Below are 53,216 nucleotides of genomic sequence, written 5' to 3'. Positions count from 1 at the left end.
GTATTTTGCCGACGCGAAAAATCAAGATCTAGGGATTGTTAAGCGACAGCGAAAACCTCATATCAGGCTAATTATTTCTCCTTTCCCAGGAACTCAAAGAAGTCCCGAACAATTTTTTTTCAATAATGAATGAACAAATGGAGTCATATTTTAATTGGGATCTCGGTAAAAAATGAGTAAGATTACTCATTGACAACAGTGTTTTTAGCTTAACTTGTGAGTAATGGGGTAGCAGTAGCAGAAACCGGTGGAGTTGGGTTTGACTGTTTGGAGACGGGGGAAATGTCGGGAATTCCTACTAATTCAGAGGATGCGCCCAGATAGATCCGCTTTTCTACCGCAACTCGATAGTTCGGATTTAATTCAGGTTCGATCGCGATCGCGGCCGCTACGATCGCGCGGCTGTGAACTTCTGACCAAAATTCAGGTTGTTCTAAATAGGGATTCATTCCCGGAAATGGGGAGGGCATTTCTTTCGCCTCACTCGTTAACTTTGCTTGATGCAATACTTATTTTAGAACTTCGGCAGGGATGAAGACAATGTTTGTTCTATAGCAATCCTAAATCATTTGTAAATTTCTGACTCCCTCCCCTTGGTAAGGGGAGGGTTGGGGTGGGGTAAAAAATTTACGACTCATTTAGGATTGCTATATCGCCACTTGTATTAACTGTGAAACGGAACAGTTACTAAAGGCAAAAGCGTTAAAATCAGCCAACTCCAAAACCACTTATTCGGTTTTAGCGGCGTTTCTGCCCCTGTCAAAAGCGCATCTATTCTCTCTCCCAATCTATTGGGCGCTCCCGCAGCACCAACAACGCAAGCTATATCAAAATATCGATGCGGATAGCTCGCTACCAACAGCAAAGCTTCTGCTAATAACAAAGAATCTACTCCCGCCGCCGCCTTAGCATCAGCCCGCAATTCCCGCAGCGTTAATAACTCTTCCCACAAAGCTTGCGTATTCGGCAGCCAAGCCGTGATTTGCCGCAGCCATCCCAGCCAGAAAAACCAGAAAGTATCGCGGTAATAGTAGTGCGCTTGTTCGTGGGCAATTACTGCTTGCAAGTGAGCTGGGGCGAGGGTTTTCAACAACCCCGAAGTGACTGCAAATTCAGGTTGCCAAAAACCAACTAAAGCCGAAAATAGAGCCTGGGTGTCGAGAATTATGACTGTTTTTCCGGCTATTTCTTTCTGCGGGCAATTGCGAATTTGATTTAAAAATAAAATGCCCTTGGCGGCTAGTTTAATGCACCAAAATGCTGCTATTATTAAAAAAGTTACAGCTAGCAAGTAGCTCAACCACCCTTCCTCAATTCCTACGATCTGGATTCCTACCATTTGTCCTTGAATTCCCATGAATAAAATTGCTAGAGCTGTGGCGAGCAATAACAGAGGGGGAAACAGGAATAACAAGAGCGATCGCTGCCAGCGGCGGGTCCAATTTCCTTGAGGAACAGACCATCTCAATCTCAGGCAGCAAGCAGCAATCAGTGCAGTTAAAATTAGGATTAAGTGCATTATTTTTGCTCCTCCCGGGCTTGGCGGACAGCTTGAATGCGAAGGGCAATTTCTTCTAATTGTTCGACAGTTGCTCGATCGAGGCTGTCCGCAAATGCTGCTACAATATCGGGATTGCCTACTGCTAGAAATTTCTGCAATCGATCGTAAGCCAAGAGCGATCGAGCTTCTTCGCAAGAAACTAAAGGTTGCCAAGTGAACGTCCGTTCTGTTTTGTCGCAAACCAGCCAACCTTTGTCTGTCAGGCGCCGCAGCACTGTTGTTACTGAAGCGTAAGCCAATTCTCGATCGGGATCGGACAAAATGCGATCGTGCACGTCTTTCACTCTAGCAATTTCTAGTTCCCAAACTATGTTCAAAATCTCTGCTTCCAAAGGGCCGAGGGAAAGTTGTTTGGGGCGGTAACTTGGCAGAGGATTCATTCTATTTTAGATTTTAGATTTTAGATTTTAGATTGAGTTACCATATAGGTAATTGTTTGTCGAGCTTACATCATTTACGGTGATGATGAGTGTTTCTTTAGAAAAAGTTAATCATAAATCCTGTTATTTACAAGTTTTACAAGCCGTCATTTGACAATTCAAGCGAAGAAGTGTAAGAATCAGGCAAAAATTACCAAACTTAGTATTACGAAAAACGCCTGTCAGTTAGAGGCAATTTTTCCTGCGCTACCTGTCATATCAAGTCTGCTGTATAAGGTTAGTGTGCCTAGTTGAGGGAACAGACTGGCAGAACGATCGCAAATTCAGTCCCTTGACCCAGTGCGGAATTCACATCGAGCGCACCCCCATGTTTCTCAACAACAATTTGATGCGCGATCGCCAACCCTAACCCCGTCCCTTTTCCTACTCCCTTCGTAGTAAATAAATCATCAAAAATCTTCTCCCGCACCTGCTCGCTCATACCAAAACCGTTATCTTTAATCCGAATTATTACTTGTTTGCGATCGAGCGATAACTCGGTTTTAATAATAATTTTATTTGCGATATCTTGATAACTCATCCCTTGATTTGATTCATCTAAAGCATCGATCGCATTTGCCAACAGATTCATAAACACCTGATTCAACTGTCCGGCGTAGCACTCCACTTTAGGTAGATCGCCATAGTCCTTAATGACCGCAATTTCGGGGCGAGATTCCGAAGCTTTGAGGCGATGCTTGAGGATCATAATTGTGCTATCAATACCATCGTGGATATTGCAAGCTACGGGATGGTCTGTGTCAGCACGGGAGAAGGTTCGGAGGCTGGTGCTGATACATTTGAGGCGATCGCACGCCACCCCCATTGAATCAATTACCTTGGGCAAATCTTCTAAAGTATAGTCTAAGTCTATTTTTTCAGCATGGTCAAGAATTTTATCACTCGGATTGGGGAGAATTTCTTGATACAATCTCAAGTGTTCAATCAGCTCGGCTATAGTAGGTTTAGCTTGTTTGAGACTAGCAGAAATAAAGCCCAAAGGATTATTCATTTCATGGGCGATCCCAGCGACAAGATTACCTAATGCCGACATTTTTTCACTTTTGACAAGTTGGACTTGAGCTTGTTGGAGTTCCAAGAGTGTTTGTTCTAGATTTCGTTTTTGTGTAAATAATTCGTGAGTTCTTTCCATGACTCGTTGTTCTAGTTTTTCAGTAAGTTGCTGCAATTCTGTATTTTTAAATTCGAGAGTCTGGCTCAATTGGTTGAGCTTGAGGTGAGTCCGCACCCGCGCTAAAACTTCACCTTGTTGAAAAGGTTTGGTAATGTAGTCAACGGCTCCGAGATCGAAACCTTGAACTTTGTCGATCGCTTCAGACAGAGCGGTGATGAAGATAACAGGAATATTTTGGGTTTTTGGATTTGCTTTGATGCGCCGACAGGTTTCAAAGCCATCTATACCGGGCATCATTACATCTAGAAGAATTAAGGAAACGGGAGTATGTTCGAGTTGTTGGAGTGCGCCTTGTCCGCTGGTGGCGATCGCTACTTCCAAACCAGCATCGGCTAATACAGATGAAAGGACTTTTAAATTATTTGGCATATCATCCACGATCATGATAATGCTATTGTCAAATACCGTTGAAATAGAATCTTTAAGTGCCATTGTATTTGCCGCAAGTTTTGTCATGCTTATTAAATCTTATGGTTATTCAAACAGTAATGAAATAGTAAAAATGGTAGATTAATTTTCCGCCCTATCGAGATAATTTTCCAGAAAGCTTTTAATTTTTTCAATCTCAAAATTATCTACATACTGACGCAGTTCTTGCACAAAGGGTTGGTATTTTCCATCTCCTGTTTCTAAAATCTCGATCTGTTGCTCGATCGCCATTAAGCGTCCCTGCAAAGCCAAGGTGTGCAACTGAGTTAAAACGTCATTGTCCGGTGGCACGATCGCATCTGAAGTTGACGGGGATGTTTCCAGAGAGTTGACTGCGATCGGCTCTATAGAGTTTTGCTCGTAAATCCATTCTATAGCCAGGTACTTCTCCAACATCTTTAGCAAATCTGGAGCTTGTACGGGCTTCGGCAAAAAAGCATTGGCTCCCGCTTCAATACTCTCATTCTGATTGCTGGCAAACACGCTTGCTGAAGAAGCGATCGCCGGAATATCTTTCAATTCTGGCATCTGTCGCACCTGTCGCAGCATCTCATAGCCATCCATCATTGGCATCATCAAGTCTGTAATAATCAGGTCAGGACGAGTCTCCTGCATTTTAGCCAATCCTTCTTGACCGTTGTTGACAGCGATCACAGCAAAACCCAAAGGTTCCAGTAAACTAATCAACACCGACTGATTCTCCCAGCGATCGTCCACCACCAGCAGTAGGCGCTGGCGGCCGGAGAATCCCACGATCGTGCCTTTCTGGGTAGTTCGCAGACTCGTTGCCCATTCTTTAGCTTCTGGAATTTCCATCTCAAACCAAAATGTACTGCCTTTTCCAAATTCGCTTTCAACATGGAGAGTGCTACCCAGCAGAGAAACAATTTGCTGACTGATTGCCAATCCCAGTCCAGTCCCTTCTCCTTGTTTCTTCACATCACCCACCTGTTCAAAAGGTTGGAATATTTTTGCGAGTCCATCTGATGAGATGCCGACTCCTGTATCTTGGATCTCAAAGCGAATTTTATAGCTTTCAGTCGGCTCTAATTTGTGAGTTTTCACGACAAAAGTTACACCTCCTTTGTCAGTAAATTTAATCGCATTGCCCAACAAATTAATCAACACCTGTTGCAGGCGCTTTTCATCAACTTTTATGCCCGCCGGCAAATCAGCATCAGGTTTATAGGTAAAGAAAATTTCTTTTTGGCTAGCGCGAACGCTCATCATCTCGGCAACGCTTTCGAGCAAGGTAGGGAAATGCACATCGCTGGGATGCACTTCCAATTTGCGGGCTTCGATTTTGCTGAGGTCAAGAATATCGTTGATGAGGTTGAGTAAATGATTGCCGCACTGATAGATAACGCCTATGCCTTTTTTACCTCGTTCTGTTAGGGGTTCGCCAGTTTGGAGAATTTGGGCATAGCCAAGGATGCCATTCAATGGTGTCCGCAACTCGTGGCTCATGTTGGCGAGGAAACTGCTCTTTGCTTGGTTGGCAGCATCGGCTTTCTCTTTTGCTGCTGCCAGTTCTACAGTCCGTGCTTCTACCTTTTGTTCTAGGGTTGCAAAGGAGGTTTGCAACTGTCTAGCCATGCTATTAAAAGATTCGGAAAGTTCTCCCAGTTCATCAACGCGATCGCTGGGGAGACTCGCATTCCAGTTTCCCGTTGCTAATTGCTTGGCCGCGCTGTTAAGTTGTAAGATTGGTTGCACTACCAGGGATTGGGAAAGCCAACGCACTAAAATTATGGTCAATAGCAACAAAATCACCACAGTTGCCAGAGCAAATACCGCCGTCCAATATTCGCGCTTGATGATAATACTGGCATCTAGTTCAATAACTAAGTATCCATTTACCCGGCCCTGAAGATTGGTAATAGGAGCATAGCCGTAGAGAACAAACTCCCCTTTATCAGTTCTATGAAAATTATTATACGCTACAAATGGGACTTTGTTGGCAACTGCTGCCTCTAAGTTATCTAGTTCTTGGTTGTACTCCTTACCAATCAATACGGTTTGGTCTCGATCGCCGGGGTCGTAATTTAAGACATAGATAAACTTTTTATCTGGTTGTTGGCGGACTGTATAAACACGTTTGATATCTGGACTGGCGGATTGAATAGTGACAAGTCGATCTTGATTTACTTTGTAAAACGCTGAGGTGCGATCGCTCGGCTGGACAATCAAACCGTGATAATCGCTGTCGATTTGGGGAACGGCAAGACTAACAATTGCCAACAGTCGATTCCGAATCCCCTGCCGTTGAGCAGAATACAACTGCCAGTACATTCCTGAAGCCAATGTAGCAGCCATCACCGCAATTAGCACTGAATAGGAAGCAATAATTTTTGTGCTGAGGTTCCAATTTTTCATGGTGTGGATATGTTTATAGTTTTTGTGTCTTCTCGATAGTTTTAATCCGAAACTAAAGTGAAATTTAGGTTTTGCAGGTCGTTGGTTGTTCTCAATTTGGCAGACCCAGGCTGGCGCGGTAGGCTGCACGTTGGGACTCACGCCCCACTTTGTTGGTAATCTCTTCCCATCTCTGTTCAATCCGCTGCATTGCCTGTTCTCTGGTGAGTTTGTTCGCTAAGAAATCAGCTACAGTAGCATCAAGGACTTCAAATTGATATTGCTGATTATCGGGAATACTCAAATTCAAAACTATGTTGGGGCTGTTCAGGCTCACCCCGATCGCTCCCAGATAGTTGTTGGCAGCTTCCGACGAGAGTCCTGCTTTAATCCAAGGCTCTGAGTTTTCAAATTGAGAAATTCGGTAAGGATTGAAGCCCGTTTTGCCGATCGTTACATCCACATTAGACTGAGCGGGTTGACTCATGTAAGAGAGAAACGCATAGGCGACATCCTTCACCTTTGCTGCTGCCTTGGCATGAATCACACCAGTCCATCCGACATTAGCAGCGTAGGGTGCGTGATTGACACCATCAATGGCGTAAGGACAGGTAAACTTATCGCAGGCGACTAATTTGTTGGTCTTGCGATCGAGGACTTGAGTCGTACCTGGAGTGATGACAGCACCCACTTTATCCATCACTTTAGACACAGACAAATCAATAGCTAGTGGCCCAACATCGCCCCAATCAATAGTCAGGGCGCACCTGCCAGTGATAAATAATTCTCTCGCTTTAGAACCACCCAGATTTTGATCCTGGGGAACTCCATAATCCATCGTTTGTTTATAAATATCCAGTGCTTTGGCAAAAGCTGGATTGTTCGCTAGGGGTTTCATGGTGTCTGGGTCAAAAAATGCTCCTTGTGCTGTTCCCTGAGATTGCAAAAAAGGAGTGGCAATGGATATCAACATACTTGTGCTATTCTCAAGAGCACGCTTGGAAATACAAGAGCCATAGTCTTTTTCACCGTCCCCATTCAGGTCTTTCCCGTGAAATCGCTTGGCATAAGCCAGATACTCATCCCAGGTTTCTGGAGGCGTTAAACCAGCTTCTTTTAACAGATCGCTGCGGTAATAAACCATGTGAAAATCACCGTCCAACGGAATACTATAGGTGCGCCCTTTATAAGTGGCGCTGACATTCCGAAAGATCGGAGCGATATCTTCCCATTTCAAAGCAGCATCAGACTTCACTCGTGCAGTTAAATCTTCGAGATAGCCTGCATCGATCAAGTCGATCAACCATTGAGGCAAGATAACTGCCATATCGTACTTTGAATTGTTACCAGACCAGTTCTTTTGCAGTATGTCGTATAAATTTTTAAAGGGAACAGGCGTTAGATTGACCTTCGCTCCAGTCAAGGCTTCAAACCCAGCAATATGTCGCTCAGTTCCTGTATGAATCGCTTCATCATGAGTAATGACATTAATCGTCACACCATCAAAACGTTGTGAACTCAGGTTGCTCTGGGTAGGCTGGGGTGATGAAGCTGTTTGAGCATTATTAGGGGAGGAAATGCAACCTGGAACCCCTAAACCCAACCAGAGGGCAGCCAAGAAAATCAGACAATATCGAACTTGTTTCAAGTAGGGGAAAAATTTAAGCCAATCAGACATTTTATGGGTCCTCTTCATAGTGGCGATGGTATATAATTATACTTCTACTGGCGAACAAATCTGCTTACGGGGTTAGCCCAAGGCTGGCACGGTAAGCAGCGCGTTGAGACTCGCGCCCCACTTTGTCGGTAATCTGCTCCCATTTCTGTTCAATCTGCTGCATTGCTTCCTCCTTCGTCAGTTTGTCTGCTAAGAAATCGGCAAGAACAGCATCAAGGACTTCGAGTTGATATTGTTGGTTATGAGGAATTCTTAAATCCAAAACCATATTTGGACTATTCAAGCTGACACCGATCGCTCCTAAATAATTGTTGGCAGCTTCCGGTGACATCCCGGCTTTAATCCAGGCGTCTGCGTTTCCAAATTGAGAAACTAGGTAGGGGTTGAAGCCGGTTTCGCCCAGCGTAACATCAATATTCGACTGAGCCGATTGACCCATATAGGAGAGAAACGCATAGGCGGCATCTTTCACCCTCGGTGCTGTCTTTGCCGCAACTACACCCACCCATCCCCCATAGGCGGCATAAGGCGCGTGATTGACTCCAGCAATGGCGCAAGGACAGGTAAACTTGTCGCAAGCAACCAATTTACCCGTTTGGCGATCGAGAACTTGAGTTGTGCCCGGAGTGATAAAAGCTCCCACTTTGTTAATTACTTTCGACGATTGGATGGTTTATATTGGTTCCAACAAGTTAGAATAATTCACAATATTTTTATTTAATGGGGAGAACGAGCCCAAACTCTGTACCTTCTCCTGGGAAAGAATTAACTGTAATTTGTCCGCGATGTTTTTCTACGATTTGACGCGCGATCGCCATTCCTAAACCTGTTCCTTTCCCTACCGCTTTGGTGGTAAATAGATGCTCGAAAATCTTTTGTTTTACCTCATCTTTCATGCCGATTCCATTATCGCTAAAACGAATCAAAACAGATTGGCGATCGCTCGATAGTTCGGTTTTTATCGTAATTCGGTTTGGCTCAGTTTTAATATCTGCAAAAGTGCGTCCCTGATTTGATTCTTCTATTGCATCGATCGCATTACCCAAAATATTCATAAACACCTGATTGAGTTGTCCGAGAAAGCATTCTATTTCTGGGATCTCCCCATAATCAGTGATTACTTCAATCGCCGGCCTAAATTCGTCAGCTTTGAGGCGATGTTTGAGAATCAAAATCGTGCTATCAATGCCTTCATGAAGGTTCGCTTTTACCGGATGTTTGCGATCGGCTCTAGAAAAGGTTCGCAAACTAATGCTGATGTCTTTAATCCGTTCGCACCCCACTTTCATTGACTCAATCATCTTCGGCATATCTTCCATAAGATACTCTAGCTCGATTTCTTCGGCATGATTGTTAATGTCCGTTGCTGGAGCGCGAGATCCATATAATTTCAGATGTTCGATCAAGTCTTGCAATGCTTGCCGAGCTTGGTCGAGGTTGCCATAAATAAAACCAATAGGATTGTTAATTTCGTGGGCTACTCCAGCAACTAAATTGCCCAAAGCTGACATCTTTTCGCTTTGAATTACTTGCAATTGGGCTTGCTGGAGTTGATAGTATTGTTGTTTAAGTTCTTGATTAGCTTTCTCTAATGCCTGATTCATCTGTTGGAGTTGGCTGTTTTGTTCTGCTAGTTGTTGAGCTTGCTGATAATTTTCCTGTTTCAGAAGTTTTTGCAGGCGACTAAGTTCTAAATGAGTAGAAATGCGAGCTAAAACTTCCTCCGCTTGAAATGGTTTCGTAATGTAGTCCACCCCACCTACAGTAAAAGCTTTTAGCTTATCCATCGTTTCATCCAAAGCACTGATAAAAATCACTGGAATATCGCAAGTCAATTCGTTGGCTTTGAGATGTTGACAAACTTCGTAGCCATCCATTTGTGGCATTTGAATATCCAGCAAAATCAAACTAGGAGACGATTGTTGAATAACTGCTAGAGCTAACTTTCCGCTAGGAAACGCTCGAACCTTATAGCCATTTTCTTTTAAAAGATTGCTCAGCAAATGTAAGTTTGCTGGTGTATCATCAATAACAACGATTGGATTTTCAGTATCATTCATTTTTTCTACTCCTTTTCTCCTTGACTTGCTGCAATTAAGTTTAAAACTTTTTCATACTCAAAGTTATGCAGACAAGCTGCGAGCGCCTGAGATAATGGCTCATTATAGGTAGCCATTTTTTTCACCGCTGTAGCAATTAAGTCCGCATCGGAATACATCACTGCCTCTTGAAGTTGAGCTAATAGTTCGCTCGGAATTTCTGCCATTACCGCTGTGGTTAAAACCTCTCTTGTTTGTGTTTTTTCCGTATTTTTTGGGGTTAAATGTTCATAAATATATGTCACGCCAATATGCTTATTCATTGCATTAAAAATTTCTTCCTCTCGGAAAGGTTTCCTCAAAAAATCATCGCATCCCGCCGACAGAACCACCGCTTTTTCTTCTTCCAATATGCTAGCTGTCAGGGCAATAATCGCTGTTGCTTGACCTTTTATGTGAGATTTAATAGTTTGGGTAGCAGTGTAACCATCCATCACGGGCATCCGCATATCCATCCAGATTAAGTGTGGCTTCCACTTCTCCCAAATGTTAACAGCTTCTTGCCCGTTACTCGCTTCCTGAAGTTCAAATCCCAAGGGAGACAGCAGTTTAATTAATAACTGGCGATTTGTAGGTTTGTCGTCTACTATGAGAATGCGATATTTCGGTTGATTGGGTTCCAGAGCAATGACGCGACGAGATGGTAGGTGTGTGGCAATGTCGCTGGCTTCTACTTCGATGACTTGAATATCAAATAGGAATGTTGTACCTTGTCCCACTCGGCTTTTGACTGTAATATCGCCTCCCATAAGATGCACAAATTGGCGGCTAATAGGTAAGCCTAAACCAGTTCCTTCCTGAGCTTTTTTTCCGGTTGCGGTTTGGGTGAAGGCTTCAAAAAGTAGCCCTAGTTCTTCTTCTGCAATCCCGGCTCCTGAATCTTCGATTTCAAAATGTAGGGTATATGAATTGGTATCCAACACTTCAACTGTTTGTTGAGAAGGGATATTAGTTTCTCGAACGTCAACTCTTATTGAAACGCCGCCCTCTTGAGTAAATTTAAGGGCATTGTTAATCAGGTTAATGAGGACTTGACGCAATTTAACATCGTCGGTACGGACGTAACGGGGAAGATTAGGAGCGTACTCCATTAGTAACTGTAAACCTTTCTCTTCAGCCTTCATTTGGAACATATCGTGAATGTCGTCCAGTAGGCGATGGATATCGAAGTTTTTGGGATTAAGGCTGGTTTTACCTGCTTCGATTTTAGAGAGGTCGAGAACGTTGTTGATGAGAGTGAGGAGGTGTTCGCCGCTGCGGGAGATAATGCCGACGCTTTCTTGATGTTCGCGGGGTAGGGTTTGAGAGCGAGTCATAATTTGAGAAAAGCCCATAATCGCGTTGAGAGGAGAGCGTAATTCGTGGCTCATGTTGGCAATAAATGTGCTTTTTGCCTGATTAGCTACGTCAGCTTTTTCTTTGGCTATTACTAATTCTGCTGTCCGGTCTTGGACTCGTTGTTCTAGGGAGTGGTAAGAGTCTTTTAATTGCTGACTCATTTGGTTAAAGGTTTTAGCTAAAGAACCTAACTCTTGCACGGGAGAGTCGGGAATATTTTGCTCTAATTCTCCACTCGCGATCGCTTCACTGGCTTTATTCAATCTGTGAATGGGTGCAGCAATCCAATTTGAAGTGATAATTCCCAATCCTGTGGCTACACCTAAAGCTAATAGACACAATAAGATTGTGGTACGGGTATTAGCATTAATTTGTTCCATGAAGTCAGCTTCAGGCACTACTACAACTACTAGCCAGTCTAGTCCTCGACTATCTCGAAAGGGCAGCACTTGAACAAATTGTCGCTGACCTGAAAGCATAAATTCTAGTTGTTGTCCATCTTTAATATTACTCAATTCACCAAACCTGTTGGCTAAATTTTTAGCGGTTGCATTAGTCAACTTTTCGCCGCTGTTTTCGGCTTTAATGCGTTGTGGTTTCTCACCCTGATTCTGAGTTGATGTAAAGAGCGGCTGTTGAGTCGAACTCGCTATTAATAATCCAGAACGTTCTATAATAAAAACCTGCCCCGAACGACCAATCTTGAGGCTATTTAGAAATTGACTAATAGTTTCTAGGTAAAAATCAGCACCAAGTACGCCTTGAAGTTTATCTCCCTTATAAATAGGTACAATAGCACTAATCAGCAATTTAAGCGTCTTAAATTCGGGATAAATATCGCTCCAAGTTGGTTGTTTTTTCTGTTCAGCGGCAATGTACCAAGGTCGGAGGCGAGCATCATATTTTTTGATCCCTTTTTCTAGCTTTCCCGTTAGATTTCCACTACCATCTACATCATAGTAATAATGATAATAGCCAGTATATTTGTTAACAATAACAAGCTTGATGGAACCATCTTCAATTATGCGATCGCACCCTAAATATTCTCCTCCTTGCGCTGAACCTAAAGAGATTGTGGTTGCAGAATTAAAAAGCTTCATTTCTTGCCAAAGCAGTTTTTTAGCCTGCAATGTTGGTGCGTTCAAATCAAAGTTTAATTCTCCACGCTCGATAGCACCTGCATTAAGTTTATTGATAATAAAAGGTGTTTCTAAGTAATTATCGAGGTATTGTTTGACGCGATCGCTAATCTCACTCCGCAACTTAGTAGCAACATCATTGACTGCCTTCTGCCCGTTGCGTAACGACAGCCACCCTGTTAACCCTACTGCCACAAAAATTTGCAGCACAAAGGGAACAATTAATACGGTTCGCAGAGGAACTTGGCGAGAGATGTGAGGGAAAACTCGATTTGATTTTCTATCCAGCATAATGACCTCCACAAGATTAAGATAACTTTAATTTTTGACGATTGGTAATTCCACCACAAATTCTGTCTCTTTTCCCAAAGTTGAATTGACTGTAATTATCCCTCCATGTTTTTCTACCACAATTTGACGGGCGATCGCCAAACCCAACCCTGTCCCTTTACCTACTCCTTTGGTAGTAAATAGACGATCGAAGACTTTATTTTTTACTTCTTCAGTCATGCCCTTACCGTTATCCATGATTGATATCTGTACATGGCGATCGACAATAGTAGTTGTAATAGTAATTGTGTTGGGATTGGCTTGGATCTCAGCAAAACTCCGCCCATAATTAGATTCTTCTAACACATCGATCGCATTTGCCAACATATTCATAAACACCTGATTAAGCTGTCCGGCGTAGCACTCCACTTTAGGTAGCTTGCCATAGTCCTTGATGACTGCAATTTCTGGGCGACTATTAGAAGCTTTGAGGCGATGTTTGAGGATCAAAATAGTGCTATCGATACCATCGTGGATATTGCAAGCTACGGGATGGTCAGTGTCAGCCCGGGAGAAAGTACGCAGGCTGGTGCTGATGTTTTTCAGGCGATCGCACGCTATCACCATAGAATCAATAGCCTTCGGTAAATCTTCCAAACTATAGTCCAAGTCGATATCTGAAGCATGATTGAGAATCTCGTCCCTGGGATTGGGTAGATTTTTTTGATAAAGTTTTAAATGTTCAGTAATATCATTGAAGGCTGGTTTAATTTGTTGCAGGCTAGCGAAAATAAAGCCCAAAGGATTATTCATTTCATGGGCAACACCTGCTACTAAATTACCCAAAGCTGACATTTTTTCGCTTTGGATCAGTTGTAGTTGAGAGGCTTGAAATTCGGCATTTTTTTGTGCCACTTGCTGTTCTAAATTTTTGGTCAAGTGATAGAGTTGTAGATGAGTTTTCACCCGTGCCAATACCTCCTGTTCTTGAAAGGGTTTGGTGACATAATCAACTGCACCCAAATCTAGAGCCTGAACTTTGCTATCGGTGTCAGCTAGGGCGGTCATAAAAATGATGGGAATGGCGCTGGTGCGGGGATTTGCCTTTAACCGCCGGCAGGTTTCAAAACCGTCGATTCCGGGCATCATAATGTCTAGCAAAATCAAATCGGGCAGTTTTCGCTCAATTTGCTGGAGGGCGCGTTCACCGCTAGTTGCGATCGCCACATCAAAGCCGACATCGCTCAATGCCTCAGAAATGACATCTAAATTAGTGGGTGTATCATCCACAATTAGAATTAAACCCGTTACCGCTGCGCTCATCTTTACTTTCTCCTTAAAGGTTCTTTTCGCTCAGATGCTGTTGAATCAATTCCTCGATTTTTTCCGACTGGAATTGCTTCGCCAATTGTAGGACTTGCTGAATAAAAGGTTGATAGAGTTCATCCTGTTGCCCAACCTTTTCTGCAATTTCAGCCAGCTTTTTCAAGCGTCCTTCTTGAGCCAGTTCTAATAACACTTGTAAGTCGGCAGTTTTGGGAGCGATCGCTTCTGAGTCAGATGCTGCTACTGGGATATTAGAGGTCGCTCTATCCGCTATTTCTTCATAGTTCCAAGTGAGTTGTAAATGATTTGCTATGGCATTAAATAAATCTGTCGTCTGAATCGGTTTTGCGAGAAAATCATCCCCTCCTGCTTCTAGGCTCATCTGCCGATCCAATTGCGCTACGGATGCTGACGAAACCAGAACTTTTAAGTGTTTAAATTCCTCTGAATCGCGTAATTTCTTTAGCATTTTGAAGCCATCCATCACGGGCATTGCTAAATCTGTAATTACTAAATCTGGTAAGTTTTCTCGTATTTTGTCTAACCCTAATTGTCCGTTTTCAGCTTCAATAATGGCAAAACCGAGGGGCTCTAATAAATTCACAATCACGGCTCTATTTTCCCAGCGATCGTCTACAACTAAAATGCGCCGCTGCGTCCCGACATAACTGACAATATTTCCCGCCAGACTGGTCTGCTGTTGTATCCAGTCAGTTGCCAAAGGTAGCTCAACTTCAAAGAAGAATTCACTTCCTACCCCCAGTTGACTTTTAACCTGAATTTTTCCGCCCATCAACTGCACAATTTGCTGGCTAATAGCGAGTCCTAAACCGGTGCCTTCAGATTGGCGACTTTGCTCACCTACTTGCTCGAATGCTCGGAATAGTTTCTGCACATTTTTGCTGCTAATGCCAACTCCCGTATCTGCGACACAAAAGCGCAGACGGGCGAATGAAAGCCGATCGGTATTAGAGTCAAGTTGCTCAACTTTAAAAGTGACACTGCCTCGATCGGTAAATTTGATGGCATTGCCCAACAAGTTAATCAACACCTGCCGCAACCGTTTTTCATCGGCTGTGATGCCAGCCGGTAAGTTAGCATCGGGTTCGTAGCGGAAGCCGATGCTTTTTTGGTCAGCACGAATTTGGGAAATTTCCACGACTCCTTGCAGCAGTGAAGGTAAATGAATAGCTTTGGAAGTGAGTTCGAGTTTGCGAGCTTCGATTTTAGAGATGTCGAGAATATCGTTAATTAAGGTGAGCAAATGAGAGCCGCATTGATGAATGATGTTGACTCCGTGACGTTCTTTTTCCGGGATAGCTTTGGAACGTCCGAGAATTTGGGCATAACCCAGAATGCCGTTGAGAGGGGTGCGGAGTTCGTGACTCATATTGGCGAGAAATTCACTTTTGGCTTGGTTGGCGCTATCTGCAATTACCTTGGCTGATTGCAGTTCAGTAGTTCGTTCTTCCACCCGGCTTTCAAGTTCTTCGTTTGACTTCTGTAATGCGTTGAATGAGTCTTTGAGTTGTTGCGCCATCCGATCGAAAGATGTCGATAAAATTTCGAGTTCGTCCATACCCGCAGTGACACTCAACAGAGGTGTAGCTGGCCCAACAGGATTAACCTCCGCCAGTACCAGTTGGTTGCATCCTTCCACAATCGGCTGCAAACGTTGATTTAAGCGCCGCACAAACCACGCAACCACCAAAACTAAGATCGTTCCGGCTCCCAATGCCCCGCCCAGCGTAATGCCTAATACCGGCAGCACCACAACTTTCTTGGGAACGGCAGCAATCATCAGCCAGTTGGTTCCAGAGATGCGATCGTAAGCCCAGATTTTTCCGCCCGCTTCAATCAGTCCAGAGGGTTCTGCTTGCATCCGCTGCCAAATCGCCTTGAGTTCGGGAATATGTTGATAACTAGCTCTAGCTTTTGCTTTGGCAGGATCGGGCGGATAGCCTAGCAGATTGCCTTGCTGGCTTAGCAGCGCAAAATAGCCTTGATCGTGGATCACCTTGTCGTTAATCCGATCGCCGATCGCCGTCACATTCAGATCCGACACCGTAAAGCCCAGCATTTTACCTTTCTCATCAAAGAGAGGATAAGAATAGGTGGCCATCGTAATACCGTACCAATCATAGGGATCGTTCCAAGCGGGTTTACCTGCTTTGACAGCAAATTGATAGTAGCCCGCTTCTGGATAAAACTCTGCATCAATTACATCCAAATAGCGGATGGTGTTGTTGGGAGGCGGTAAGCGATCGCCCAACGCATCGGCGGAACCTCGATCGACATAGTAATAGGGATAAAACCATTGACGGTTTTGGAGGATGCCGTAAGCGGTTTGACCAAAGCCCGATCCCATCACGAGAGTCGGACGTTGTTTGAAAAATTCAAAAGCTAATGCTTTGCAGTCCGCAACGGTCGGGGTTGCGTGCGAGCGCTCGATTTGAACCGCCGCTTTCATTCCAGCCGTAAACGTTTCAACTTGGGCAATCTGTATTTCGAGCTCGCGCACTTCTGTACGCAGGGTTTTACGGATCTCATTTCTGGCTTGAGTATCAAGTGCTTGATAGACCAAAAATGACATTGCACCGAGTCCAACAAAGGCTCCCCCGAGGACGGATAGCAGTAGATTGGTACCGATCGATCTGTGAAGCACGGGTTTTAAGAATCGGGATTTGGTTGTAGTCGGAGCGCGCATTGTGGTTTCTCAGATGAAAGGTTATTTGCAGTCAGGTGCAGTTGAATTAATTCCTCTAAATGAGTCTGAATGCCGGGGTCAAATTAACTTGTTTGTTATGCTTTAGTGGGTAAGGTGATGATAAATTCTGTTCCGGCTCCCAGTCGAGAGTTTACGTTCAGGGAACCGCCATGTTTTTCGACGATAATTTGACGGGCGATCGCCAATCCCAATCCCGTGCCTTTGCCCACAGCCTTAGTCGTAAACAAATGATCGAATATTTTATCTTTGACTGATTCACTCATCCCCATACCATTATCAGTAATGGTAACTTTCACCTGGTTATATTTTAGTGAGGTTGTAATTGTAATGCGGTTGGGATTCGCCTTAATTTGGTCAAAACTTCGACCAGTATTTGATTCATCCAACGCATCGATCGCATTCGCCAGAATGTTCATAAATACCTGGTTAAGCTGTCCGGGGAAGCATTCAATTTCAGGAATATTCCCGTAGTCTTTGACTACTTCAATGGCGGGTCGCCGATCGTTGGCTTTCAATCGATATTTGAGAATTAAGATCGTGCTGTCGATGCCAGAGTGGATGTTGAAGGGCGCTTTGTAGTCTTTGTCAGCTCGGGAAAACGTGCACAGGCTAGTGCTGATATCTTTGATGCGATCGCAGCCCAATTGCATCGAGTCAATCATTTTGGGCAAATCTTCGATAATATAGTCTAAATCGATATCTTCGGCATGGTCGGTAATGTTGGCAGCAGATGCTTGGGTGCGATACAAAGCTAGATGTTCTGTTAAGTCTTGAACTGTGCGTTTGGCTTCATTCAAATTGCCAGCAATAAAGCCGACGGGGTTATTAATTTCATGAGCCACGCCAGCAACTAAATTACCCAAAGCCGACATCTTTTCGCTTTGAATCATTTGCAATTGGGTTTGCTGCAAATCATGCAAGGCTCGCTCTAGCTGCTGAGCATAGGTTTGTGACTGCTCATAAAGTCGGGCATTTTCTAGGGAGATAGCAGCTTGAGCGCAAAGTAGATTCAGCAGTTCGACGCGATCGCTTGTAAACGCGCCTACCGTTAAGTTATTTTCCAAGTATAAAATCCCAATTAACTGCCCCTGATTCAGAATTGGGCTACAAAGGATGCTTTTAGGTTGGTGTTCTTGGATGTAAATATCTGCTGCAAATTGAGAACTTATCCGAGCATTTTCTAATACCAAAGGTAACAAAGTTCGCTTGACATTATTCACCAAACTAATTGCCAGTTCTGAGCTAGATTCTAAGGGGATTGACGGTAAAGCTTGTGGTGATTCTCCTTCTTTTATCAAGGCTACTATTTTTAAATCAATATCTTGTTTGAGGAGTAAAACACACTTATTTGCGCCACTATTAACAATAACTATTTCTAGGAGAGTAATTAAGAGTTTATTTAGTTCAATTTCTCCAGAAATTGCTTGAGAAGCTTTGAGTAGAGTAGCCAAATCTAGAACTTCAGAAACGCTACTAGAAGTGCGCGTAGAAGCGATCGTTCCCTGGTGGGCGATAGTTCCCTTGAAGGAGGTGGAGGAATGAGATTGCTGAAGGATGGGAGCCAGGAGTTGGCTATAACGTTTTTCCAGATCGTCTACTTTAGCCTTAGCTCCCCAACGACTGTAAGCATAGTAAGCCTCGATCGCATAAAGTTGGGCAAATTTTTCTTTACCCCACTCTAGGTAAAATTTCGCCGCCAGTTCATTAGCTAGTGCTTCTTCGTTGAGGAATTGATTTTCTTTGGCGAGGGAGATGGCGCGATCGTACAAATCTACTGCGCCTGCTTTGTTGCCCAAAACCCGTTGCCGTTCAGCTTCAACCAAATACCATTTATGCAAATAATTCATGGGAGCATTTTTCGCCCATTGATGCAAAGTAGTTTGATGGGTTCCAGCTTGGGCAAGCAGTTCGGCTTGCTCTGGTTGTGGCTGAGTGGGAAAGAGTGCCAAGTAAGTAAGTGCAGCATAAAAATGGAAAACGGGAACCAAAACCGTTCCCGACATTGCCATCAAATACAGCTTGACTTGGGTGATGTAGTCGAGGGCAGCTTGATAATTGCCCCATGAGTAGGCAAGCAGCAGTTTGTAGGTGTAGGCAACCGCGAGCTGCATGAGGTCGTTATCCTGCTGGTGCTTGGGCAGCATCACCGTTTCATCGTAGGCATTACCAATTAAGCGATCGGGTTGGCTGACTGGTTCTCTCAAATGCTTTACCGTTTGCCTAGTTATGCCCAAATAAATATGCGCCGAATCTTGTTTCACTTGAACCAGAGCAGCACTGTAAACGGCGAATTCGGAGGCCAAAGTGTCTAGGTCTACACCTGCCAAAAGCGCAGTATTCATGCAAGATGTTACGTTGTAGCCAGCAAAGAGAAAATCCCCTGTTTCCATACCTGCCGTGTAGCCATCTTTCAGCATTGGTACCGTTGCCAAGAGCGCTTCTTGGTGATGTTGGATGAAAGTCCCAAACAGAACTAGAGTGGTAGACTTCATGGACTGAGCATTCAACTTCTCCAGCAACGAGAGCGCTAATCTACCAAACCTGTAGCCTGTTTCGACTTCGCCCAAAAAGGCACACAGCACCATTCCATGAATCACATATCCTACTGTCGAGACGGGGGCATTGCCAAATTGGAGCGACAACCGCACCATCGTTGCGCCCAAGAAGGGCAGTAAACCTGGCATTCCCTGGATCACTGGTGCAGACAACACTCCTAACAGTTGCATCGCGGCGATCGCAGTGCGATCGCTCATCATCGGTAGGTCAATCAGCCCTGCAATCTCTCTGTCCTGGAGTTGGTGATTAAGGTCTTGTAAGGCTTTGCCAATCTTGATTTCGTCTACTTCCGTCGGGAGTTCTACTCCCAATTGCGCTAGAGCCTCTCTTCCCACTGCGATCGCCCCTAACATTTGGCTTCTAGCCGTTAGGGCCGCAATTTGAATTTCGTAGATTTTCACCTTGTCGAAAATTGTCTGAGCTGATTGCAACACCACTGCTGCCATCTCTTCCATGCCGTCGAGGTCAGCATTCAAATAAGCGGCTTCGGCGGAGGCAACATAGAGTTTTAGGGTCAATTCATACTGACTTTGCCAACAATTTATCTCTAGTAGCCCAATGCCCGTTTGCAGATAAACTCTTGCCGCAGCATAAGCTGTAGAACTTCTGGCTTTCTGTCCGGCTTTTAAGTTGAGCTGTACCAGTTCTTCTCGTTCTCTTGGTTGAGTAATTAACTCAATACCTCGATTTAAATGCCCGACAATATCAAATAGTTTTTCCTCTTGCTCTATTTCTGAGGATTTTTCCTGAATTAGCTGCCCAATCTTGAGATGAGTTGCTGTTTTTTGTTGTTCAGGAATCAGGGAGTAAGCTGCTTGCTGAACCCGGTCATGTAAAAACCGATAAGTTGGATTCACTGCCGCATCAGAAACCGAGGCGCTGTCAGATTGAATAAAGAACTTATAAACTTCGGTATTCGGAATAATCAAGCCTTCTTGCAAAGCTTTCCACAAATCATCTGCCGTTATTTCTGGGGATTGTTCTGAGACGATCGCTAACGTCTGTAAATCAAACTGCGCTCCAATACAGGCAGCTAATTTCAACGCATCCTGAGTTTGGGTCGGCAACTTCTGCAATTGCAATGCCATAAACTCGACAACATCGGAAATGAATGCTAGGGCTTTTACTTGAGTAAGATCGCACTGCCAATGTTGAATTTTCCAATCAAAGCTAATCAGTTTGTCATCATATAAGGCTTTGAGGAATTGGGTGGCAAAGAAAGGATTACCTTTAGTTTTTTGGTACACTAATTCGGTTAAAGGTTGAGCCTGAGATAACTCACAATTGAGTGTATCGGCAACCAGTTGATTCATATCCTCTAGACTTAATGATTGTAGTGTAATGGTATTGACCAATGCCCCGGTTTTGACAATCTCATCGACGGTAAGAATGAAGGGATGAGCTGGTGAGACTTCATTATCTCGATAGGCACCCAAAACTAATAAATGTCCCGTTTCTGACATCAACAATTGTAGCAATTTCAGTGAGGCTGAATCAGCCCACTGCAAATCATCCAAAAATATCACTAAGGGATGTTCAACGCTAGTGAAAACTTGCAAGAATTTCTGCATGAGCAGATTAAAGCGATTCTGGGCAGCAGTTCCTGATAATTCTGTAGCTGCTGGCTGAACGCCAATAATGCCTTTGAGTTCGGGAATGACATCAATCAAAACTTGTCCGTTGTCTCCAACGGCTTCCAGAATTTTGCTTTTCCATGTTTGTAACTGAGCATCGGATTCAGAGAGCAATTGCCCCATCAAATCTCGAAATGCTTGCACAAAAGCACTGAAGGGAATGTTGCGATTAAATTGATCGTATTTGCCTTTAATAAAATAACCCCGTTGCCGCACAATTGGTTTATGAACTTCGTTGACAACCGCAGTTTTGCCAATCCCCGAAAATCCCGCCACTAGCATCATTTCTGTTGTGCCGATGCTGACTCTTTCAAATGCTTCCAGCAGGATTTTTACTTCTTGTTCTCGACCATAAAGTTTTTCGGGGAGCGTAAAGCGATCGAACACATCTCTTTGAGCAATGGGGAAGTCATTAATTTTACCAGTTTCTTGAAGTTGATGTAAACAATTTTCTAAATCAAACTTCAGTCCTAATGCACTCTGATATCGGTCTTCAGCATTTTTTGCCATCAATTTACTGACAACCTCTGAAAGTACAGATGGAATTTGTGGGTTAATTTCATGTACTAATGGCGATGCTTTGGCGATATGACAATGTACTAGCTCCATCGCATCGTTCGCTTGAAATGGTAATTCTCCTGTGAGTAATTCGTAGAAAGTTGCGCCCAAAGAATAAAAGTCAGTCCGATAGTCTATGCCTCGATTCATTCTCCCGGTTTGTTCGGGAGAGATATAGGCTAAGGTTCCTTCTAAGACATTGGGATTTTTGATTTCCTGGGTTTCTCGTGGTAGCAGAGAAGAAATACTAAAATCAATTAATTTGACTTCTTTGGTTTCAAGATTAATGAGAATATTAGCAGGTTTAATATCTTTGTGAATGACGTGGTTTTGGTAGAGATAGTTGAGAATATCTGTCAGTTGTCTAGCGATTTGGAGAAATTCTGCTAAAGGTAAGGTTTTATTGATTTTGCTGATTTTTTTTCTTATCTGGAGATAAATAGAGAGGGAGACTCCACCAAAATCTTCCATGACTAAGGCATAGCTATTGTGGTATACTTCTAAAGTCAGGGGTTTGATAATATGAGAGAAGTCAAGATTTTTAGTAATGGTATATTGGTTGCGAAATAGGACAAGTTCGTTGAAGCTGGGGTAGTCGTTTCGTAGTAGTTTGATAACTACTGGTTGTTGGTCGCTAATACGGATGCCTCGGTAGACAAGAGTACGGGTGCCGATATAAAGTTCTTCTGTTATTTGATAGCCTGACAAATTGGGGTACTGGCTCATAATTCGTTCATCCTCTATTAGATAACAGTTGAATTAGAATATTTGATTCTATTCTATTCTATTCTATTCTATTCTTTGACAGGGAGAGTGATCTCAAACACAGTACCCTCACTAGGTAGAGAATTAACGGTAATTTGTCCCAGATGTTTTTCAACTACTATTTGCCGCGCGATCGCTAATCCCAATCCCGTGCCTTTCCCTACCGCTTTTGTCGTAAACAAATGGTCAAAAATCTTTGATTTGACTGATTCAGTCATCCCGCGACCATTATCAGCAATACTAATTTTCACCTGATTATTTACTAAGGTAGTTTGAATGGTAATGCGGTTGGGATTAGCCTTGATTTCTGCAAAGCTGCGATTTGTATTTGATTCATCTAAGGCATCGATCGCATTCGCCAGAATGTTCATAAATACCTGGTTAAGCTGTCCGGAGAAGCATTCAATTTCAGGAATATTCCCGTAGTCTTTGACTACTTCAATGGCGGGTCGCCGATCGTTGGCTTTCAATCGATATTTGAGAATTAAAAGCGTGCTATCTATCCCCTCGTGGATATTAAAAGGAACTTTGTAGTCTTTGTCAGCGCGAGAAAAGGTGCGGAGTGAAGTGCTGATATCTTTGATGCGATCGCATCCCAGTTGCATCGAGTCAATCATTTTGGGCAAATCTTCGATGATATAGTCTAAATCGATATCTTCGGCATGGTCTGCAAGCTCTGTTTCCGGGGCGCGAGATCGATAGAGATTGAGATGCTCCACTAAGTCTTGAACTGTAGATTTAGCTTCATTCAAATTGCCAGTTAGGAAGCCGACGGGGTTATTAATTTCATGAGCAACACCAGCAACTAAATTCCCCAAAGCTGACATCTTTTCACTTTGAATAATTTGTAATTGAGATTTTTCTAGTTCTTGAGCATAGATTTGAGCTTTTTGATAAAGTCGAGCATTCTCTAGGGAAATAGCAGCCTGGGTACAGAGAAAGTTAATAACAGTGAGGCGATCGCTCGTGAATACTCCAGCAGTTATGTGATTTTCGAGATAAATAATCCCGACTAAATGACCTTGATTAAGAATTGGGAGACATAACACACTCTTGGGAAAGTTTTGAGTTAGATAATCATCAATAATTGGTAAGTCTGTTTGTAGATTGTCGAGCACTATCACAGATTGAGTTCGCTTGACATACTGAATTATTTTAAGAGGAACATCAGGATAATTATCTAAGGTTTGGGAATAGATTTCTGTAGTTTCCAGAGTGGAGATAGCCCTCACGCGCCAAGTGTCATCTTGAGGGAGGACTAAGACACATTTGCACCCCCCAGAGTTTTGGAGAATAATTTGAGTTAGTTGTTGAAGCAGTTCGTCTAACTGGATGATACTAGAAAGAGCTTGAGCAGCTTGGATAATTGAAGCAAAATCAAGGGCATCCGAGATACTAGTACTAGAAGATTGGCTAGATGGATGAGTATTTCCAATTAAAGTTTCTAAAGGACTAAAAATAGTTTTTGGTTGTCGCAATATTGGTTGGAGCAGCTGAGGATAAAGAAGCTCTAAGTTAACTACTTTAGCTTTTGCTCCCCAGCGAGAATAGCAGTAATAAGCTTCAGTCATGTAAACTTGAGCAATATTTTCTTTTTCCCAGTCAAGATAGAATTTGGCAGCAAGTTCGTTGGCTAAAGCTTCTTCTTGGAGAAAACCATTGGCTTTGGCCCCAGAAATAGCCAGCTCGTACAATTCGATCGCCTCGATTTTATTGCCTAAAACTCGACATTTTTCAGCCTCCACCAAATCGTATTTGTGCTGAAAGTTCATCGGTGCATGGTGAGCCCGACTTTGAAGCTGAGCTTGGTTTGTCGAGATTCGATCGAGGACTGCCATTTTGTCTGCCACCTCCGAAAAATCAGCCAAAGCCGTCAGAGAATCATAGAAGTAAAAAATGGGTGTACTAATCAGACTTGCTCCTGATGCCAAGGTTTGGCGTGCTTCTGCCGCATCTTGTTTTGCCTCAACCCTTTCATTGAGCAAGTAAGAAGCTGTGAGCCGATAAACCCAATAAAAATGTAATCCGCTTAAATCATTAGCAGCAGTTAAGGTAGTGTGCAGCTCTTTTTGAGCAGTTACTAAATCTTGATTCTGAGGGGTTTGTAATCGTTGAATAGTCTGAAAAACACCTAAACTATAGTTTAAGCTTGTAATGAGGTTTAGTTTTACGAGGGTGGCGATATAAGTTTCTACTTCTGCCACTAATGTCGTTAACTCTTGGCCAACAGCATAGGAAAATGCACAAAGATGAGTAATACCGTAGCCTGTAAATTCAAAATTGCCTACTTCTAAACCCATTTTGAATGCTTCTGTTAGCAGAGGTATACTATCTTGGAAGTGAGATTTACAGTGAAGAATAAAGGCTCCGACGGCAAAATTTACTTGCGTTTGAACTGCTCGCACTTTGAACTTTTCTGCCACTTTCAGTCCTAGTTGACCAAATTCATAGGTTGCATCCCAGTCTTCTAAAATACTGCTTAATAAAACAGCATAGCAACCGTAGCTAAAAGCGGAGAGGGCTGTGTTCCCTGCTTGAACCGACAGTTTGACTTGAGCCAGAATGACCAAGGGAAATAGTAAGGGGGCAGAAACATAGGAAGCCCCAGCAATACTCGACAGTAACTGCATCCTTGCTAAACATGTCGCATCTGTCATTGTAGGCAAATCGATTAAATCATGAGCGGTTCTACCATTGAGCAGTGCCACAGTATATTGCATGGCTGGGAGAATATCCGCAGGTGTTGGTTGCTCTGGCAGATGAATATTCAGTTGCTTTAGTGCATTCCTGGCAATGGCGATCGCTTCTGGAAATTGACTCTGATTGCTATAGGCTTGAATCTGGATTTCATAGGTTTTAATCCGGTCAAGAATATCCAGTTCTTGAGCTAATATCTCCCGCGTCCAATGCTCCATCTGGGCAAAATCACCGCACAGATAAGCCGCTGCTGCCGCCCCTTCGTGCAATGGCAACATTAGGCTAGTTTGGCTTTGCCAGCCGTCTAGAGAATCTAAAAGAGCTATACCTGTTCGACAATATGTCAGAGCCGGTTCGTAGGCATTAGCTGCTTTAGCTTTGGTTCCAGCGATTAAATTGAGTTGAGCGAGATTGGTTTTTTCAACTGGATCGAGCAGGAGGGCGATCGCACTATTCCAGTGGTTGACGATTTCAAAAATCTTGGCTTCTAGTTCTGCATCCGGGGTGTTTTGTCGCAGTAAGCGAGCAATTGCCAAATGAGTTGACTGTTGTTGATCTTCGGGAATTAGAGAATAGGCAGCTTGTTGGACTCGATCGTGCAAAAACCGATAAGTAGGATTGGCTAAGGCATTAGAAATAGATGCAGTATCAAAATGCATAAAAAACTTATAAATTTCCGTATTGGGAATAATTAAGCCTTCTTGCAAAGCACTCCATAACGATGTTGCAGATTCCTCCAGAGATTTTTCGGCAACAATTTTCAAGGTCTGTAAATCAAACTGTACCCCAATACAAGCTGCTAGTTTGAGCATATTCTGAGTCTCAGCGGGCAATTTCTGTAATTGCAAAGCCATAAACTCCACCACATCATCAACTAGGGCTAGAGCTTTAACTACAGCAATATCACATTCCCAATGACTAGCTTCCCAGTTAAATATAATTTGTCCACCGTCGTGTAGTGCTTTGAGAAATTGGGTTGAAAAAAATGGATTCCCCTGAGTTTTTTGAGAGATTAATTCTGTTAGAGGTTGAGCTAGGGACAACTGGCAATTTAGGGTATCCGCCACCAACTGGTTCATATCCATTAAACTTAAAGGCTGTAGTATAATTGTCTGCACCACAGTCCCAGTTTTTATAATTTCATTCACTGTTAAGATAAAGGGGTGAGCCGAAGACACTTCATTATCTCGGTAAGTACCCAATACTAATAAATATCCTGCCTCTACCATCAACAACTGTAGGAAGTTCAAAGAGGCGGAATCTGCCCATTGTAGATCATCTAAAAATATGACTAAAGGATGTTCTCTGGTGGTGAATACTTGGACAAATTTCTGCATCAGCAGGTTAAAGCGATTTTGGGCTGCATTTCCTGATAGTTCTGCCGCTGGTGGTTGCTCACCAATAATTAGTTCTAGTTCAGGAATCACGTCAATTAAAACTTGTCCATTCTCTCCTACAACTTCTAGAATCTTAGTTTTCCATGAGTCTAGTTGACTATCTGATTCTGATAACAATTGCCCCATCAAATCTCGAAAGGCTTGGACAAAAGCAGAGAAAGGAATATTACGATTAAATTGATCGTATTTCCCTTTAATAAAATAACCCCTTTGTCTAACAATAGGTTTATGAACTTCGTTGACAACAGCAGTTTTACCAATTCCTGAGAAACCAGCTACCAACATCATTTCTGTTGCTCCTTGACTGACTCTCTCAAAGGCATCAAGTAATATCTGAACTTCAGTCTCTCTGCCATAGAGTTTATCGGGAATCAGGAAGCGATCGCTCACATCCCTTCGCGCAATTTCAAAACTATGAATTTCACCAGTTTCTTGTAGCTGATGTAAACAATTTTCTAAATCAAATTTCATCCCTAATGCACTCTGATATCTATCTTCCGCATTTTTTGCCATCATTTTGGCGACTATTTCTGATATTACAGACGGGATTTGTGGGTTAATTTCATGTACTAAAGGTGAGGCTTTTGCAATATGACAATGCACCAACTCCATTGGGTCATTGGATTGAAAAGGTAACTGTCCTGTCAGTAATTTGTAAAAAGTGACACCTAAAGAATAAAAATCAGTTCGGTAGTCAATTCCCCGATTCATTCGGCCAGTTTGTTCTGGAGAAATATAAGCAAGTGTGCCTTCTAAAACATTGGGATTGATTAGTGTTTGGGTTTCCCGTGGTAGCAAAGAGGCAATACTAAAATCAATTAATTTGACTTGTTTAGTTGCGGGATTAATTAAGATATTGCTGGGTTTGATGTCTTTGTGAATGATGCGCTCGCGATACAATATATCTAAGGTATTGCACAGTGCGATCGCGATTTCTAAAAATTCTCTCAAAGATATTGCATTCTTCCCTTTAATCACCCATTCCTGAAGGGAAATCCCACCAAAATCTTCCATGATTAACGCATAGCCATTTTGATAGGGTTCCAGGCTATAAGTTTGGACTATAATAGGTGAGTTGAGATTTTTGGCAATGGTATATTGATTGCGAAACTGCACGAGTTCGCTAAAGGTAGGATACTCATTTTTCAGGAGTTTGATGACCACAGGTAATTGGTCTGAAGTACGGATTGCCCGATATACTAGGGTGCGACTTCCTGAATAAACTGTGGAGACAATTTTATAGTTGGGAATTTGAACGGTTGTGTGAGGTTTGCTGGAGGAGTGAGAGTTATTAATGGTCATAGTTTTTTGAGGATTTATGAGTGAGCGATCGCTTACATGAGTCCGAAGAAGAGGGAAGAATTAATTTGTTTATGCCGCCTTGATGGGTAAGGTGATGATAAATTCTGTTCCTTCTCCTAGTATAGAGTTAACGTTCAGGGAACCGCCATGTTTTCCCTCAACAATTTGACGCGCGATCGCCAATCCTAATCCCGTCCCTTTTCCCACCGATTTTGTTGTAAATAAATGATCGAATATTTTTTGTTTGACTGATTCAGTCATTCCTTTACCATTATCAGCAATGGTAATTTTAACTAGATTATGTTCGACTGAAGTTGTAATTGTAATTCTGTTGGGATTTGCTTTGACTTCAGCAAAACTCCGCCCAAGATTTGACTCATCTAAGGCATCGATCGCATTCGCCAGAATGTTCATAAATACCTGGTTAAGCTGTCCGGGGAAGCATTCAATTTCAGGAATATTCCCGTAGTCTTTGACTACTTCAATGGCGGGTCGCTCATCGTTGGCTTTCAATCGATATTTGAGAATTAAGATCGTGCTGTCTATGCCAGAGTGGATGTTAAAAGGCACTTTGTAGTCTTTGTCAGATCGAGAAAAGGTGCGGAGTGAAGTGCTGATATCTTTGATGCGATCGCATCCCAGTTGCATCGAGTCAATCATTTTGGGCAGGTCTTCGATAATATAGTCTAAATCGATATCTTCTGCATGGTCGGCAAGCTCTGTTTCCGGGGCGCGAGATCGATAGAGATTGAGATGCTCTACTAAGTCTTGAACGGTGGATTTAGCTTCATTCAAATTGCCAGTTAGGAAGCCGACGGGGTTATTAATTTCATGAGCAACACCAGCAACTAAATTCCCCAAAGCTGACATCTTTTCGCTTTGAATCATTTGCAATTGGGTTTGTTGCAAGTCATGTAAGGCTTGCTCTAATTCTTGAGATTTTTGGATGGTGGCGGCTTCGGCACGTTTGCGATCGCTAATATCCAAAAATAATCCATCCCAAACCATAGATCCATCGGCAAGCTGTTCGATTCGTGATTCCCCGTGAATCCACTTAATAATTCCTGATGGGGTGACAATTCGCCCTTCCCACTGCCAGGGAGATCGGGCTTGAATGGTGTGAGTTTGGGACTGTAGAAAACTTGCCATGTCATCTGGATGCACCATATTAGTGAAAAACTGCCAATTGGACATGGCTTGCTCTGGGGTAATTTCCAGCAAGTTGTAACAGTCGGCACTAATGTAGCTCAGAGATATTACTTGCTCAGGAGTCATGCGGTATTGATAAACTACCCCAGGCACATTATCTACTAGGTGATGAAAGCGAGACTGAACCACACTCAACTCATCAAGTGATCGCTCCAGTTGTTGGGCATTTTCTAGCGATCGCTCATAAAGTCGGGCATTTTCTAGAGAAATTGCGGCTTGGGCGCAGAGTAAATTCAGTAGTTGGACGCGATCGCTCGTGAACGCCCCCGTCGCTAAATTATTCTCCAGATATAAAATGCCCAGCAAATTACCTTGATGTAAAATAGGGCTGCACAAGATACTCTTCGGCTGCTGACGCATGATATACGGGTCATTAGCTAAAGTAGGATCTGCCGTCGCATCAAGCAGCACAACAGTCTGCCTGTTATGCTTGACTTTGTAAATTAGCTTTAAGGGAATATCCTGACTGTCCTCAATGGGAAGGCGTTGCAATACGACTGGCTCCGTTCCCACAGTAATTGACCCTTTAATCAGCAGGCGATCGTCTCGTAACAGCATTAACACGCATTTATCAGCCCCCGCATTTTCGATGACAAGCGAAAGCAACGATGAAAGCAGTTTTTCCAGTTCGATATTGCCTGAGATAGCTTGGGAAGCTTTGAGGATGGCAGCGAGGTCGAGGGAATCACAGACACTGGAAGAGGAACTGGTGGAGGTGAGGGTTCCTACGGCAAAGAGGGTTTCGTTGACCGAGAGGGCAGAGCGAGTTTGCTGTAATATGGGAGCCAGCAGTTGGGGATAGCGTTTTTCCAAGTCGGCGACTTTGGCTTTTGCACCCCAATGGGCATAACAATAGTAGGCTTGGATCATGTATTCCGTAGCTATTCGTTCTTTGCCCCAGTCGAGGTAAAACTTGGCGGCAAGTTCGTTAGCTAAGGCTTCTTCGTTGATAAAGTGATGTTTTTTAGCCAGAGCAATGGCTTGGTCATAACACTCAGTCGCTGCGACTTTTTCACCCAAAACCCGATGCTTTTCAGCCTCCACTAAATACCATTTATGCAAGTGATTCATCGGAGCATTTTGCGCCCACTGGTGCAAAATCGTTTGATGGGTTGCGGCTTCGGCGAGCATTTGGGCTTGTTGGGCTTCGGGTTGATTCGGGAAAAGTGCCAGCAGGGTGAGCGCAGCATACAAATGGAAAATGGGGAAATGAACTATTCCCGATATTGCTATCAAATAGAGCTTGACCTGGGTGATGTTGTCAAGGGCAGCCTGATAATTACCAAAACAGTAGGCAAGCAGCAGCTTGTAGGTGTAGGCAACGGCGATCAGGCTCAGATCGTTATCCTGCTGGTGCTGCGGCAGCATCACCCTTTCATCGTAGGCAGTGCCAATTAAGCGATCGGGTTGGCTGACTGGTTCTCTTAAATGGTTCGCTATTTGCCGCAGTGCGCTCAAATGATTATGCGCCGAATCTTGTTTTGCCTGAGCCAGGGCAGCAGTGTAAGCAGCGAATTCGGTTTCCAAAGTGTCCAGTTCTACGCCTGCGAAAAATGCCGTTCCCGCGTAACATACAATGTTAAAAGCCGCAGAGAGAATATCCCCTGTTTCCATGCCAGCCGTGTAGCCATCTTTCAGCGTCGGCATCGTTGCCCTTAGTGCTTCCTGGCGATGTTGGATGAACGTTCCAAACACGTTTAAAGTGAGGGACTTCATGCTCTGAGCATTCAACCGTTCCAACAACGAGAGAGCTAATCGACCAAACCCGTAGCCGGTTTTGACTTCGCCCAGAAACGCACACAGCACCAGACCATGAACCCCATATCCTATCGTCGCGGCAGGTGCATTGCCAAACTGGAGCGACAACCTCACCATCGTCGCGCTCAACAAGGGAAGCAACCCTGGCATTCCAAAGAACACGGGCCCGAATAACACCCTTAATATTTGCATGGCGGACTGGGCAGTGCGATCGCTCATCACGGGCAAGTCAATCAACTCGGCAATCTCTCTGCCCTGGAGTTGCTGGTTCAGAGTTTGGAGTGCTTGGCCAATCGTGGCTTGGTTTACGTCCGTCGGAAATTCCACTCCCAATTGAGCAAGCGCCTCTTTGCCCACGGCGATCCCCTCTAACATCCGACTGCCAGCCTGGTGCGATGCGATTTGAATTTCGTAGATTTTCACTTTGTCGAAAATCGTCTGTGCCTGCTGCAACACCACGGAGGCAAGCTGCTCCATACCCTCAAAGTCACCATTCAAGTAACTGGCTTCGGCGGCGGCTACATAGAGATTTAGCGTCAGTTCGTACTGATTTTGCCAACAGTCTGGCTGGAGTAACTCTATCCCAGTTTGCAGATAAACCCTTGCAGCAGCATAGGCGGTAGCACTTCTGGCTTTCGTTCCCGCTTTCAAATTCAGTTGTGCTAGCGCTTCTTGCTCGCTCGGTTGTGTGAGTAATGCTCGTCCCCGGTTCAGGTGTCCGACAATATCAAACAGCTTTTCTGCTTGCTCTGAAACCGAGAGCTTTTGCTGAAGTAGCTGTCCAATTTGCAGGTGGGTTGCTTGTTTGTTGTCGTCAGGAATCAGCGAATATGCTGCTTGTTGAACGCGATCGTGCAGGAAACGGTAGCTTGGATTAACGGTATCCTCTGAGTCAAACTGTTGTGTACCCTGAAAAAACTTGTAAATCTGACTCGTGGGCAAAATCAAGCCTTCCTGCAAGGCTCTCCACAATGCTGTTGCGGCATCGGTTGAAGAAAATTCTGAAACTATAGCCAATGTCTCTAAATCAAATTGAGCGCCAATACAGGCAGCAAGTTTGAGGACATTTTGGGTGGCATCGGGCAACTTTTGCAATTGCATTGCCATAAACTCGACTACATCATCAGTAAGCGAGAGCAATTTCACTGCTGCAATATCGCACTGCCAATGTCCTACAGTGAAGTTATATGCAATGTAGCCATCCTGATGCAAAGCTTTGAGAAATTGGGTAGCAAAGAAGGGGTTGCCTTGGGTTTTTTGATACACTAACTCACTCAAGGGTTGCGCTATAACTTTTGTACAACTGAGGGTGTCGGCAACCAAATCATTAATATGAGATTGACTCAAAGGATTTAGAGTTAGAGTGCTGACGATCGCTGAGTCTTTCTTCATCTCCTCTAATGTCAGCATTAAGGGATGTGCCGGAAAGACTTCGTTATCTCGGTATGCCCCAATCGTTAGCAGATAGCCCATCTCGCTTTGACTCATCAACACCTGCATCAAGCTCAGTGAAGCTGAATCTGCCCACTGCAAGTCATCGAGAAACATTACCAAAGGATGCTCGGCTGTAGCGAACAGGGCTATGAATTTGCCAAATAACAAGTTGAAGCGGTTTAAAGCTGCACTACCAGCGAGTTCTGCGGCGGCTGGCTGTTTGCCGATAATCTGTTCGAGTTCGGGAATGACATCTATTAAAACTTGCCCATTTTCACCTAAAGCAGACAAGATTTTCTCTTTCCACTGCAACAGTTGAGTATCGCTTTCACTCAATAGTTGTGACATCAAGTCACGAAAAGCCTGGACAAAAGCACTCAAAGGAATGTTGCGGTTGAACTGGTCGTATTTACCTTTGATGAAGTAGCCGCGTTGCCGCACAATGGGTTTATGAACTTCGTTGACGACGGCGGTTTTGCCAATCCCTGAAAAGCCTGCAACGAGCATCATTTCTGTTGCGCCACTACTGACTCGCTCAAATGCTTGCAGTAAAGTTGCTGCTTCGGTTTCTCGTCCGTAGAGTCGATCGGGGATGATGAAGCGATCGCACACATCCCGTTCTCCAATCACAAAATCTTGAATATCACCAGTTTCTTGTAGCTGAGTTAAACATTTTTCTAAATCAAACTTCAATCCCAAAGCACTTTGATATCTGTCTTCGGCATTTTTTGCCATCAATTTGCCGACAATTTTTGATAGTACAGATGGAATTTCCGAATTAATTTCATGCACTAACGGCGAGGCTTTTGCAATATGAGAATGTACTAATTCCATTGGATCTTTGGATTCAAAAGGTAATTTCCCGGTGAGTAATTCGTAGAAAGTGACACCTAAAGAATAAAAATCAGTCCGATAGTCAATCCCCCGATTCATCCGCCCAGTTTGTTCTGGGGAAATATAAGCCAGTGTCCCTTCTAAAATATTGGGATTTATCAAAGTTTGCGTTTCTCGCGGTAGCAAGGAGGCGATACTAAAGTCAATTAATTTGACTTGTTTAGTTGCGGGATTAATTAAGATATTGCTGGGTTTGATGTCTTTGTGAATGATGCGCTCGCGATACAATATATCTAAGGTATTGCACAGTGCGATCGCGATTTCTAAAAATTCTCTCAAAGAGGGTAGATTTTTTCTTTTCACTCCCCATTCCTGAAGAGAAATCCCCCCAAAGTCTTCCATTACTAACGCATAACCATTCTGATAGGGTTCCAGGCTATAAGTTTGGATAATTAAGGGTGAGTTGAGATTTTTAGCAATGGTGTACTGATTGCGAAACTGCACCAGTTCGCTGAAGGTGGGATAGTCATTTTTGAGCAGTTTGATGACAACTGGTAATTGGTCTGAAGTACGGATGGCCCCATATACTAAGGTGCGACTTCCTGAATAAACTGTTTGGATAATTTGATAGTTGAGAATTTGAATGCTTGTGCTTTGGTTGCTGTTTTGTTTAGAGTTATTCATGGTTGTTGTTATTTGAGACTTGATGGGCGAGCGAGCGGTTAAATGGGCCTGAAAAAGAGAAAAAAATTAACTTTTTTTTAGGCTTTAGTGGGTAAGGTGATAATAAATTCTGTTCCTTCTCCTAGTATAGAGTTAACGTTCAGGGAACCGCCATGTTTTTCGACGATAATTTGACGGGCGATCGCCAATCCCAATCCCGTCCCTTTCCCTACTGCTTTCGTCGTAAATAAATGGTCAAATATTTTTTGTTTAACTGATTCAGTCATCCCCTTTCCATTATCCGCAATACTAATCTTCACCTGGTTATCTGCCAATAAAGTTTTAATTGTAATCTGATTTGGATTAGCCTTAATTTCTGCAAAAGTTCGCTGGATATTCGACTCATCGAAAACATCGATTGCATTAGCGATAACGTTCATAAATACCTGATTTACTTGACCAGGAAAACACTCAACTTTCGGTAAATCTCCATACTCCGTTATCACTTCAATAGCCGGACGGTTTTCATTAGCTTTCAGGCGATGTTTGAGAATTAAAATTGTGCTATCTATGCCTTCATGGATATTAAATGGCACTTTATAGTCTCGATCGGCACGGGAGAAAGTGCGGAGTGAAGTGCTGATATTGCGGAGGCGATCGCACGCCATATCCATTGAATTAATAACTTTAGGTAAGTCTTCTAAGGTATAATCTAAGTCAATTCTTTCCGCATGATCGAGAATTTCATCATTCGGATTGGGGAGAGTTGCTTGATAGAGTTTTAAGTGTTCAATCAGCTCGGCAACAGTAGGTTTAGCTTGTTCGAGACTTGCAGAAATAAAACCGAGAGGATTATTCATTTCATGGGCGACACCAGCAACTAAGTTACCCAGTGCAGACATTTTTTCACTTTGCACAAGTTGTAACTGAGCGTGTTGCAGATCTTTTAATGTGTTTTCCAATGCTTGGGATTTTTGCTGCAAGGCAAGTTCAGCTTGTTTGCGATCGCTAATATCAAAGGTTGTGCCAATAATTCGATAAACCTGTCCCCGTGCATTCTTGATGGGGTTGATGGTGGCAAACCACCAGGTTTCCTGCCCATCAAAAATGAGGCAATCCTCAGAATGAAAAGACATTCCCGTGCTGGCGCACTCGGCAAACCGTTGTTGTATATTGTTGCCCTGTACTGCTCCAAACACTTCAGTGGGTGTTTTCCCCACAATATCAGCCCCGCTAATCCCGGTGGCTCTCTGTGAAGCCGCATTCCATCCGGCATAGCGGAAGCTGCCGTCTTCTAACACATCCAGCACAAAGATGACAATTTCGGCTCCGTCGTAGATGCTGCGGAGAAACTGTTCTTTCTCTTGAAGTGCGATTTCTGCCTGTTTGCGATCGCTAATATCCTGGTAAATTCCCAACACACCAATGACTGTTCCGGTTGCATCGTGTAGGGGTAGCTTGCTAGTCTCGATCCAAACTGTTGTGCCATCGGCTTGTAGCGTCGTTTCGACAATACCGAGTTCGGGCAGATTTGATTCTATCACCCGTCGATCGCACTGGCGGAACCAGTCTGATTCTTCAGTAGTCCAAGACAGGTCATAATCTGACTTACCGACGATTTCTGTGGATGAACTCAACCCTACAGCCTCAGCAAAAGCGCGGTTACTGCCTTGATAGATCAGATTGCAGTTTTTCCAGAACACCTTATGGGGAATGGTATTGAGCACCAGTTCCAATAATTGTTGGGATGCTTGCAGTTGTTCTTCGGCTTGTTTGAGCTCGGTGATATCGATCGCGATCGTGGTAATACCAATTAAATCTCCATCTTCATTGATTAGAGGATTGTTGTACCAATCACAGAAGATAATCTCGCCTGCTTTTGTAATATTTTCATTGGTGCTGCGGTTGCCACCTGTTTGAGCTAAGATATCTGCCACAATCTGAGCAACATGAAGTCTGACGGTTTCATCCGCGATCAAAAAATCGACTGAACGCCCCATCACTTCCGCTGCTGTGTAACCAAAAATCTCTTCAGCCGCTGGGTTCCAGGATTGAACCAGAAAATCAGGACTCCACTCGATTACCGCCATCGGCGTTTGTTGGATGAGCAACGACAAGCGTTGTTGGGATGCGTAGAGTGCGGCTTCAGCCTGTTTGCGATCGTCAATGTCGCTGCAAGCACCAATCCATTCCCGAATGCTGCCGTCTTCTGCCAGAATTGGTACACCCTTTACATCGAAGTAACGGTAGCTGCCATCGGCTGCCCGAATGCGGAATTCGGTTTTGTACCAGCTTTTGGTTTGCACTGCATGATTCCAAACCTGGAGGGTGCGCTCTCGATCGTCTGGATGAAGCGAATCTACCCACCCAAAGCCCCTAATTTCCTCAACGCTTTGCCCTGAATAGGCTCTCCAACTTGGTATGTCAACAAACTGCCCATCGTTGTCTGTCACCCAAACAATTTGAGACGTGACCTCGATCGAGTGACGATACCTCTGCTCACTCAGGCGTAGGGCAGTTTCAGCTTGTTGACGTTCAGCTTCCATGCGCTTGCGATCGGTAATATTTTGCACAAACGCACAGTTGTACTCTTCGCCGTCCAGTTCAAGGTAATTAACCGTTACTTCAACCGGATAGCGATGCCCTGATTGGTTAACATTGTAAGTTTCAAAGACAAATGAACCCTGTTCCTTAAGCTCCTGCCAATGTTTTTCCCAAAACTCTGAGGAAAGATCTGGGTTAAAGTCTCCAACACATTTTTGCAAAATCTCGGTTCGGGAATAGCCGAGATCGCGACAGGCGGCATCATTAACATAAGCAACCTGTCCGCTCGGTTTAATCCACCAGATCGGGACGCTGGAACGATCGACGGCAAACTGAGTGAGTCTGAGAGATTTCTCGGCAAGTTTGCGATCGCTAATATCGATCATCACGCCATCCCAGATAATCGAACCGTCGGCTTGCCGTTCTGGTCGTGATGCTGCCTGCACCCATTTCACAGTGCCAGAGGTCGTAATAATCCGCCATTCCTGCTCAAATGGCATGAGAGTCTGGGCAGAATGGACGAACGCCTGGGTCATGGCTGGGCGATCGTCGGGATGCTCCAACATCCGAAAGTCTTTGATTCCTGTCAAGAACTCTTCTGGTGGCACTTCATAGAGATCGGCACAGCCTGGACTAACGTAGGGAATTGAAACAGAACCATCGGGAGCGAGGCGGATCTGATAAATTATCCCAGGCAAATTATCCGTCAGCTTCTGAAAGCGGGCTTCGCTGGCACGCAGTGCAGTTAGAGTTTGTTGCGATCGCTCATAAAGTCGGGCATTTTCCAAGGAAATTGCGGCTTGAGTGCAGAGTAAATTGAGCAGTTCGACGCGATCGCTCGTAAACGCCCCAACGGTCAGATTATTTTCTAAATATAAAATGCCAATTAACAGTCCTTGATTAATAATTGGACTACAAAGAATACTTTTAGGCTGGTACTGTTCGATATAAGGATCGCTTGCGAACTGAGGATTTAACCTAGCATCAACAAGTACCATAGCTTCCAAACTATGCTTAACAGCATTCACCAAACTAAACGCCACATCCTGACTTAATGCTAAAGGCATTGATGATAATATCTGTGGTTCTTGTCCCTCTTCCATAAGAGCTGCTACCCGTAACTCAATCTCTTGTTTAAGCAGCAAGACACACTTAGTTGCACCAGCATTCACACTAGCTATTTTTAGGACACTAGCTAAAAGTTTATCCAGTTCAATTTCCCCAGAAATAGCTTGAGAAGCTTTCAGTATAGTAGCCAAATCTAGAGCTTCCGAGACGCTTCTAGAAGAGCGGTTGAAACTAATTTCACCCCGCGTAATAGTATCGTTAAATGTACTAGAATATCTAGCTTCATTTTTAATCGGACTGAGTAATTTAGGATAGCGTTTTTCTAGATCCTCTATTTTAGTTTTTGCTCCCCATCGGGAATAACAATAATATGCCTCAATCATGTAGGCTTGAGCTACTTTTTCTTTGTTCCATTCCAAGTAAAATTTAGCTGCAAGTTCGTTGGCGAGAGCTTCTTCTTGTATCAAGGCGTTTTGACTGGCGGCTGCTATGGCGCGATCGTACAGTTCAATTGCCGATAATTTATCTCCAGAAATACGCGCCATTTCTGCTGAAATTAGCTCGGAGGCAGCGCTAAAATTCTCCGAGCAGTTTTGCGCCCAAACAGCTAATTGCTGTTTATACTCTATCAACTTTTGCCACAGATCGGATTGTTTTGCCTGTGGTATTCGATCGTAACTTTGGCATAACAATAGAGCATAGATAAAGCGATGTCTGGCATAGGGAAGTAAGCCTTGGGGAGCAACATTAACAATCTCAGCTTCAGCTTTCTCGGCAGATTCTAAAGCTGACTCTGGGCAATCGCAGAGGTAGAGGATTTGGCTTTTAAGAATAGTATAAATACAGATAACTTGCCAGTTTTTGTGTTTTCGGCAGCGTTCGAGATACTCATATTCTATAGTTTCCGACCAAGTTTTTGTTCCTCTCAACTTGGCTACAAGCATTTGACCACCAGTTAGTAGATCGATAGACCATTGATTTTTTTGCTGTTGACTAAAAGCCAGCGATTGATTAATTTCTGCCTCTAATTGCTTCAGTTCTACTCCCTGGTAAAAACGACAGTACATATTGTGTCCAAAAGCATAAGCAGCATATTGTAAATTGCTTGATTCCCAACCAATTTGATAGGAATTTTGGTAATCTTGGCTGGCTACCTTAAGAGGGTGAGACCAATGACGGAGAGAACTACCAATCATTAAATAGGCTACACTTTCAGCCGAACTATTATTAAACTTGGGCATTAATTGCAGCGTTAAATCGATTAACTCACCTGTATTTTGATAGTTATTTAAAGCATAACCGCGTAAGCCACCGTAGGCTGGGTAAATATAGCCTATTTCAGGCGTATTACCATACTGCAAACACAAATTAACAGCCTTGGCACAAATGACTGACCACAGACGCTGATGCGATCGATAGGTGGGCGGGCCCATAGCAATAGCTAACTTTGCAGCCATTTTTTTCTCAGGATCGGTCATCATGGGTAAATCACTGAGAGAAGCAATCCCTCGGCTTTCTAAGATGGCTTGAGCAGTCGCAATTTCGCGATCGCGTACCACCTCAAAATCCTCATCGCTAATATCAATACCGAACAAGGATAAAGCTTTAATCCCCGCAGCAATAGCTTCTGGATACTCAGATCGTAGGGTATATTGAATAATGGCTAAGTTGTAAATTTCTGCCTTTTCTAGGGGAGTTCTTGCCTGTTCTAGAGTGCGATCGATCCAGATTTGTGATGCTTCAATATTGCCATTCAAATATTCAATTTCAACCCGTTCTTTGTGGAGCGCAAAGCATAATTCATATTGAATATTCCAACAGTCTTCTCTCAATAATTCCATGCCAGTAGTTATATACTCACAGGCAACAGTATATGCCGTTGAAGTTTTAGCTTTTCGTCCTGCCAATAAGTTTAATTGGCTCAATCTTTCCTGTTCTTCTGGATCGTTTAATAAGTAGCGACCGCGATTTAGTTGATTGGCAATCTCGAATAAGATTTCCTCACGATCTGCCAAAACAGTATTTCTTAAAAGTAGTTGACCGATCTGTAGATGTGTTGCTTGCTTGCGATCGTTCGGAATCAGAGAATAGGCAGCTTGCTGGACGCGATCGTGCAAAAACCGATAAGTCGGATTAGCCGCTGCACTAGAAACCGACTCATTATCAGATTGAGTAAAGAACTTATAAGCTTCCGTAGTCGGAATAATCAAACCTTCTTGCAAAGATTTCCATAAAGCAGTAGCAGCAACTTCCGCCGACTTTTCACTGATGATTGCCAAAGTAGCTAAATCAAACTGCGACCCAATACAAGCGGCTAATTTAAGCATTTCCTGAGTAGGAAACGGCATTTTCTGCAATTGCAGTGCCATAAACTCTACCACATCATCAGTAATTGCTAAGGCTTTGACTTGAGCAAGATCGCACTGCCACCCCCCTTGTACCCCCGTCTGTCCCGCCTTGGTAAGGGGGGATGAAAGGGGGGTGGGGGACACAGAGGGGTCAAAAGTAATCAGCCCATCGTCATGTAAAGCCTTCAGGAATTGCGTAGCAAAAAAGGGATTACCTTGAGTTTTTTGATACACCAGTTTTTTCAGAGGTTGGGCAATCTTTGATCTGCAACTAAGAGTATCTGAAATCAATTGATTAATGTCATCTTTTTGCAAAGGAGCCAAAGTAATTGTATTCACCGTTGCCCCGGATTTAATAATCTCATCCACCGTCAAAATAAATGGATGAGTAGGAGACACTTCATTATCTCGATAAGCACCTAACACCAATAAATGTCCCGTATCTTCCATCAACAGTTGCAACAATTTCAAGGATGCCGAATCTGCCCACTGTAAATCATCTAAAAACATTACTAAAGGATGTTCGGCTTGCGTAAATACTTGCACAAATTTCTGCATCAGCAGATTAAAGCGATTTTGGGCGGCACTTCCTGATAGTTCAGGTGCTATTCTTTGTTTACTAATGATGCGTTCTAACTCAGGAATTACATCAATCAAGACTTGTCCATTGTCGCCAACTGCTGTCAAAATTTTGCTTTTCCATATTTGTAACTGAGCATCTGATTCTGATATTAATTGCTCCATTAAATCCCGGAACGCTTGCACAAATGCGCTGAATGGAATATTGCGCTGGAACTGGTCGTATTTGCCTTTGATGAAATAGCCCCTTTGTCTGACAATTGGCTTGTGAACTTCATTCACGACTGCGGTTTTGCCAATTCCAGAAAAACCTGCCACTAGCATCATTTCTACCCCCCTTAGTCCCCCCTTACCAAGGGGGGATTTAGGGGGGTTAGCTACTCGCTCAAAGGCAGCTAATAGACGATCGACTTCTTTTTCTCTACCGTACAGTTTTTCTGGTATCAGGAACCTGTCTGTAATATCTTCCTGTCCTAAATCAAAGACCTCAATGTTACCAGTTTTTTCTAATTGAGCTAAACAAATTTCTAAATCATGTTTTAATCCTAATGCACTTTGATAGCGATTTTCAGCATTTTTGGCCATCAATTTCCTGACAATATGCGATAAAACTATAGGGATTTTTGGATAAATTTGATGTATCGGTATTGACTCTTTGGCGAGATGACAATGCACCACTTCCATCGGGTCATCAGAAACAAATGGTAATTCTCCTGTCAACAATTCATAAAAGGTGACACCCAGGGAATAAAAGTCACTGCGATAGTCAATGCCTCGATTCATCCGTCCGGTTTGTTCTGGAGAGAGATAGGCTAATGTTCCTTCTAAGACATTCGGATTTTTAATTTCTTGGGTTTCTCGTGGTAGGAGAGATGCAATACTGAAATCAATTAGTTTTATTTGTTTAGTGTCGGGATTGATTAAAATATTAGCGGGTTTAATATCTTTGTGAATGACTCGGTTTTGGTAGAGATAGTGGAGAATGTTTGTTAGTTGCAGTGCCAGATTGAGAAAGTCTGTTAAAGATAAAAATTTAGCAGGTTGGTTTTTATCATTGGCAATATGGAGATAATTAGATAGGGAAATCCCTCCAAAGTCCTCCATGACTAAGGCATAGCTATTGTGGTAGACTTCTAGGGTCAGAGGTTTAACAATACTGGGGAAGTTAAGATTTTTGGCAATGGTATATTGATTGCGAAACCCGACAAGTTCGTTGAAATTCGGGTATTCGTTTCGCAGTAGTTTGATGACGACACGAGTGCGATCGCTCTCTCGAACACCCCGATAAACGAGGGTACGAGAGCCTGCATAGATTTGTTCTGCGATCTGATACCCAGGTAGGTGAGTGATGATATCCATTTTCCCGTCCTCAAAAAATTTGGGTGGCTACACCTTATAGTTATAGTTTATCAACAGACAGGGAAACATCCCCAATTGCTACTAATGTTTTTAGCTTTATTGGCTTGAGGTCTGTATTGCCGCTAATCTCAACCTTTCCCAGCACTATCTCTGCCGACAAACTCAAGGAAAATGTCATCTATTGCTGTATCACAACTATCTTGATTCTATTGGCTTAATGGGAATTGTAATCACAAACTCTGCACCTTGACCTAACGCTGAATTTACTTCTAAAATACCTGAGTGTTTTTCTTCGACAATTTGACGCGCGATCGCCAATCCTAACCCCGTGCCTTTTCCGACAGTTTTCGTAGTAAATAAATGGTCAAAAATATTGTGTTTGACTGATTCACTCATCCCCTTGCCATTATCAGCAATACTAATCTTCACCTGGTGATGTGCCAAGGAGGTTTGAATTGTAATGCAGTTGGGATTTGCTTTAATTTCTGCAAACTTGCGACCGATATTTGATTCATCTAACGCATCAATAGCATTGGCCAGGATATTCATAAACACCTGATTTAGTTGACCTGGAAAACACTTAAATTGAGGGAAATTGCCATAGTTAGTAACAACTTCAATCGCCGGACGTTGTTCGTTCGCTTTCAGGCGATGTTTGAGAATTAAAATTGTGCTATCGATGCCTTCGTGGATATTAAAAGGTACTTTGTAATCTCGATCGGCACGGGAAAAAGTGCGGAGTGAAGTGCTGATGTTTTTCAGGCGAGCGCACGCCATTGTCATGGAATCAATTACCTTGGGTAAGTCTTCTAAGCTATACTCCAAGTCAATTTGTTCGGCATGATCGATAATTTCCTGATTGGGATTAGGTAAGCTTTCTTTATAGAGTCTGAGGTGGTCGGCAAGCTCGGCAACAGTCGGTTTAGTTTGTTCGAGACTAGCAGCTATAAAACCCAAAGGATTATTCATTTCATGAGCAACACCTGCAACTAAATTACCCAGTGCAGACATTTTTTCACTTTGCACGATTTGTAATTGTGCTTGTTGTACATCAACCAATGCTTGTTGTAAATCCAGAGATTTTTGCTGTAGGGCAAGTTCTGCTATTTTGCGATCGCTAATATCCAACAATAATCCATCCCAAGCTAGAGTTCCATCCGCAAGTTTTTGGATTCGAGTTGCGATGTGAATCCACTTGAGGATTCCCGATGGTGTCACAATTCGGCCTGACCACTCCAAAGGAGTTAGGGTTTGGATCGAGTCGGTAACGGACTCTTGGTAACTAGCAGCATCCTCTGGATGGATCGCTTCTATAACAAACTGCATATTAGTGATCGCTTGCTCTGGCGTAATTTCAAACAATTCGTAACACTCAGCACTGACGTAGGTTAGATATCTGACCCCATCGGCAGTCGAGCGGGCTTGATAAACAACACCAGGAACATTATCTACAAGTTTCTCAAAGCGAGAGTTACTCGCACTCAATTCGGCGAAGGACTGTTCTAGCTGTTGGGAATAGGTTTGCGACTGCTCATAAAGTCGGGCATTTTCTAGGGAAATCGCAGCTTGAGCACAAAGTAAGTTGAGCAGTTCGACGCGATCGCTCGTAAACGCCCCCGTCGCTAAATTATTTTCGAGATATAAAATGCCCAGCAACTTACCTTGATGCAAAATCGGGCTACACAAAATACTCTGAGGCTGCTGACGCATGATATACGGGTCATTGGCTAGAGTCAGATCGGCACTTGCATTAATTAGCACAACAGTTTGCCTGTCATGCAAGACTTTGTAAATCAGCTTTAGGGAAATATCCTGACTGTCCTCAATGGGAAGGCGTTGCAATACGACTGGCTCCGTTCCCACAGTAATTGACCCTTCTATCAACAGGCGATCGTCTCGTAAGAGGATTAACACGCACTTATCGGCTCCCGCATTTTCAATAACGATAGAAAGCAACGATGAAAGCAGTTTTTCGAGTTCGATTTCGCCTGAGATAGTTTGAGAAGCTTTGAGAATTGCAGCTAAATCTAGGGTATCTGAGACACTACTGCTAGAAGTGGCAGAACTGGTGGAGGTGATGGTTCCTACAGCAAAGACGGTGTCGTTGACTGAGAAAGCGGTGCGAGTTTGTTGTAATATGGCAGCCAGCAGTTGGGGATAGCGTTTTTCTAAGTCAGCAACTTTGGCCTTTGCTCCCCACCGAGCATAGCCGTAGTAGGCGTTTGTCATGTATTCCTGAGCGATACGCTCTTTGTTCCATTCCAGGTAGAACTTGGCTGCCAGTTCATTGGCTAAAGCTGCTTCGTGGATGAACTGGTGTTCAGTCGCCAGGGCGATCGCCCGATCGTAATGCTCGGTAGCAGCAACTTTTTCACCCAACACCCGGCATCGCTCTGCTTCTACCAGATACCATTTGTGCAAATAGTTCATTGGGGCATTGTGCGCCCATTGATGCAGAGCCGTTTGATGGCTGGCGATCGCAGCAAGCAGTTCGCCTTGCTCAACTTCTGGCTGGGTGGGGAAGACTGCCAGGTGTGTTAGCGCCGCATAGAAATGGAAAACGGGAATAAAAACCGTTCCCGATAGGTTCATCCAATAGGACTTGAATTGGGTGAGGTACTCCTGGGCTGCCGGATAATTACCAAAACAGTAGGCAAGTAGCAGTTTGTAGATGTAGACAATAGCTATTTCGAGGAGTTGATTATTCTGCTGGTGGTGTGGCAGCATCACGGTTTCATCATAGGCAGTGCCGATTAAGCGATCGCTCTGGCTCACCGTTTCTCGCAAATTCTGTATTGTTTGCCTCGTAATGTCAATAAAAGAACGTACTAGACCTTGTTTGAGCTGATCCAGGGCAGCACTGTAAGCCGCTAATTCCGGGTCTAACAGCTCTAGCTCTACACCCGAAAGAAGCGCAAGATAAGCGTAAGTAATTATGTTGTAGCTACTGGAGAGAAAATCGCCTGTTTCTATACCAGCTTTGTAGCCCTCTTTGGTTGTCAGTAGGGCTGCCCATAGCGCTTCTTTGTGAGGTTGAATGAAACCCCCAAACAAATCGAACGTGAGGGACTTCATGCTTTGAGCATTCAACAGATCCAGCACCGAGAGTGCTAATTGACCAAATCTGTAGCCAGTTTCGACATCCCCTAAAAACGCACACAGCACCAAGCCATAAACCACATAGCCGATTGTCGAGGCGGGGGTATTGCCAAACTCCAGCGACAGCAATACCATCTTTGCGCTTAACATTGGCAATAGCTCTGGCTTAGTCGCGTACACGGGCATAGATAACAGGCTTAACAGTTGCATGGCGGCTTGAGCGGTGCGATCGCTCATCACGGGCAGCTCAACCAATTCGGCAATCTCTCTGCCTTGGAGTTGCTCGTCGATCTCTTGTAAAGCACTGCTAGTCGTGGTTTCGTCTGCTGCTGTTGGCAGATCTACCCCCAATTGAGCAAGTGCTTCTCTTCCCACCGCGATCGCCTCTAACATTTGGCTTTGGTTCGTGTATGCCACAATTTGAATTTCGTAGATTTTTACTCGATCGAGAATCGTCAGTGCTTGCTGCAACACCACGGAGGCAAGCTGCTCCATGCGCTCAAAGTCACCATTCAAGTAACTGGCTTCGGCGGCGGCTACATACAGATTGAGCGTCAATTCATACTGAGTTTCCCAGCAGTCTGGCGGAAGTAACTCCAGCCCGTTTTGCAAATAAACCCTTGCAGCAGCATAGGCGGTCGCGCTTCTAGCCTTAGTTCCCGCTTTCAAGTTCAGTTGTGCTAGAGTTTGCCGTTCCTGCGGTTGCGCGATTAACTCCATGCCTAAATTCAAATGCCCGACAATATCAAACAGCTTTTCTGCTTGCTCTGAAACCGAGAGCTTTTGCTGAAGTAGCTGTCCAATTTGCAGGTGCGTTGCTTGTTTGTTGTCATCAGGAATCAGCGAATAGGCGGCTTGTTGAACGCGATCGTGCAGGAAACGGTAGCTTGGATTAACGGTTTCCTCTGAGTCAGACTGTTGTGTACCCTGAAAAAACTTGTAAATCTGACTCGTGGGCAAAATCAAGCCTTCTTGCAAAGCTCTCCACAATGCTGTTGCGGCATCGGTTAGCGATTGTTCTGAAACTATAGTCAATGTCTCTAAATCAAATTGAGCGCCAATACAGGCTGCAAGTTTGAGGACATTTTGGGTGGCATCGGGCAACTTTTGCAATTGCATTGCCATAAACTCGACTACATCATCAGTAAGCGAGAGCAATTTCACTGCTGCAATATCGCACTGCCAATGTCCTACAGTGAAGTTATATGCAATGTAGCCATCCTGATGCAAAGCTTTGAGAAATTGAGTAGCAAAGAAGGGGTTGCCTTGGGTTTTTTGATACACTAACTCACTCAAGGGTTGCGCTATAACTTTTGTACAACTGAGGGTGTCGGCAACCAAATCATTAATATGAGATTGACTCAAAGGATTTAGAGTTAGAGTGCTGATGGTTGCTGAGTCTTTCTTCATCTCCTCTAATGTCAGCATTAAGGGATGTGCCGGAAAGACTTCGTTATCTCGGTATGCCCCGATCGTTAGCAGATAGCCCATATCGCTTTGACTCATCAACACCTGCATCAAGCTCAGTGAAGCTGAATCTGCCCACTGCAAGTCATCGAGAAACATTATCAAAGGATGCTCGGCTGTAGCGAACAGGGCTATGAACTTGCTAAATAACAAGTTGAAGCGGTTTAAAGCAGCACTACCACCGAGTTCTGGGGCTGCTGGCTGTTTGCCGATAATCTGTTCGAGTTCGGGTATTACTTCAATTAAAACTTGCCCATTTTCACCTAAAGCAGACAAGATTTTCTCTTTCCAATGCGTTAGCTGAGTATCGCTTTCACTCAATAGTTGTGCCATCAAGTCGCGAAAAGCTTGGACAAAGGCACTCAAGGGAATGTTGCGGTTGAACTGGTCGTATTTGCCTTTGATGAAGTAGCCGCGTTGCCGCACAATGGGTTTATGAACTTCGTTGACGACGGCGGTTTTGCCAATCCCTGAAAACCCTGCAACGAGAATCATTTCTGTTGCGCCACTACTGACTCGCTCAAATGCTTGCAGTAAAGTTGCTGCTTCGGTTTCTCGTCCGTAGAGTCGATCGGGGATAATAAAGCGATCGCATACATCCCTCTGTGCAATTTCAAAGCTCTCAATTGAACCCGTAACTTGTAACTGAGTTAAACAATTTTCTAAATCAAACTTGATTCCCAACGCACTCTGATATCTGGATTCGGCATTTTTTGCCATCAGTTTTGTGACTATTTCTGATAGTACAAAGGGAATTTTATCAGTGATTTCATGTACTAAAGGCGAGGCTTTGGCAATATGAGAATGTACTAACTCCATTGGATCGTGGGATTCAAAAGGCAATTTTTCTGTCAGTAATTCGTAGAAAGTGACACCTAAAGAATAAAAATCAGTCCGATAGTCAATCCCCCGATTCATTCGGCCTGTTTGTTCTGGGGAAATATAAGCTAGTGTTCCTTCTAATACATTGGGATTGATTAGTGTTTGGGTTTCTCGCGGTAACAAGGATGCAATGCTGAAGTCGATTAATTTGACTTGTTTGGTTTCAGGATTAATTAAGATATTGCTGGGTTTAATGTCTTTGTGGATGATGCGCTGACGATACAATATATCTAAGGTATTGCAGAGGGATATCGCGATTGACAAAAACTCTCTCAAAGATAGTGCGTTCTTCCCTTTAATCGCCCATTCGTGAACAGAAACCCCGCCAAAGTCTTCCATTACCAGCGCATAGCCATTTTTATAGGGTTCCAGGCTGTAGGTTTGGACGATACTAGGTGAATTAAGGTTTTTGGTAATGGTGTATTGATTGCGAAACTGCACCAGTTCGCTAAAGGTGGGATAGTCGTTTTTCAGCAGTTTGATGACAACTGGTAATTGGTCTGAAGTACGGATTGCCCGATATACTAAGGTGCGACTTCCTGAATAAACTGTGGAGATAATTTGATAGTTGGGAATTTGAATGCTTGTGTTTTGGTTTCTGTTTTGATTAGAGTTATTCATGGTTGTTGTTATTTGAGACTTGATGGTGAGCGAGCGGTTAAATGGGCCTGAAAAAGAGAAAAAAATTAACTTTTTTTTAGGCTTTAGTGGGTAAGGTGATAATAAATTCTGTTCCTTTTCCCAGTATAGAGTTGACGTTCAGGGAACCGCCATGTTTTTCGACGATAATTTGACGGGCGATCGCCAATCCCAATCCCGTTCCTTTCCCAACCGCTTTTGTTGTAAATAAATTATCAAAAACCTTCTCCCGAACTGCTTCAGTCATGCCAATAGCATTGTCTTTAATCCGAATTATTACGTGTTTTTGCTCGGTCGATAACTCCGTCTTCACAATAATTTGATTGGGATTGGCTTTAATTTCTGCATAGCTCCGTCCAATATTTGATTCATCCAAAGCATCGATCGCATTGCCCAAAATATTCATAAATACCTGATTTAATTGTCCGGCATAGCATTCGATGTTTTGGAGAGCGCCATAGTCCTTAATAACTTGGATTTCGGGGCGAGTGTCGTTGGCTTTCAGACGATGTTTAAGGATCATAATTGTGCTATCAATGCCATCGTGAATATTACAGGCTACGGGGCGATCGCTATCAGCACGCGAGAATGTCCGCAGACTAATGCTAATGTCTTGAATTCGCTTCACCCCTTGTCGCATCGAACCTACTAACTTGGGTAAGTCTTCTCGGATGTAGTCAAGTTCAATGGTTTCGATTTCCTCTTGAATTGCTGCACTGTAATTAGGATATTCTTGCTGAAATAGATCCAGCAATCCAAATAAATCTTTGATGTAATCTAGGGCGGGTTGAATATTTCCACTGAGGAAACCTACTGGGTTATTAATTTCGTGAGCCACACCAGCCACTAAGTTACCCAATGCTGACATTTTTTCGCCTTGGATAAGTTGGATTTGGGCGTTTTGCAGATTAGTTAGCGCTTGTTCTAAATCTTGTGATTTTTCCTGTTCTCTGGCATAAAGTCGAGCGTTTTGTAAAGAAATTGCGGCCTGAGTGCAAAGTAAGTTGAGCAGTTCCACGCGCTCGCTGGTAAATGCTCCAGTTGCCAGATTATTTTCCAGATACAAAATGCCCAACAACTTACCTTGATGCAAAATAGGGCTACACAAGATACTCTTGGGTTGCTGTTGCTGAATGTAGGGATCGTTGCTCAATTTAGGATGCACCGTTGCATCAATAATCACCGCAGGTTGTAAGCTGCGTTTAACAGTATTAATTAAGCTAACTGGCACATCAATAGAGTCTTCAACGGGTTGTGGATTGAGCAACATCGGGTAAAAATCGACTTGGGCAGTCTGGTTATTTCCACCGCTCTGGGAAAGCCGTGCTAACGCTTGAATCAGTAAACGACCTGACTCCAAAAGCATGAACACACACCAATCTGCACCCGCATTTTTAATGACGATATCTAGCAACTTTGAAAGTAGTTTTTCGAGTTCGATTTCCCCAGAAAGAGTTTGGGAAGCTTTGAGAATGGCCGCTAAATCTAAAGCCACAGAGATGCTGCTACTGCTGGAAGTGGGGGAACTGGTGGAGGTAACACTTCCCAATGTGAAGATGGTTTCGTGAGGGGAGAGGGGAGAACGAGTTTGCTGGAGGATGGGAGCGAGGAGTTGGGGATAGCGTCGTTCCAAGTCAGTGACTTTGGCTTTAGCGCCCCAACGAGCATAGCCATAGTAGGCGTTAGTCATATATGCCTGGGCAATCTCCTGTTTACCCCAGTGGAGGTAAAATTTGGCGGCTAGTTCATTGGCTAGTGCTTCTTCTTGGATGTATTCGTTGGCTTTGGCTCCTGAAATGGCGCGATCGTAATGTTCAATTGCTTCGGCTTTATTGCCTAAAACCCGATACTTTTCTGCCTCAACTAAATACCATTTATGCAGATGATTCATGGGAGCATTCTGCGCCCACTGTTGCAAAGTGGTTTGATGGGTTTGAGCTAAAGACAAAAATTCGCCTTGCTCTGACTCTGGGTGTGTGGACAAGAGTGCCAAATGCGTCAGGGCTGTATAGAAATGAAAAATGGGAATAAAAATCATCCCTGATACTGCCATTAAATATTCTTTGGCTTGGGTGTTATAGTCTAGGGCAGTCGTGTAGTTACCAAAAAAGTAGGCAAGCATCAGTTTGTAAGTGTAGGCAATAGCGATCGCTGTGAGATCCTTGTCCTGATGGTGCTTAGAAAGCATCACCGTTTCATCGTAGGCACTGCCAATTAAGCAATCCGACAGAATACGGCCTTCCCTCAAGTTCTGCACAGTCTGCTGCATCATATCCAAAAAAGTCTGGGCAGAATGTTGTTTTATCTGCACTAATACAGCTCTGTAAGTTGCTATTTCGGGTTCCCAAGTGTCCAGTTCTACCCCAGCAAAAAGTTTGGCAATGAGGTAATCGAGGGAGTTGTAGCCAGCGTTGAGAAAATCACCAGTTTCCATACCAGTTGCATAGCCATCTTTCATCGTCAGCATCGTTGCCCTTAGAGATTCCTGATGATGTTGAACCCAAGCCGCAAACAGAAGTAGAACTTTAGACTCGAATTCCCTGACATTCAATTGGTCAACCAAGTTGATTGCTAATCGCCCAAAGCTATACCCTGATTTCACTTCTCCCACAAAAGCACACAACACCATACTGTGAATCGCATACCCCACCGTCGATCCTGGTGTATTCCCAAACTGGATTGATAAACTCACCATCGTTGCACTCAGTATGGGCATTAATCCCGGCATTCCCTGTAGAATCGGTGAAAATAATAATCCTAAGAGTTGCATAGCTGCCTGAGTTTGGCGATCGCTCATTACAGGTAGATCGACTAATTCCTCAATCCCTCTGTCACCTTGAAGACTAGCTACGGTTTGTAGGGCTTTAGCAATTTTGGCTTCGTCAGGTGCAGTGGGGAGTTCAACCCCTAATTGAAAGAGGGCATCTCTTCCGACTGCAATGGCTTCTAATATCTTGCTCTGGGCTGTGTAGGCAACGATTTGAATTTGGTAAATTTGGATTTTGTCTAAAATCGTCTCAGCTTTTTGTAACACCAATGCTGCTATTTTTTCCATACCATCAAAATCAGCATTCAAATAAGCAGCTTCGGTAGCACCAACATGGAGATTCAGAGTCAATTCATATTGATCTTGCCAGCAGTTAGCTGTCAGTATTTCAATCCCTGTTTGCAAATAAACTCTTGCCGCATTGTAGGCGGTAGAATTTCTGGCTTTATGTCCAGCTTTTAAGTTTAATTTGGCTAATGCTTCCCGTTCCTGCGGTTGGGCGATCAGCTCAATTCCTTGGTTTAAATGCCTGACAATATCAAAGAGTTTTTCCTCTGGCTCTACTGAGGAGGAACTGTGCAATAGTAATTGTCCAATTTTGAGGTGAGTTGTTTGTTTTTGGTCATCGGGAATTAGGAAATAGGCGGCTTGTTGAACCCGGTCGTGTAAAAATCTATAAGTCGGATTAGCTGCTGCATGAGAAACCGATGCCGTATCCGATTGTGTAAAGAACTTATAGATTTCCGTAGTTGGAATAATCAAACCTTCCTGCAAAGATTTCCATAACGCCGTGGCTGCAACTTCCGCCGACTTCTCACTAACGATCGCCAATGTATCCAAATCAAACTGCGCTCCAATACAAGCCGCCAACTTCAACACATCCTGAGTTTCTCTGGGTAATTTCTGCAATTGCAGTGCCATAAATTCGACGACATCATCGGTGATTGCTAAAGTTCTGACTCGAGCAAGATCGCATTGCCAATGTCGTATATCCCAGTCAAAGGTAATCAGCAGATCGTCATGTAATGCCTTGAGAAACTGTGTGGCAAAAAAGGGATTACCTTTGGTTTTTTGATAGACCAATTTTGTTAATGTTTGAGCGAGGAGCCTCTGGCAATTTAGCGTATCAGCTACCAACTGATTCAGATCGCTTTGGCTCAATGGTTGTAGTGTAATCCTATTTACTGTCACCCCAGATTTAATAATTTCATCTACTGTCAATATCAACTGATGAACGGGCGAGACTTCGTTGTCCCGATAAGCACCCAATACTAATAAATGTCCCGTATCCTCCATCAACAGTTGTAGTAACTTCAATGATGCCGAATCAGCCCACTGTAGGTCATCCAAAAACATTACTAAAGGATGTTCGGCTTGCGTAAATACTTGCACAAATTTCTGCATTAGTAGATTGAAGCGATTTTGGGCTGCACTTCCCGACAGTTCTGGTGCTATTTGTTGTTTACCGATGATGTATTCTAACTCAGGAATCACATCAATCAATACTTGTCCGTTGTCTCCCACTGCGGTCAGAATCTTGGTTTTCCATGTTTGTAGTGGTAAATCTAATTCCGCTCGTAATTGCCCCATTAAATCGCGGAATGCTTGCACAAATGCACTCAAGGGAATATTGCGCTGGAACTGGTCGTATTTACCTTTAATAAAATAACCGCGCTGACGCACAATCGGCTTATGGACTTCGTTGATGACAGCGGTTTTTCCAATCCCGGAAAATCCTGCCACTAGCATCATTTCTACCCCCCTAAGTCCCCCCTTACCAAGGGGGGATTTAGGGGGGTTAGCGACGCGCTCAAATGCTTGGAGTAGGGTTTCCACTTCTCTTTCTCTTCCATAGAGTTGATCGGGGATAATAAAGCGATCGCTGATATCTCCGTCTCCCAGTTCAAAAGATTCAATCTGACCAGTTTCTTGAACTTGAGTTAAACATTTCTCTAAATCATATTTCAGTCCTAATGCACTTTGATAGCGGTTTTCGGCATTTTTTGCCATCAACTTACTGACAATATGCGATAAAACTAGGGGGATTTCTGGATGAAGTTGATGGATGGGTATCGCCTGTTTAGCGAGATGACAATGCACTAATTCCATCGCATCTTCTGAGACAAATGGTAATTCTCCTGTCAACAATTCATAAAAGGTAACACCCAGGGAATAAAAGTCACTCCGATAGTCAATGCCTCGATTCATTCTCCCGGTTTGTTCGGGAGAGAGATAAGCTAATGTCCCTTCTAAGACATTGGGATTTTTAATTTCTTGGGTTTCTCGTGGTAGGAGGGATGCGATACTAAAGTCAATTAGTTTAATTTGTTTTGTTTGTGGATGAATTAAAATATTCGCGGGTTTGATGTCTTTGTGAATGACTCGGTTTTGGTAGAGATAGTGGAGAATGTCTGTTAGTTGCAGAGCCAGCTTGAGAAATTCTGTTAAAGATAAAGATTTAGCAGGTTGGTTTTTATCATTGGCGATATGGAGATAATTAGAGAGGGAAATCCCTCCAAAATCCTCCATCACTAAGGCATAGCTATTTTGGTATACTTCTAGAGTCAAGGGGTGGATAATGCTAGGAAAATTAAGATTTTTAGCAATGGTGTACTGATTGCGAAACCCGACAAGTTCGTTGAAATTGGGGTATTCGTTTCGCAGTAGTTTGATGACAACAGGAGTGCGATCGCTCTCTCGAACACCCCGATAAACGAGGGTACGAGAGCCTGCATAGATTTGTTCTGCGATCTGATACCCAGGTAGGTGAGTGATGACATCCATTTTCCCGTCCTCAAAAAATTTGGGTAGCTATACCTTATAGTTATAGCTTATCAACTAGATCGGGAAACATCCCAATTGCTGCTAATGTTTTTAGCTTTATTGACTTTGGGTCTGTATTGTTGCTAATCTCAACCTTTCCCAGCATGAGTCCTGCCGATTAACCACAGGAGAATCTCATCCATTGCCGCCTCACTAACTATCTTGATTCTATTGTCTTCAGGGGAATTGTAATCACAAACTCTGCACCTTGACCTAATGCTGAATTTACTTCTAAAATACCTGAGTGTTTTTCTTCAATGATTTGACGTGCGATCGCCAATCCTAACCCCGTGCCTT

19 protein-coding genes (1 of these 19 only partly in view) are annotated in these 53,216 nt (G+C 43.5%); all 19 read right to left on the bottom strand.

What is annotated here, in order from left to right; genetic code table 11:
• Positions 1-209: 209 nt before the first annotated feature.
• The gene (locus tag QUA02_RS09210) at positions 210-470 is read right to left on the bottom strand and encodes a DUF4058 family protein (RefSeq protein WP_333026853.1); all 261 of its coding nucleotides are present in this window, start codon (positions 468-470) and stop codon (positions 210-212) included.
• A gap of 194 nt (positions 471-664) precedes the next feature.
• Positions 665-1,519, bottom strand: coding sequence for a M56 family metallopeptidase (locus QUA02_RS09205; protein WP_333026852.1), 855 nt, complete (start codon positions 1,517-1,519; stop codon positions 665-667).
• A complete protein-coding gene (locus QUA02_RS09200; RefSeq protein WP_333026851.1) occupies positions 1,519-1,941 on the bottom strand; it encodes a BlaI/MecI/CopY family transcriptional regulator in 423 nt (140 codons plus the stop codon). Before QUA02_RS09200 ends, QUA02_RS09205 begins: the two co-directional genes overlap by 1 nt.
• 286 nt (positions 1,942-2,227) lie before the next feature.
• Complete coding sequence (locus tag QUA02_RS09195; protein ID WP_333026850.1) at positions 2,228-3,607, bottom strand: hybrid sensor histidine kinase/response regulator; 1,380 nt, start codon at positions 3,605-3,607, stop codon at positions 2,228-2,230.
• Between the two features lie 78 nt (positions 3,608-3,685).
• The gene (locus tag QUA02_RS09190) at positions 3,686-5,980 is read right to left on the bottom strand and encodes an ATP-binding protein (RefSeq protein ID WP_333026848.1); all 2,295 of its coding nucleotides are present in this window, start codon (positions 5,978-5,980) and stop codon (positions 3,686-3,688) included.
• 91 nt (positions 5,981-6,071) lie between these two features.
• A complete protein-coding gene (locus QUA02_RS09185; RefSeq protein WP_333026847.1) occupies positions 6,072-7,637 on the bottom strand; it encodes an extracellular solute-binding protein in 1,566 nt (521 codons plus the stop codon).
• 64 nt (positions 7,638-7,701) lie between these two features.
• Positions 7,702-8,280: a hypothetical protein gene (locus QUA02_RS09180; RefSeq protein ID WP_333026846.1), complete on the bottom strand. Its 579-nt coding sequence runs from the start codon at positions 8,278-8,280 to the stop codon at positions 7,702-7,704.
• Positions 8,281-8,350: 70 nt separating this feature from the next.
• Positions 8,351-9,697 (bottom strand): hybrid sensor histidine kinase/response regulator, encoded by a 1,347-nt coding sequence (locus tag QUA02_RS09175; protein ID WP_333026844.1) that lies wholly within the window; start codon positions 9,695-9,697, stop codon positions 8,351-8,353.
• Positions 9,698-9,702: 5 nt separating this feature from the next.
• The gene (locus QUA02_RS09170; protein WP_333026843.1) at positions 9,703-12,504 is read right to left on the bottom strand and encodes a hybrid sensor histidine kinase/response regulator; all 2,802 of its coding nucleotides are present in this window, start codon (positions 12,502-12,504) and stop codon (positions 9,703-9,705) included.
• A 27-nt stretch (positions 12,505-12,531) separates the two neighbouring features.
• Complete coding sequence (locus tag QUA02_RS09165; RefSeq protein WP_333026842.1) at positions 12,532-13,806, bottom strand: sensor histidine kinase; 1,275 nt, start codon at positions 13,804-13,806, stop codon at positions 12,532-12,534.
• Positions 13,807-13,819: 13 nt separating this feature from the next.
• Complete coding sequence (locus tag QUA02_RS09160) at positions 13,820-16,402, bottom strand: hybrid sensor histidine kinase/response regulator (RefSeq protein WP_333026841.1); 2,583 nt, start codon at positions 16,400-16,402, stop codon at positions 13,820-13,822.
• Positions 16,403-16,611: 209 nt separating this feature from the next.
• Positions 16,612-22,011, bottom strand: a complete 5,400-nt coding sequence (locus QUA02_RS09155) for a trifunctional serine/threonine-protein kinase/ATP-binding protein/sensor histidine kinase (RefSeq protein WP_333026839.1) — start codon at positions 22,009-22,011, stop codon at positions 16,612-16,614.
• Between the two features lie 68 nt (positions 22,012-22,079).
• A complete protein-coding gene (locus tag QUA02_RS09150) occupies positions 22,080-27,446 on the bottom strand; it encodes a trifunctional serine/threonine-protein kinase/ATP-binding protein/sensor histidine kinase (protein ID WP_333026838.1) in 5,367 nt (1,788 codons plus the stop codon).
• Positions 27,447-27,515: 69 nt separating this feature from the next.
• On the bottom strand, positions 27,516-33,365 hold the full coding sequence (locus tag QUA02_RS09145) for a trifunctional serine/threonine-protein kinase/ATP-binding protein/sensor histidine kinase (protein ID WP_333026837.1): 5,850 nt from the start codon (positions 33,363-33,365) through the stop codon (positions 27,516-27,518).
• Between the two features lie 77 nt (positions 33,366-33,442).
• Positions 33,443-41,242, bottom strand: a complete 7,800-nt coding sequence (locus QUA02_RS09135; RefSeq protein ID WP_445305156.1) for a PAS domain S-box protein — start codon at positions 41,240-41,242, stop codon at positions 33,443-33,445.
• 40 nt (positions 41,243-41,282) lie between these two features.
• Entirely contained in the window at positions 41,283-41,420 is a 138-nt protein-coding gene (locus tag QUA02_RS09130; RefSeq protein WP_333026836.1) for a hypothetical protein, read from the bottom strand.
• A 17-nt stretch (positions 41,421-41,437) separates the two neighbouring features.
• On the bottom strand, positions 41,438-47,311 hold the full coding sequence (locus QUA02_RS09125) for a trifunctional serine/threonine-protein kinase/ATP-binding protein/sensor histidine kinase (protein ID WP_333026835.1): 5,874 nt from the start codon (positions 47,309-47,311) through the stop codon (positions 41,438-41,440).
• Positions 47,312-47,387: 76 nt separating this feature from the next.
• Positions 47,388-52,880 (bottom strand): trifunctional serine/threonine-protein kinase/ATP-binding protein/sensor histidine kinase, encoded by a 5,493-nt coding sequence (locus QUA02_RS09120; RefSeq protein ID WP_333026834.1) that lies wholly within the window; start codon positions 52,878-52,880, stop codon positions 47,388-47,390.
• A 196-nt stretch (positions 52,881-53,076) separates the two neighbouring features.
• Positions 53,077-53,216 carry the end of a trifunctional serine/threonine-protein kinase/ATP-binding protein/sensor histidine kinase gene (locus QUA02_RS09115; protein ID WP_333026833.1) on the bottom strand. It continues 5,308 nt past the right edge of the window, so only the last 140 of its 5,448 coding nucleotides appear in the window; the start codon falls outside the window, past its right edge; it ends in the stop codon at positions 53,077-53,079.

This window comes from Microcoleus pseudofavosus SVA1_A4 (assembly GCF_036700565.1).
Classification (GTDB): domain Bacteria; phylum Cyanobacteriota; class Cyanobacteriia; order Cyanobacteriales; family Microcoleaceae; genus Microcoleus.
Note: the sequence above shows the minus strand (reverse complement) of the source record. Positions and strands in the feature narration are given on the sequence as shown.

Bases quoted from the DNA above. Each gene is read 5' to 3' on its own strand.
- QUA02_RS09145 (WP_333026837.1), bottom strand. From the start codon at position 33,365: ATGAATAACTCTAAACAAAACAGCAACCAAAGCACAAGCATTCAAATT.
- QUA02_RS09135 (WP_445305156.1), bottom strand. From the start codon at position 41,242: ATGGATATCATCACTCACCTACCTGGGTATCAGATCGCAGAACAAATC.
- QUA02_RS09165 (WP_333026842.1), bottom strand. From the start codon at position 13,806: ATGAGCGCAGCGGTAACGGGTTTAATTCTAATTGTGGATGATACACCC.
- QUA02_RS09190 (WP_333026848.1), bottom strand. From the start codon at position 5,980: ATGAAAAATTGGAACCTCAGCACAAAAATTATTGCTTCCTATTCAGTG.
- QUA02_RS09175 (WP_333026844.1), bottom strand. From the start codon at position 9,697: ATGAATGATACTGAAAATCCAATCGTTGTTATTGATGATACACCAGCA.
- QUA02_RS09210 (WP_333026853.1), bottom strand. From the start codon at position 470: ATGCCCTCCCCATTTCCGGGAATGAATCCCTATTTAGAACAACCTGAA.
- QUA02_RS09150 (WP_333026838.1), bottom strand. From the start codon at position 27,446: ATGACCATTAATAACTCTCACTCCTCCAGCAAACCTCACACAACCGTT.
- QUA02_RS09195 (WP_333026850.1), bottom strand. From the start codon at position 3,607: ATGGCACTTAAAGATTCTATTTCAACGGTATTTGACAATAGCATTATC.
- QUA02_RS09205 (WP_333026852.1), bottom strand. From the start codon at position 1,519: ATGCACTTAATCCTAATTTTAACTGCACTGATTGCTGCTTGCTGCCTG.
- QUA02_RS09170 (WP_333026843.1), bottom strand. From the start codon at position 12,504: ATGCTGGATAGAAAATCAAATCGAGTTTTCCCTCACATCTCTCGCCAA.
- QUA02_RS09200 (WP_333026851.1), bottom strand. From the start codon at position 1,941: ATGAATCCTCTGCCAAGTTACCGCCCCAAACAACTTTCCCTCGGCCCT.
- QUA02_RS09160 (WP_333026841.1), bottom strand. From the start codon at position 16,402: ATGTCATTTTTGGTCTATCAAGCACTTGATACTCAAGCCAGAAATGAG.
- QUA02_RS09185 (WP_333026847.1), bottom strand. From the start codon at position 7,637: ATGTCTGATTGGCTTAAATTTTTCCCCTACTTGAAACAAGTTCGATAT.
- QUA02_RS09120 (WP_333026834.1), bottom strand. From the start codon at position 52,880: ATGGATGTCATCACTCACCTACCTGGGTATCAGATCGCAGAACAAATC.
- QUA02_RS09125 (WP_333026835.1), bottom strand. From the start codon at position 47,311: ATGAATAACTCTAATCAAAACAGAAACCAAAACACAAGCATTCAAATT.
- QUA02_RS09155 (WP_333026839.1), bottom strand. From the start codon at position 22,011: ATGAGCCAGTACCCCAATTTGTCAGGCTATCAAATAACAGAAGAACTT.
- QUA02_RS09130 (WP_333026836.1), bottom strand. From the start codon at position 41,420: ATGACATTTTCCTTGAGTTTGTCGGCAGAGATAGTGCTGGGAAAGGTT.